Consider the following 54,458-nt stretch of genomic DNA (forward strand, 5'->3'; position numbering starts at 1 on the left):
CCGCCCGCCCGCTCGATCAGGCACACTGTCTCGGAAGCAGCCTCGGCGTTGCCCCGGTAGTTGACGACCAGATCCCATCCGTGCCGGGCGAGGGCCACCGCGATGCCCCGGCCGATGCCTCGCCCTCCCCCCGTCACCAGCGCCACCCGGCGATCGCCCACCTCAGACCGTCCATCACCCATCGTGGATCACCTTGCTGATCGCCTCTACAAAGAAATAATCCCCCCACATCACGCTCTCATCCACGCCCAACCCCTTGCGCTGATGGTAAATGCCATGCTTGAGGATCCCCTCCCACCCCGGCGTGTCCACGGCAAGGAACTCGGGCTCCGTTAACGTGTCCAGGATGCCCAGGGCATACTCCCGATACAGATGCGCCCGGGCGGGGTCGCCGGTCAGTTTGGCCAGGTTCCACATGCCACTGGCGGCGATGGCGGCTGCGGAGCTCTCATACGGCAGCGCGGGGTCCGGCTCGTCCCAATCATTGGGCGGGATGCCATGAGCCGGGGTGCGCTCGATATAGTAGTTCGCACAGGCCTCGGCGGTGGCCAGGAACCGGGGATCCCGGGTGAACGTGTACACCGTGCCGAACCCATACAGCGCCCACGCCAGGCCACGGGCCCATGCGGAGTCCCCCCGCCAGCCCTGGTGGGTGCTCTGGCGCAGGAACTCCCCCGTCTCCGTATCGAAGATGCCCTCATGAGCCGTGCTGCCATCGCCGCGCACCAGCGTGCGGCGTGTCGTGAGCGAATGGCGATAAGCGACATCCCACAGATCGGCGTCATGGGTCTGCTGAGCGGCATAGAAGATGATGCCCACGTTCATCATGATGTCGATGAACAAGCTGTTCTCCGCAACGAAGGAGCAGAGATATCCACCCTTCCCCTGAAAGCGCAAGGCCAGCGTGCGTCCGGCCTCGATCACCACCCGATGGATCGCCTCATCGCCGGTGAGGTCGTACCACCGCTTCCAGGTGGGCCAGAAGAGGAACCCGAGGTCGTGCACGGTGCGATCCGTCTTCCGATGCTCGATGAGCCGTGAGTAATGCTCGGCCTTCTCTCGCCACCATGGATCCTTCGTGTGTTCATACAGCAACCACAGCTGCCCCCCCAGGAAGCCCTCGCACCAATTGGTCCACGCCTCCCCCTCATGCTTCCACTTCCCGTTTACCGTGTACATGGGGAAGTAATCGGGATATGTCTCGACCAGATGCCGCAATTGCCGCCCGGCAAACGCCAGCGCCTCCCGACACTTGTGATCGATGTCCTTGCGACCGGCCATCGGGTCTCCTCGCTCGAACAGATCGGCGTACTCCCCCGCCGGATGCGTGCGGCTCACGCCCGGCCGGTGGTGACTTATGCGTCGCCACCTCACACGACCACAGCGGAATATAAGAAAGCCCCTACCTCATCCCCGGGGAGGTCGCACGCGCAGCCGCCGGGGACTCAGGCGACCCTCAGAGGTCTCATCAGCTCTTATCTTGTAGGCATCAAGCCCAGGACTTCAACACCCTATGTGGCGCGTAGATCCCATCGTGAGGAAAGAGAAGCAGACAGGTAAAACCAGGAGCATCGCCGAGCGAGCCCAGGAGAAGCGCGGCGCCCACAGACCGACACCGGGAGGTCCACGCAGCCAGGAATCGGTGCCGATCCCGCTCGACGAGATCCAACGCAGGTCGGGTTCACGCGACGCCGGGCTCCTGCTCGGCTACCTCCGTCTTGCCCATACGATCCGCATAAGCTTCCAACGCCGTTCGATTGTGCACACGCACCAGGCGCTCCAGCAGATCCGGGTCCCTGGCGCGCAAGGCGTCCAGCATACGCCAGTGCTGCTCCTGAGCCTCTCGCACCCGCCTGGCGAAGACGTCGCTGAGATAGAGGCGCCGCAAGCGCTCCCAGTGATCGACGACCTTGCTCATCAGAGCGCCCACCAGCGGGGTGCCCGCCTTCTCACAGATGAACTGGTGCAGCTGGATATTCGCCTCCGACCACTGATCCAGATCGTCCAGGAGATCGTCCATGCGGCGCAGACGCTCCTCCAGCTCCTGCAGATCCTCATCGCTCATCCGCTGGCAGGCCGCACGCCCGCTGATGATCTCCATCGCCTCCAGGAGCTCAAAGACCTCAGTGACCAGCCCCGTGTGCACCTCGGTGACCGTGGCACCCACATAGGGCTTGATCTCCACGAACCCATCGGCCTGGAGCTGCTGCAACGCCTCTCGGATCGGGATCTGGCTCACGCCGAGCTGAGAGGCCAGATCATCAATGATCAGGCGAGTTCCCGGCGGCAAATCACCGGCCAGGATCGCATCACGTAAGGAGTCATACACCAACTCTTTCTTGCTGCGGAAGCTAGTAATCTGTCGCATTGAGCAAACCCCTTTCATGAACGACTAAACGGAGGTTAATATATTTTATAGGTAAACGAGCATATTGTCAAACGGACTTTATTACCGGTAACGCGTCCTCCCGAAAGCATACATCATTAGCGCTCGCGTGAGCTTTACAATTTTACTACTTTGCGCTATAATTGGTTCAAGCTGGTGATCACCACCCAAGGGCGATCTTCCAGCCCTTTTGTTTGCCGGTATCCTGTCCTGCCAGGGGCCTGGGAGCGAATCCTTACATCCCTCAGGTACCCTTTTTTGTACTCCATATCCGGTAAAATCCTACACGGTGACGAAAGGCAAAGCGCCATGGCCGAAGAACAGGTTTATCTCACTCCAGAAGGTTTCAAAAAGCTGCAAGAAGAGCTGGACTACCTCCGCAATGTGCGCCGACCCCAGGTCGCTCAACATATCCACGACGCCAAAGCGGACGGAGATATCTCCGAGAACGCAGGATACGACGAGGCGAAAAACGAACAGGCCTTCGTCGAAGGACGTATCAAAACCATCGAGGCCATGCTGCGCAAGGCGATCATCATCGAAGAGAGCGGCAGCACTCACGAAGTGCAGTTGGGCTCCTCCGTCACGATCAAGGAGGTTGACGGGAACGAGCTGGAGACGTACCAAATCGTCGGCTCCGCCGAGGTAGATCCAGCCAATGGTAAGATCAGCAACGTATCGCCGCTGGGCAAAGCGCTGCTCGGCCGTCGCGTCGGCGATAAGATCACCGTACAAACCCCCGGCGGCGTCCTGCACTTCGAGGTGGTAGAGATCGCTTAGCGGCCCCACACAGGCCGATTCCACCCACGCGACCCGGCTCTCGGGTCGCGTTATCATGCCTGCAAATCGCCACATCCCAGGAGAGCAACATGAGCGAGCCACTGACCGAGCAAGAGGTCGTGCGACGACAGAAGCTGGAGCGCCTGCGAGAGGCGGGCATCGATCCGTATCCGCCTCGAGCTCATCGAACGCACACGGCCGCCGAGGCCATCGCCGCATTTGAAGCGGGCCAACTCGGCGAGGACCAACCCGTCACCGTGGCCGGTCGGCTGATGTCCATGCGTGTGATGGGGAAAGCCTCCTTCGCTCACATCGAGGACGGCAGTGGCCGAATCCAGTTCTACATCCGCCGGGATGTGGTAGGAGACGAACTCTACAACTTCTTCCGAAAGGATCTCGATCTCGGGGATTTCGTCGAGGTGACCGGGCCCGTGTTCCGCACCCGAACGGGAGAGGTCACCGTCCAGGTGCAGAAGATCCGCCTGCTGGCGAAGGCGCTGCTCCCTCTGCCGGACAAGTGGCACGGGCTTCGTGACGTGGAGACCCGCTATCGGCACCGATACGTCGATCTCATGGTCAATCCCGAGGTGCGCCAGGTGTTCATCACCCGGGCGCGAGCGGTCCAGGCCCTGCGCCGTTTCCTGGATGACCGGGGGTTTCTGGAGGTGGAGACGCCCATCCTACAGCCGGTTTACGGCGGCGCAGCCGCACGCCCCTTCATCACCCACCACAACCAGCTCGACCAGGATCTCTACCTGCGCATCTCCTTTGAGCTCTACCTGAAACGCCTGCTGGTAGGCGGCTACGAAAAGGTCTACGAGATCGGCCGAGACTTCCGCAACGAGGGGATCTCCTTCAAGCACAACCCCGAATTCACCCAATTGGAGTTCTACTGGGCATATGCTGACTACGAGAAGCTCATGCCCCTAGTCGAGGAGATGGTCGCCTACGTAGTGCAAGAGGTGCTGGGATCCCCCCGTCTACAATACCAGGGCCACGAGATCGACCTGTCCCCTCCCTGGCGACGCGTGACGCTACGCGAAGCAATCCGCGAGCGCACGGGGATCGATTACGCACAGCACCCCACGGCGGATGAGCTGGCAGCGGTCATGCGGGATCGTGGCTTTGACCCGCAGCCCAAAGCCACATGGGGCAAACTGGTCGACTACCTCCTGAGCAGCCAGGTGGAGCCCCATCTGATCCAGCCCACCTTCGTCCTGGACTACCCCAGGGACATCTCACCGCTGGCAAAGAAGAAGCCAGATGATCCCTCACACGTGGAACGTTTCGAGCTCTTCATCGGCGGCATGGAGCTGGGCAACGCCTTCACGGAGCTGAATGACCCCCTCGACCAGGAACAGCGCTTCCTGGAGATGCAGAAGCTATACGCCCCAGGGGACGAGGAAGCTCATCCCCTGGACGAGGATTACCTGCTGGCGCAGCGATACGGCATGCCCCCCAACGGCGGCTTCGGCATGGGGATCGATCGACTCACGATGCTTCTGACCGATAAGTCCTCCATTCGGGAGGTCATCCTCTTCCCCCATCTACGGAGTAAGGATTGAGCGTTCCCTACACAACACGCGGCACGCGATTACCTGAGGAGGTGTACCTCACCCACTCCCATCAAGAGCCCTCGGAGCCAGGGAGGGACGGTTGACGCATCCGCTCTACATCGCCTTCGTCTGGCACATGCACCAACCGGATTACCGTGATCCCACCACGGGGATCATCTGCCTCCCGTGGGTCCGTCTGCACGCGGCCAAAGATTATCTGCACATGGCCGAGGTTCTGGCGCAGTATCCCCATATCCACGCGACGGTGAACTTCACCCCCGTGCTGGTCGAGCAGCTGGAGGCATATGGGGCGGGGATCGCGGAGGACCACATCATGCGCCTCAGCCGGCAGCCCACGTGGACGGACGAAGAGCGAGCGTACATCCGCAACCTCGGCTTCAGCGCCCATCGAGACAGGATCATCCACCGCTATCCCCCCTATTGGGCCCTTCTGGAACGCCATGAGGCCGCGCCCAACGATCTGCAGGCATTCAACGATCAAGAATATCGGGATATCCTGGCGTGGTTCCAGCTCGCGTGGACGGATCCCAACCGCCTGGAACAGGACGAATCGTTGCGGCGGCTAGTGGAGAAGGGACGGGATTTCACCGTCGAGGATCTGGAGTACATCATCGACTACCATCGAGAGACGTGCGCCCACGTGGTGCCTCTTTACCGCGAGCTGGCGGAGCGCGGACAGATCGAACTCACCGCTTCGCCTTATTCTCACCCGATCCTGCCCCTGCTGATCGACAGTACCCACGCCCGGCGCCCCACCCCGGGGCTCCCCGTGCCACAGCCGCCATTTCAGGCCCGGGAGGATGCGGCCGTCCAGCTCCAAATGGCGATCGAACACCACGAGCGAGCCTTCGGGAGCCGCCCCGTCGGGCTGTGGCCCTCGGAGGGCGCTGTATCCCAGGAGGCCGTAGAGGAGATCGGCGCAGCCGGATTCCGCTGGCTGGCCTCCGATGAGGCCGTGCTGGGCCGCTGTCTGGGCCGCTGGTTCCAGCGTGACGCCCAGGATACCGTCACCACCCCCCATCTCCTCTACCAGCCCTACATCATCATGATCGATAATCAGCCTGGGCCGGTCATGATCTTCCGGGATCACGTCCTGTCCGATCGGATCGGGTTCGTCTATCAGCACCTGCCCGGGGAACAGGCGGCGGAGGATTTCATCGTGCGCCTGCAGATCATCCGGCACCGGCTGCCCGATACGCAGCCTTACCTGGTCTCCATCATCCTGGACGGCGAGAACTGCTGGGAGGCATACGAGCACAACGGTGACATCTTCCTCCACAGCCTCTACCGCCGCCTGCAGGAGGATCCGGACCTGCGGACGGTGACGGTCAGCGAATATCTGGAGATGAATCCCCCACACAACATGCTGGCCCGCGTGACGACCGGATCGTGGATCAACGGGGACCTCACGACCTGGATAGGAGATCCCGGCCATATCCAGGCCTGGTCTCTCCTGCGTGACACCCGGGCGTTTCTGACCTCTTTCCAGGCCGCCCACCCCGAGTTATCGGCCGAAGCTCGCCAACGCGCCTGGCAGGCGATCTACACCGCCGAGGGGAGCGACTGGTTCTGGTGGTACTCGGAGCGCAACACATCCGACCAGGATGCGCTTTTCGACGAGCTGTTCCGGAATCACCTGGCCAACGTCTATCGGGCGCTGGGACAGCCCGTCCCCGAGATCCTGATGCGGCCGATCCCGGCCGAGGCCGGCTCCCCGGAGCAGCCTCCTATCCAGCCTCAATACATCACCCCCCGGCTGCAAGCCCTGCCGGATCCCTCGCAGGAATGGGGGGAGGCGATCCATGTGCAAGCGGTGGCCTCCACAGGGGCCATGCAGCAGGCCGGCAGCGGCTTGCGGGCCCTGCGCGTCGCCTACGATGCGGAGAATCTCTACCTGAGGCTAGAGACCATTGAGCCGCTGACAGGGCTGCGCCTGACGGTGCAGATCCGTGACGCGGCAGGACAAGAGCACACCCTCGCATGGCAGCCGGACCAGACGGACGCCACTATGAATGGGCGCTCACTGCCCACGGCGACGGGGGAATCCGTGCTGGAGGTGGCCGTTCCTTTCGAGGTGTTGGGGGTGCATCTGGGAAGCCGGCTGTGGATACAGGCACAGGCCGCCCACGGCGATGAGGAGATCAACCGGGTGCCCACCGATCAGCCATTGGAGCTGGAACTGACGCCGCCCCCCAGTGAGGCAACAGAACCACAAATTCACGCTTGACATCCGCCCAGAGGTGAGTATAATTATATGCGAAGCGGGTGTAGTTCAGTGGTAGAACGTCAGCTTCCCAAGCTGAATGTCGTGGGTTCGAGTCCCATCACCCGCTCCTTACGCGAGATGTAGTGCATGCCCTCCATGTGCCGACTAGATGTTGTGGTTCGGCACAAAGTTGGAGGGCTTTTGCATGCCTGGAGACATTCAGCTTATCCCACTCCCCACATGCCTCGACATGTTCCTCCTCCACCAGGAGGCCAGCCATCACACCCGGCGCACCATCGAATTCTACCGATACAACCTCTCACGCTTCCTTGCCTTCCTGGAAGATCAAGGCGTCCAACACCCACAAGCAATAACCCCCCATCACATCCGTCAATTCCTGGTCACACTCGAGCGCAGAGGCCTCAAAGATACCACCGTTCACAGCTTCGCCAGGCCGATTAAGACATTCCTCAACTTCCTGGTGTCGGAGGGCATCCTGGAAGCCAGCCCTATGCACAAAGTCTCCATGCCCAGGCTCGAGCAACGCATCCATCCGCCGTTCAGCGAGGATGATATCCGGAAGCTGCTGGCTGCATGTGGCCAAGACTGGTATGGCTTAAGGGACAAAGCGATCATCCTCTGCCTGCTCGACACAGGGCTGCGAGCAGCTGAGTTCGTGAATCTGAACGTTGGAGACATAGACGGTGATGGCACGATCACCGTACACGGTAAGGGGGGTAAGGATCGCTACGTGCACGTCGGTGCACTGGCGAGAAAGGCGCTGGTGCGGTATCTGGCGACCCGAGGCCATCTGCTCCCACACGCCCCAATGTGGATTGGTCGCACAGGGAAGCGTCTCACCGTTAGCGGCCTGTTCCAGGCCATGAGGCGACGAGGCCGACAGGCGGGCGTCTGGCCTGTCGGCCCCCATCGCTTCCGGCGCACATTCGCCATTTGGGCGCTCAGGAACGGCATGGATGTGCATCACCTGCGAGCCATACTGGGCCATGCAGATCTGCAAATGGCCCAGCGGTATCTCGCCCTCGCAAAAGATGACCTTATAGAAGCACACCGACTGGCCAGCCCGGTTGACAACATGCGATAGCGCTTGACGCTATCGCACGTATGTGCTATGATCGCACAAAAGCGGCGACCGCCGGTGCGCACACACCGACGGCCGCCTGACCTCCCGCTGTTGGGGCAGCGGCGAGGCCGGCGCCATCATAGCACAACACAGCCCTCATGCCAAAGCCCCCAGCGGTGAGACTGGGGGCTTTCCCTATGCAACGCTACAAAACCATCCACCCCACACCCGGGGCCAACAACACAGATGGCACAGTCCTCATTGTGCCTCCCTTGACACGCGAGGCCTTCCGCCTGTTCGTGCCGCCAATTCTGATCGCCATCGGCCTGTGGGCCGGCGGATTCGCCTCCATCGCCACGGCCGTTCTAGTGCTACCGGCCTGGACTGTGCTCTACACGATCGGCTCTTCGCTCACCCTCTCACAGCTCGCCTATGCGCTCATGATGTATCGCCTGGAAGCCCAAAAAGAGCGCAATAGACACGAGGAAGCAATGGCCCAACTCAGCATCCAGAAGTCCGTCAGCATGGCACGGGCGCAGCTTGAGATTGAGCGACACGAGATCGCAGCCAAGGCGCTCACGGCATCGGCCACATCGCCGCTCGACGGCGGAACACTATGGGATATATCTGAGCAGGCTCTAATCGACGCTGTGCTCGACGCTTATCGTGTCGCTGGACCAGATGGCTACTTACCCAATGACAAAGAGTGTCCGTTCGGGCGCAGAGCCCTAGGCGGCCTGTACACAGAGATCCGCTACCGGCTGGCAAACCCGGGTGAGAAATTCGGCATCGCAGGATCGCCGCCGGTCGCCACATATGACAAGGGGTCAAAACGCTGGCATCTGAACCTCAAGGATTACCCCACAGCTGCTCAGGCACTACAGGCTCTCACCGGCAGACGCTGGCTGGCTCAGTAGTCCCCTACTGACAGCTAACGACTCCCTGTTAATAGTTCACTACCACCCATGGCCAGGGTGGTGGGGTGGCGCCACCACCACCCACCACCCTATTCACACCTCGTATTGAAGAACAACTGAACCACCCGGAAATCCTGCTCATTCACCTCACAGTCCGGAACATTCGGCCACAGATCGGCTGCCGGATTGTATCTGGTATCCCCACACGTGCTGCCATACGCCATAGCAAGCGTACTGAAGTCCAGGATATCTACCCTCGCGTCACCATTCACATCGCCAACACAACAAGCTACCGTTTTCTGCCCATCCTGGCCATCCTGCGCACTGGCAGCGAACCCCATCGCCAACACAAGCACAAGAACCACCAGCAAAGAAACAAACTTCCACATCATGCACTCCTCCTGCTCATCACACCAGACAGCACAAGCAACTGACCAGCCTCCCGGGGTGTAATCGTACCATCAGCAACCATCATCAGCGCCAACTGCGGTCGACTTCCAGCCCCTGTTTTTCTGTACACAGCCGACATCGTGTTGTGTACTGTGCTGGCAGACACACCCAGACGCAGAGCAATCTCCAGATCGGTCAACCCGCACACGGCCAGAAGCGCAACCTCGAGCTCCCGTTCCGACAACAAATCGCCAACCATCGTTAATCTATGGGCACAATCTCCACCCTTGGCTCTATCGTTCCCGGTCTCAGAATCACATATACTTCCATGCGGCATCGCTCCTCGTTCAACACCTCTTGGATCTTCTCCAGGCAACGCCGCGCCCGGGACTGCCTTTCTTGCTCCAACAGTGCTCTCGCCTCTTCAGGAGCAAGCGTGCCGTTCCTTCCCATCTCTCACCTCACGGTTGCGTCGCTAGCGTCGTGACAGATCCATCGTCCCAAATGACGCACAATTGTGTCTTGCCAGTACCATCATCACGTGCGAATAGTCGCAGTGCATCCGCTGGGGATGCAGATGGCGTCGTCATTTCCCTTAGCACGAGATCGCCGTTAAGGTCAAATTTACCGGCTGGAGATGTAGTATCGGCACCGATATCTCCCGCAGATGTAATAGTCAATCGATCAGAGCCCAGGTTGAAATCGCGTATTTTCAGACTATCATTGTCAGCACCGTCTACGACAAAACCCCACTTCCGAGCATCATTTTCAATCCGGATTGATGGAGATTTATCAACTCCCGTCGTCGACACTGTGATATATGTTGAGTATGCGCTTGTGAATATTGCGTTTTGAGCCAACCCTCCGCTATTAACCTCTAATATCACTGTTGGAGCTGTGTTTATTCCAACTCTACCGGCCGAATCAATCCGCACCCTCTCCGCCCCGGCCGTGTAGAAGAACATGGCGTCTGATGCATTGGAGTATTGAATCCGCCCCATGTCTGCATTGTCGGTATCACCAAATTTGTAAACGAGTGATCCGACGGTTGATCCGATGAACTGGACAACCGCGCTACCGGCCGTGTTGGTGATGAGCAAGACGCCGTTCGTTGTATCCAAACCAGCCGTTGGGGCCGTATAGCTCTTTGAGATGTGAGCTAGCATGACGGGCGATCCAATACCCACCCCCCATCTGCCGTTTGCATCTACAGCAGCCAATACGGTTCCCGCGCTATCCTGCCACTCCTGCAGATTCGCCGTCTGACTCGCAGCCCCTTTGACCGTGAGCGGCACGTCGGTCGCATCATTCGCTACAGCGAGCGATTGTCCGTATAGAGTAATGTTGCTGTCAACGCCAGAGTCACCAATTGCAAGCGAGATCCCGCTACTGCTCGCCGACGTTACATTGAGAATGTAATTTCCCTGAACTTGCCAGCTACCATTAACGCCCAGTTGGGCATAGGTGGCACCTGTCGAGTCGAGCGTGCTCAGATAAATCGTGCCGGTATATGGGCTTGCCACGGGCTCCGCCTGGATATACAGCACGACCGTGTCAAAGAAGCGCTTCGCCTTCATGTAGGCCAGCACAGAGTTCGTGGAGTGCTCCACGAACTCCACGCCGTTCGCCTGCGCTGCACTGAACACCACCTGATAGCCCGTCTCTGACAGCGCTCGCACACCTCCAGCAGCCGGCGGCAAATCATAGGCCACACCGGCCCCGCCACCACCACCCGTCCCGCCAGCCCCGCCTGTACCGGCTCGCCCGGACACCACACCCGCCAGAACCTGCCCAATGCCGGGACTCCGGTCACCAAACCGTATCTCATACGCCAGGTTACCCTCAATCATCCGGGTGACCACATCCGTAATCAAAAACGATCCGCTCACCCCGGCCACAGAGTTGACGATGCTCACGTACTGCCCCGGCTCCAGACCCTGCTCCAGCGTGACCAGCCGGCCGCTATACCGACTATCTGCATACTGCGCCAGCAGCGCATCCGCCAAAGCTTCCGCCTTCGTCTGGCTCGTAATCGTCTTATCCTCCACGATGTAGTCGAACCAGCGCCCAAACTTCGTGTAACTCGACGAATCGCTCCGCTGCGCCGTCACATGCACATCGTACGTATACACCACCTCAATGTTGCTCGTCCCAGCCGCTGGTGCTGTCGCAAACCGCAACACCCCATCCACGTAATTCACATACACGTCGTATCCGGACGAATCCACAAAATCCGTCCCAACAGATTGCGCCGCGCCATCCACCTCCACGCTCACCACCGACCGCACCGGCCGATTCGTGAGCCTGAACATCGTCGTCGTTCCATCACCGCTGAAACTCTCCGTAACCGGATCGCTTGCCCTGATCCCTCCTCGCACCGTGATCCGGTTGCGAATATCGCTGGCGTCCTCCTCGAACTGCCACGAATCCTCCAGATAACCAAACGTCGTCACATTGTCCGGGCTGTCGCTCAGCCCAAACGGAGCCGCCGTCGCCGACTCGCCGTGGTAGTGCACGTCCTTGTTCGGATCCACATACCACACATACCCAGTGAGATCGGCGATCTTCTGCATCGCCTCGTAGAGCGTGACGTTATTAAAGCTCACGCTCTCGATCGTGCCCGAGGACGCCACGCTCGTCGTCGTGAACCCCTCAGCCCCCAGATACGTGCTGATGAGATCCTGGATGATCGCCTGATCCGTTTGGTTCAGATAATGCTCGTCCACGAGCTTCGTGCGGAACAGTAGCGAATAATCCTCGCACTCCGCCACATAAATCGTCCCCGTGCCCGCCACGATATCCCGCTTCACACTGACAATGTACCCGGCGAACAACTTCGTTGTCCCATCCTGGATCACAATCTCCTGCCACGCCGACGGCGTGAAGCCATAAAACTCCAGCCGGCACGAATCCGTAACCTCCCCCAGCGTCCGCCGGATCTCCAGGCTCTCATAAACCACATTCGCCGTGCGGTCGACACCACCAACCGTCACCGTCAACGCCATCGCCTCGCGCTCCCCGCTACCTGCTCCCTGCTATCGGCGGCTTACCGCAACCTCACCCCTGCCTGCACCATCTCTCTCACGATCGCCCTCGCCAACGCCTCGGCGCTATCCCGATCGCCGCCCTGGACGTGAACATCCACGTTGTACACATTCCCACCGTATCCGCCGCCGGCCAGCGCAAACGCGGGCATTCCGCTTCCAGGCATCAGATCACGCAACGCCTGGCTGGCAGCCCCCATGCGCTGCCTGATGCCCAGCGCCAGCCCCTCCGGAAGCGCCCGGCCTATCTCTACAAACACCCTGGACGGCGACGACACACCCAACTCATGCTGCGCCATCTTGGCTGCCTCCCGGGCCATTATCGCCGCCTCATTCGTGACCTCGTCAAGAGCATCGCTCATTCCCGTGGCCAATCCTTGCCCAATCGCCTGGCCAGCCTGCTGGGCGATCTGCGCCACTGACCCAGGCACTGATGGATACAGGGCAAAGTCCGCCAATCCACGGGCCAAACCTCTCATCATCGCCGCCCCGGCTTCGTAGAATGAAGCAGCCTGATCCCCCAGCGCATCTGCAAACGCCCTGAATAGATCCAACACGGCCTGCATAAACGCCTGGATCTGATCCAACGTTGGCATCGTCGTACCACCAAGATCGGACAGGAAGCTCAGCGCAGCCTGGAACCCGCCCACGATCCGCTGTAAGACATCGGAGAAATTGGCCACCAACTCCGCCGCCTGCGGATCCAACGTATTGATAATCCAATCCCGCCAGGAGTTGATCGCACGCAACAGCGCCAGATTGAACGCCTGCAACTGCCTGTCGAAAGCGCTTCCCACCACACCACCATTCGGCCCGGCCAACCAGCCGGCCAAATTCGTATCCATCAGATCCTGGAAAAGTCGCAGCATATCCCCCAACCCGCTCGCCAACGACCCCAGCGCCTCCCCAAAGGCGCCTACCGTATCCAAAACCTCATTACTCAACTGCGTAACCACAAACTGATACGCCCTGGCCACCACCTGGCGCACACCATCCATGAACGCAGCAATCGCCGCCTCGCTGGGAGCAACATACGTCACCAGACCACGCAACAGATCCAGCGTGCTCCCCAAACCATCCGCCAGCGAACCAATTGCCCCTCCCCACTGCTCCATCAGATCCGTAGACATTCGCTGGAACTGAGACAGAATCCAATTACGGAACGCAAACATCAATCCCTGCACATCCCTCATGAACCTCCGGATATTCCCAGTTCCACGAACATTCACATACTCATGCAGACCACCCAACAGATCCAGTGCACTCCCAAGTCCACCCGCAAGAGACCCTATGGCCCCACCCCACGCGTCGATCAACTCCGTGGACAGGCGAGGGAACTGCTGCAAAACCCAATTCCTGATCGCAAACACCAATCCCTGCACATCCCTCATGAACCTACGAATGTTCCCTGTCCCACGGACATTCACATACTCGTGCAATCCGCCAAGCAAATCGAGGGCACTTCCCAAGCCATCCGCCAGCGAACCGATCGCATTCCCCCAGGCATCGATCAGACTCGTGGACAGATGCGGGAACTGCCGCAAAACCCAATTCCTGATCGCAAACACCACCCCCTGCACATCCCTCATGAACCTACGAATGTTCCCCGTACCTCGGACGTTCACATAGAATCGAAGCCTACCCAGCAGATCCAGCGCATCCCCAAGCCCACTCACCATATCACCCACAGCAGCCATAAACTTCCTGGACGCGGCAAGCCCCATCTCACTGAAATCTCGCGCCATTGCGGACACGGCATCGATCAACCATCCAGCAAACTCCACGATCTCACGAGTCGTACGACGCACATACGTAGGCGCACGGAACCGCCTCAGATCGTCCAGATATGACACCACACCACCGATCGCATCTACCACCTTTGGCACGGCCTCTATCAGAATCCTCGCCTTCTTCAACCCATCGCCCACATACGCATCCGCAGTTTCCACCACAAGATCCATCATCCTCATCGCCGCCTCAAACACTTCCCTCGCCCGCCGGTACCATCCGGGAGACAACCGCCAGCGACGAAGCGCATCCTGCATGCCCACAAGGTTATCAACGGCCTTATCAAGAGCCTCTACGATTTCACTGAATGCACTCACATCATCAGTAGAGGATACCTTCAACGACACGCTGAGTGCATCTCGAACCCTCTTTGCCCCCCTCTTGATCCCAATCGCAAATCCAAGCATCGTGTTCTCGCCAATCTCTATGAAAACTCTTGATGGCGAGTGCATACCCAACGCCGCCTTAGCTGCACTGATCGCACTAGAGACGACCCCCTTGGCTGCAGACGCTAACGCCGCTGCTTTACTCTTTACACCGCTGATCATGCTGTCAATCAATGCAGCACCTACCCCATGTAAGCTAAAATTGCTAATGGCGGACCTAACGTTGTACAGCATCTGGCGCACAGTCGCCAGAAGATTGTCCATCTTGATCTTGGCCGCATCATACATCTCCTGGAACTTCTGTCCTGCCTCACCAGGAAGATCGGCGAACGTGTTGACGATTGCCTGAAACAGACTGGTGATGATAGCTGTTTCCATCTTCAGGAAATTGCCGAGAATTGCGATCGCTCCATCAGCCATCGCTTTAATCGCCTGCTTTGCATGCTCTAAAGCGACACTGTAATCTCCTTCGATCAGAGCCTTGATCGCGGCTACCACCTCCTCAAACACAGTACGCAGCGTAGTAAAGAAGACCGTGGCAGACCGTACCACCGATCCGACAACTGTTGGCACGGCCCCCATAATCGCCGCTAGTGTCTCGCCAAACAGCTTCACTGCTATCACCAGGGTAGTACCTAGCAGCTTTGCCAACGGTTCTAGGACAGGTCTGGCAGCCTCCCATAACGCCTGGAACTCTGGCCCCATCTTCGCAAACTCGGCGATCATATCCTGAAACGCCGTAATGATCCGATCAACCGTGGGGCCGAAATACTCCGCCAGTAGCCCCCATACCTCCTGCATCCTACCAACAGCTTCCGAGAACATCGTTTGCGTCTGAATCACCGAAGAAGCCAGACCCTCTTGGGAAAACCAACTCCGTATCTGCTCCAGAACAGGCTGCATGGCCGACCATGTGCTCTGCAGCGCATTCTGGAGCCCACCCCATGCCACATTCCATTGCTCCTGCAAGACCGACAAAGCCGTCGGAAGGTTGGCCTCCAGCCACACCTTAGCTTCAGCCAACACGCTCTGAATCGTTGTCCAGGCCGTCGATAACGCAGCCTGAACAGCAGGCCACACACTTTCCCAGATGCCTTGCAACGCAGCCAGTGCCGTTGGGATCGTTGTCTCCAAAAAAGACAGCATCGCCTCTAGCGTAGGCGCCATCCCCTCCCACACGCTCGCCACTACCTGGCCAACCGCGCCCCATACTGTCTCAAATGCTGACTGCCATATCCCCACCGCAGCCGGCAGTACACTCCCAAGCCATCCCCTGATCTGCTCAACCAGCGGAGCCATCACCTCCACAGCCTGCTGTACACGCGGGGCTAGCACCCCCCAAACCTCCTGCCATACACCAAACAGCACATCTACTGCCTGCGGAATCGCCTCCTGCAGCCACCCGCGAATCGTCTCCACCAATGGCCCTATCATCTGCTGAGCCGTCGACACGACCGCCTGCATTCCAGTCCATGCCGTTTCCCATCCAGTTCGTAAAATTTCTACCGCCTGCGGGATTACCGTCCCAAACCAACTCCCTATCTGCTCTATAACTGGAGATAATGTGCTCAGCAGGGAGCCAACCTCATCACGGAATCGCACCAAAGCATCTCGCAGCTGATCGCTGCTAGGCACAGCCTCTGCAAGCACGCCGATCCATTCCGTCAACCTTTGCACCATCGGTGTCAGGAAATTCTCAATCAACGGCGTGCCCACGTTAATCATCAACGCCTCCAGCGAACCCTGTAACTGCTCCCATGCCGCCGAGAGCCCTTTTGTCCGAGCATTTGCCACCTCCTGCGCCGTTGCTGCATTGGCGATCGCCTGTGTCATGTCATCCCAACCCTGTACGCCCTCAGCCAACAGCGTCTGCAACGCCTTCATGCCGTATGTGCCAGCCAACGTCTGAGCATATTGCTGCTTCTGCTTATCCGTGAGGCCTGCAAAGGAGGTGGAAAGCTGGGCGATGATATCCCGCATGGGTAACATCTTCCCCTGGGCATCAAACAGGGAGACACCCAATTCCAGCAACGCCTCCTGGGTCTTCTTCGTCGGTGACAGCAGATTGGCGAACATCGACTTCAGAGCCGTGCCCGCTTCCGCTCCCCGAATGCCTCGCGTACTCAAAATTGCCAGCGCCGTATTCGTTTCCTCCAGCGACAGCCCCATTGCCGCTGACGTCGGGCCCACATTTTGTAAAGCCTCTGCCAGATCAGCAACGGATGCCACGGATGCGTCGGCAGCACCCACAAAGTTGTTGGCGATCTGTGTGGCTTGCTCAGCACTGAGGTTAAATGTTGCCATAGAAACGGCGACCACATCCGACGCCTGCGCCAGATCCAGCTCGCTCGCAGCCGCCAGGTCAACCGCCGCACGCAACGCCCCCGAGAGCGACGTCGTGCCCTCCAAATACCCCTGCAGATCCCCAAAGATCTGCTTCGTGTTCAGCCCGGCCTTGTAGAAATTCGTCATCGCATCGGCCGCCTCGCTGGCGCTGATCCCAACCAACTCCGTATCCGCACCAACCGCAACCGCTGCCTGTCGCAGATCTCCCAGCGCCGTCCCCGAAGAACGCGCCGCCACCGCTAGCACATTCATCTGTGCTTCGAAATCCGCCGCCACTTGAGAACTCTTCATCCCAAAACCGACGATGGCGGCCCCCATCGTCGCCGTTGCGCCGATGAGTGCCGCCTTACCTACGCCAGCGAACTTTCGGATTCCGTTGTCGGCCCGAGCCATCTCCCGCTGAAACTCGCCTATATCCGCCCCAACCGACACGAACAGCCGGGCCGCTTCAGAGCCTAGAGCCACCTACCGCCTCCTGATCGCACGCCGTGCCCGGGCACGCTGCTCTGCCCTCTTGCGCTCTCGCTTCCGCTCGTGCTCCCGCAACTGCTCCAGCGCCACCCAATACGTGAACTCAGCCGTACTCATGCGCTGGCGGAGCTCGGCTACCGTCATTCCCAACCGCTCCGCCAGCGCAAACTCAAACATCAAATCAGGATTCTTCAGGAAAGGAACGCTTCGCTTCCTCCACCGCCTCCCTCGTCAGGCCGGAAAGCTCCAGGATCGCCCGCAGCACACGATCGATTGCCCCTGCGGACTTCTTCCTGAGCAACTCGTAGTGCTCCTCCGTGAAGGCTGGATCAACCACACCGTGGATGAACATCAACATCTCCAGCCGGTCGCCGTCGATCTCCCCCTTCACCGTCGCCTTCTTTCGCAGCTCCTGCTGAGTTGCCTTGGAAAACGATCGAATGCGAACGGCGCCGCCCCACTCCGGCACCTCGATCACACGCTCCTCCAGATCCGGAGCCTCCAGCACCTGCTCCACAGACAGAATCTTCACCCTACCAGCCATGTCACCTCCCGCCAACTCGCTCACTCGCTGATTCGCTGATTCGCCCACTCGCTGACTCGCTCTTAGTACGTGCCGCGGGTGATGCTATCGGACACCTGGAACTCCGCCGAGAACGTAGCAGCCCCGTCCACGCCGGTGGTCACCTCGTACGACGTACAAATGCACTCACCCGTGTACTTCGGAGACCCCGTGCTGCTACCGGCCGGCCCATACTCAAAGGACGACGTAGAGCTGGCCCCCAAAATGCCGTTGAGCAGGCTGTCCACCGTCGGATCATAGACCCCCTCGATACTGATCGTCGCATCCTTCAGACCGGCGATGTACACCTTGCTGCTCTTGCCCAGCGTCGTCACCTCCGCCGTATCCGCCGACTCCGGGAAACTCACACTGGTCACATACGAACTGATGTCCGTCAGAGTCCCGCCAGAATCATCGATCTTGAACACCGCATTCGAACCATGTGAGAAAGCCATCGTCAAAACCTCCTATCCATGTCATCAGTCTCGATGAATCCCCGCCCAGAACGTGCAGGGCTGATCCCACGAAACCCGCACATACCGATCGATCGTGCCGCTGATCTCCACACGCTGCCCGGAACGACCGCTGACCGCCGAGAACGTCGCCAGCGTACTCCACGTCACGTTATCCGGGCTATGCTCCACAGTCACCGTGGCTGGAGTACCGGGAACCGCCGTCACGATGAGATACGCCGACCCACCATTCGACGTGGAAGCACCGTTATCCAACGCAGACCCGGACCCGGCAGCCGCCTCCGCTCCCAGGGCATGCAGCGTATCCAACCGCTCCATCCCGCTGGACGACTGCCCCTCCACGCTTACCGTAGTCGCCCCATCCACGGGAGAACTGACCTCGTAGCTCGTCTCGATGCACTCAAACCCATACCCATCGTTGCCGAAGCCATCCCCCTGCGGCAGCCACACCCACACCACATCGTCCACGCCCAGCGCCGCAGATAGAACAGCATCCACCGCATCCGTGGCGCCGTCGTAGAACCCCTCGCCGGAGAAGGTCGCATCCTTCAACCCGGCGATGTACACCTTCGCAGACTTCCCGAAAGTCGTCACCTCCGCCGTATCCGCCGAGCCGCTGGCACTGAACTGGCTCAGATAGCTCGACAGATCATAACCGTTGGCGTAGACCTTCGCCTGAGAACCGTGCCCAAAGCTCACATCACCACCTCCCTATAACGGTGATACGATCACACGATAGAGCCCGCCCACATGCCAGTACTGCACCCCATCCACCACCTCCGTGTACTTCACATCCGACTCCCGACGGACATACAGCGTCGCGTACCCCGCGACGCTGAGGCTCGCATCGTGCAAAACCCCATCGATCAGGTCATACACCTCGCCCGCCGTCTTCGCCGACCCGCCCCGATCCACGCACTTGACCTGATACAGCAGCGATCGCAGCATACGCCGGCGCAACGTATAAGCATCCGTCCCGGCCTGCTCCTGAAACACCACAAAGGGTGTAGAGACGGACGACGGCGCCAGAGCGTTATACACTCCCGTCACCTTCGCCATCAGCGCCGCATCACTCGTCAGCGCCTCATAGATCGCCTGATCCACCTGATTCACGTTAATACCTCAATGATCACACCTTCGCGATCCGCTTCATCGCCTCAATGAACTCCGGGCGCACCCTCTCCGCCGCAGGCGTCATATACGGCTTAGCCCCCATCCGACGCGTCCCATACTCCACATAAGGCGCATACTCCACACCCGTCGCCACTACCCCCCGGAACCCATCCGCCTCGATCACCGTATGAATACTGTTCTTCAGATTCCCCGTATCCACGGGAACCACCATCTTCGCATGCGCCTCGATATCATGCGCCGCCTTCGCCACAGCCGCCCTGGTCGTCTCAGGCGCCCGGCGGGCGATCTCAGGGAACCGGTTAAACACGATCCGAATGTTTGCCCTCCCCCTCGCCATCACGAAACCTCCACCACTAACACACGCCTGCACATCTCCCAACTCCCGGCCGACAAAACACCGACCACCTCATACGTCGTACCGGAAAGCACCACACGATCCTCATTCGTAACATCCGTCCCGGCTGGCAGCGTCAGCATCCACAATGTGCGTCCGGTGAACTTCTCCGCAATCGCCGCTTCCTCCGGTCGGTAGCGTGACGTCGCGATCCGGCACTTCACCCCCGTCGCCAGGTCGCTCCACGTCTCCGTGTAGCCCCCCATTCCATCCGACACCAGCGTCTTGCGCCGGATCGTGCACGTATCCGGCAACGCCGCATCCTGTGCCTCCCTCATCGCAGCCAGATCGCTAGCCGATAACATCACCGCTCCCACCTATTCTCCAGCGCCGTCACCCGATCACTCAACTCCGTAATCAAGCCGGACAACTCCTGCATCGCCTTCGTATTCGACTGCACGACCGACACCACCTCACGCACCAGCCGCTCGTAGGCCACAAAGATGAGGACGGCCATCACCGCCCCAAACCCGAATGTTGACAAGCCGCTGATCCACTCCGGCATCATCTCACCTCGTGATAGGCTGCTTCGTCATGAACCGGAGCGCCAGGTTAATCACCGTCACTACCACCAGCGCCCACTGTTGCACCTCCGGCGACGGCTCGAAATCGCCGTACCCGAACGCCGTCGCTACCGTCACCAACAACGCCAGCAAGTTGAACCAAAACGTCCTACTCTTCCAGAACGGCTTCCCGCCCATCGCTACACACTCCTCGCTTCACGCTCTCCGCTACACGTCATTTCTCACCATCACCGCCACCTGCGGCCTAGACCTACGCCGATAGCGCTTCGCCAGCTCCAACAGCGCCTCCCGCTTCTGGCTGCGCCGGAACCGCCCACCATCGGCGTCGAAATCGAACTCCAGCGCTACCTTCGCCGCCCACGCCTCAAGCACATCCGCAGCCGCAGCGTAAAGATCATACGACTTCCCCGTGATGAACACCGGCGGATCCTGGTCGGCGAACGTCCAGTGCCCGGTGAGCCAGTCGCTGGAAGATGGCGTCAGATCATCCCCATCCGCATCCTCCAGTACGGCATCGCTCTCCCAATCGCCGTAGTCGGCATAGTAGTCCGTATACGTCACCGTGCCAGCCGCCCACGTCGTCTCAGGACGCAACCGGGCACGACGCACATCCAACCTGCGAGCATCCAGAAAATCCTGCAGCTCATCATCCGTCCACGTCTGGCTGGTACCCGAATCGTTGATCAACCGCCGCAGCCTGGTGATCAGATCGGCCATCGTCGTGCGTGCCATCGCCTACCGCCCTATCGCCTTCACCTCAAACGTGAAACTCGGGGTCGTCCCCCCGATCGTCGCCCTTGCTCGCACATATCGCCCCAACCGATTGGCACGCACCACATCCACGCCCACAGCCGTCTTCGTGGAAAACGTGGCAAGCGTGGCCCACACACTGCCGTCAGGCGAATCCTCCACCACCACATCCAGCGTCGGCGACGTACCGGAGACGGCCGTGATGTTGAGATACACGGCCATCTCACGGACATCATCGGCCACGTCCTCCGCGTCTCCGGTTACGTCCGCGCTTCTCGCCGCCAGCGCCAGCAGCGTCATCTCCTGCATCCGGCACCTCCAATCCCTGCGCCTGGTACCAGGCCACTACCTCGCTACCCGTTGCCACACGGAACCCCTGCGCCGTCAACCCATCCACCCACCCATCCGGCACATGTCGCACTGCACCCCCCGGATTCACCACGAACGCCATCACTCACCCCCGTATACAGCAGGCAGCAGTTAGCTGGTAGCCATTAGCCGACCGCTAACTGCTACCTGCTGACCGCTAACGGCTAGCTCAACACCACCACGCCGGCCGCATCCCGCAGCACCTTCACGCCATACAACACGTCCATCGTCACCTGAACGCCCAGATAATTGGGGTTGTACGCGTACAGGATGCGCAGCACCAGACCGCTCTCCGGATCCCGGATCGTGGCCGCCCGAGCTCCCGTGTTCGGCGGCGGCTCCGGCAAACCCCGCATCGCCAGGATGAACGCCTCCGGATGGATCGCCAGATTCTTCGTGCTGTTCGGCGTCCCCGTCACCACCGGCACCAGCTGGCTCATCCAGATTGTGAAGCCATACAGCCGCCCGATGGCCCCGTCTGGGATCCCAACCCGGTTGAAAGCAAAGTAGCTGGCCAGGTTGGAATCACCCAGCAGAGCGATCTCATCCTTGCTGGAGATGATGAGATGCCGATCGTTCTGCGGCACCTTGTTGTCGTTCATCGTCTTGCGAGCGCTGCGCACCGTGGAAGCCGTAATGTCCGTCCCAGAGGTGCCCACGCTGTTCGTCAGACTCGCATACAGCGCAAACAGATCGGTCTCGATCTGCTCTGCCAGAGCGATGGCGGCGGACTGGACGTACCGATCCATCACATCCTGGTTCGCCTGCGCCCGCACCACATCCTCCACCAGGAAGGAGACTTCCTTATGCTTGTTCAGCTGCACCTGCACCTCAGATCCGCCGGATGGCGTCTGCAGCGTCACCGCCGTATCCGCAGCCTTGTCGTTGGCCGTGAACGTGCCCGGATACGGGATATGCAGGATGTCACCCACCTGGAACGCCGCCACGTCGCTATCCTTGGTCACCAGTCTCGCCAGGACGATATTGGAACGCAGCACCTCCAGCGCCCGCTGCGCCCAGATCTCCGGAATGAAGTACTGCGCAACCGTAGTCGTTACGTTAGCCATTGCTCACTAACCTCCCTCATCGTCAACGATCCTTCCCTCTCGAAGCGCCTGCATGATCTCATCCTTGTGCTCCGCATAGAACTTCGGATCCCGGAGCTGCGACCGAGTGAAAACCTGTTGTCGCCTAGGTGGATTCGTTGGGCTCACCCCGGCCGCTGCAGGCTGGCCACGAAGATACGGCTTCGCCTTCACCAGCTCCTGCAGCGCCTGATCCACGTTCAGCGGCGTACCGTCCTCATCGAACTCGATGGACGCCAGATCAAGCAATCGCCATGCCGCATCCGGATCCACGATCCCCATCTGCGAAGCCCGCAGCTTCACCTCGTACTGCAGCGTGCGCTCCTGGCGCTCCCGCTCCAGCTCCGCCAGCCGGGCTTCATACTCCGCCACCCGGCGCTGCAACCGCTCCTGCTCCGAAAGCTCCGCCTCCTCCTTCTCCTCCAGCGTCCTCTCCAGCTCTCGCAGGCGCTTGCGATACTGGGCCGCCTCAGCCCTCAACTTCCTCACATACTCCGCATCGAACGTCTGCGCCTCGGGCTCCTGGCCCTCGGCCTCGGGCCCCTGGCCCTCCATCTCGCCGACTCGCTCATTCGCTGACTCGCTCACTCGCTGATTCGCTGACTCGTCCGGCCCCTGGCCAACGTTGGGCTCCTGGCCCATCACCTCGTCTTTCATCGTCTCACCTCATTCCTGCGATTCTAAGGATCGATTCGGGCGGGTCCTCCTTCAGCTCTCGCCTGTAGAGCCGAACCAGGGCCCGCGCCGCCTTCCGCCTCTGCTCCGGAGGTGCCTTCACACCCCCACGGGCGCCCGCCAACGCCGCCGCTGCCGCATGGACACCATTGCGGTTTAGCGTCCCATCCGGCTCCCGCACCGGCAACTTACACTGGCTCTTCGCCGTCGGCGAGCCATCATGCAAGTGAATCAGACACGCCCGGTGCCACTGCGCCAGCGTATAGTCACTCTCCTGAAGCTGTCCCCACGGCTTATCGCTGATCGCCATCGCCACCCCATACAACGCAAAAAGGCCAGCGCTTCCCGCCGGGCTGTCCCGGCGCAGCGCTGGCCCGCTGCGAGCCATAGTATCCACTTGTCAGCTAAATTATACCACAAATTCCGCTCAGATCAACTACTGATTGCAGATCGCCACCGCTTTGCCTCACCCTCACCGATGATCTGCCGCAAACTACGAGCATACCGCATCGTCCCCCAGCGCGGATCCGACCGCCTGCCGACGAAATCCTCCAGCCGTACCGTCCCCGCTCGCCAGGCCTCAAACGCCGCAGACCCCAAAATCCGTCGCTGCACATCCTCCGTCTGCTCGGCGAACCACTCTACGCCCGGGCGAACCTTCACCTGTGTCTCCGGGATCCCTCCCCAATCAACACCAAACTCCTCCCCCAGCTCACGCCAACCCTTCGTCACTGGCACAGGTGTACACCGACCGTTCGGGTGGTCATCCAGCGTCTCATCCAACCGATGAAACGTCCCATGCATCGCAATGCAGGCCGGGCACGTCCGTGGCCCCAACTCAGCATGCCAGACCCACCCCTTAAGGATCCTGGAATTGGCACGATAGCTCCGATGAGTTGCATACCGATACGCCCGCAACGTCTCCGTCCGTGCGATCCGTAGCGCCCTCGCCAGCCCCATGCCAAATCGCTTTCGCACCAACCGAGCCGTCTGCTGGGGATTCATCCCCGTCGCCAACCCGGTGACCAGCGCATCCGCCCCCCCCTGCCCCACCTCCGCCCCCAACTCCATCAGCAGCTCCCGCAACGGCGAGCCGTCCTGCAGCGTGCCCACCATGCTGTAAATCGCCTCCTGCGGCAGCCGATCCCACCGCACAACCGCAGCCACCTGATCCGGCAACTGCATCAGCACCAACTGCTCCGCATGATCCTGCGCCGCCCGGATCGCCTCCTCCTGCTGCCTGCGGATCATCCCATCGGCGAACTCGGCGAAGCGCCGCAGCTCCGCCTCCACCTGAACCCGCAGCGACTCCAACCGCCGCTGCCGGAACAGCCACGCCGGGCTCACCTCCTCCCCGGCCTCCCTCGCCTCGGCGATCTGCCTCTGCAACGCATCCAGCCGGACCGAGACCGTGCGCCAGACCTCGCCATAGTATCGCACCATCTCCCCAGCCGCCCGCCGCTCGTTTTGCAACAACTCCCGCCGGAACCGGTTGACCGCCCGCTCCAGATCACTCATCCTCGCCATTCGCTATTCGCCATTCGCTATTCGCTATTCACTATTCACCCCTATTGAACGCCTCTAACATCCTCTCCGCCATATCCGCCGAACTCAACTCCCGCTTCTGCCGCTCCAGCTCCGGATCAAACCCCAGCCGCTGCAGAATCGTATCCTGCGACACACCCAACTGCTGATCAATCAGCGCCGCCTGCCGCTCGGCCATCACATCCTTGGGCAAAAGCTCCGGCCAGTGGATCGTCACCACGTTGTCCGGCCCGAAGCCGCCCATCTCCAACAGCCGCCGGTTCAATTCCACCAACATCTCCCCATATGTCAGCCGCTTCGCCTCGATCTTGTCGATCAGCGGCTGATACAAGATCTGCAGTGCCACGCCGGAGAGCGCCCCGGCCCGCTCCAGCTTACCGGTGGCCACCTCAGGTGTCCGGCTCACCTCATGCAACGCCTCACGCAGCCGCTCATACAGCCGTATGCTCGACTCCAGATCACTCTCCATCTCCAAATTACGCAGCTCCGCATCCTCACCCGGCAACACGATCGTCTCATCCACCGCGATCTGCAACTGCCGGGCGTCAAACCCCCGCCCCCACGTCTTCGGGTGTGCATGATAGCGGATGATCCGTGCCATGTTGCTCAGCACGAAATTGATCGACTCGTTTATGTCAACCAGATCCTCCTCAATGTCGGCGATGCCATAGTACTCATTCGGGCTCGGCAGATTCTGGCAATCCACGATCGGCGGCCACGGCCACGGCCAATCCGTCTCCGAAAGCGTCCGATACGGCCCGCTCCCCCTGGCCTCCTGCTCCGTGATATGCCAGCGCCCTTGCTGACTTGCTGACTCGCCGACTCGCTCAATCGTCTGCCGCCGCGTGATCGCCGTTCCGTCCGGCGAAACTGCTGGAAACTCGATCACATACCGCACCACCAGGTCAATGTCCTCCGGATCGGTGATTACGTGCACATACTCCGGCGACAGGTTGATCAGCTTCGGGAACGGCTCGCCAGGCAGAATCTTCACGAACACATGGCCACAGACCGCCCCGTTCAGCGCCATCTTCTGCAGCAAGATCATCTTGCGGTTATACCGCCACGCGTCACGTAGCCACACCTCCGCATCCGTGTCCGCCGTCTCATCCAACTCAAAGCGTGGCTCTCGGCCGAACAGGAACGCCACGGACAGGTCGGCCACCACGCGGCAATAATTCACGATCACGTTGTCGTCCGGCTTCCCCTGGCGCACCTTCAACGGCTTGGGGAAGCGGCCGAAATAAGCATCCCAGGCCCGCTTGTATCGGAACAATCGTGCCTGATTCTCGGAGATCACTCGCTCCTGCCACACTCTCGTCGCCAGATTGATCACCTGCGCCATCGCTCACCTCGCTGATTCGCTGACCCGCTCAATCGCTCAATCCCAAATACTCGGCGCATACTGCACCGCTCGCTGCGGTCCCGCCGCCCACAGCGCCAGCGCCAGGCTCATCACGCAGTCCGTCACCAGCGCCTTATCATCCCACTCATACGCCTGCAACTCGTCCACCAGCTCTCGGACAAATGGGAAACGCAGATACCGCCGCTCCAGCGCTACCTGCAACCCCGTGAGTAGATCCACCTTGCTGCGGCCAGTGAACGTGAACCCCTGCGCCACATCCCGCACCTCGTCCAGGATCGGCGCACCCACGCCCGTGGCGTCGATCAGCGAGACATGGCAGCTATAGCGCCGATGCACCTCCCGGATCCGCTTCGCCACCACCGGCCACGGCGCCCGCTGGAAGCGCTCGAAGTACACCAGCCTGTATGGCTTCTCCGTCGCGTCCAGCACGACACCCACCGTCCAGTCCGTCGTCTTCGCCAGGTCCCACCCGGCCACATAGCGCCTGTTCTTCTGCGGCTCAACCGGTAACTCCCAATCCGCCGCCTCATACGCCGCCTGAATGTCATCCCACCGAAAGACCGCCGTATCATCGGCAACGTACTGCCCTTCGATCTCCCGCAGCCAGGCCGCCTCCGTCATGCGCTCCCGCAGCGAGCGCAGGTAGTCATGATGGATGTTCGGATTCTCAAAAGAGCTCCCCTGCTGAGCGTAGACAGCTGGATCACCGTCTAGCCCGGCCCGCAGCTCACGATAGACCAACGCCCGCTTCGGCTTCGGCGTCGTCGTCAGCACAAGTTGGCCACCCACATCGGCCAGTGTCAAGCGGATCACCTCATCGATGATCCGATCGGGGATGTAATCCGCCTCGTCTGCGATCACCCGGTGAAACTTGTGGCCCCGGATATACACACCGCTCCTGGCCACCGTGCGCACCGTCACCATGCTCTTGTGCTTGAGCTGGACCGTCGGGAAAGGCGTCTCCCGCACCCGATCCACCAACTCGGCCAGCAGCGGCTGGTGATCGATAAACTCCCGCATCGTATCGAACACCAGCCGGGCCTGGTCCAACGTCACGCTCACGATGCACTGGCGGGTGCCCGGCCTGAAGACGGCGTAATACAGCGCCTGGACGGCCGCCACCTCGCTCTTCCCCCAGCGACGGCCGGTGACCAGGACATGCGTCGGCCGCTCCGGCGCCAGGAGCCAGCGGCGCTGCCCATCATGCGGCTCCCACCCCAGCCAGGCCCGTGCGAAAGCCACGGGGTCAGTCGTCCTCCGCACCGCCTCGATCAGCGAGTCTTTCCAGGACCTGCGCCAGCGCATCGCCAACGCTGTGCTCATGCTCTACCCTATCCCTCTTCGCCCAGCGCTCGGGATAACGTCGTTCGAGGATCCATGCGGCCGCCTGCCACGTCCCCCCCCTGGCCTCTTTTTGGATCTGCTGCACCAACGAAGACTCAGCTTCTGCCTCTGCCTTTTTTAGAGCCTCCCAAAACTGTCGAAACTTACCGCTTCTGGCCCCCTCACCCCTACGCCGCCAGCGATAAAATGTTGATTCGCTAATACCAGCCGCACGGGCGGCCACTTCATACGTCAACCCCTGCCGGACAAAGTTGCAGATTTTCTCCTGCACCTCCGGCGTCAACTTGGTTCGCCGTCCCATGGCCATCCCCACTTACCCAATTCCACGTCCCACACCGCTCGCAGCGGCGCCACACCGGCAGCGACACCACCATGCGCAACTGGCCGTGCCTGACGATCAATGCGCCGCCGCCATCCGTCACCTCACCGAGCATCTTTTCACATCTCGCACACGTCCAGAAGCGTCGATGATGCATTGCGTCGATCCCCCAACAAAAAGCGCCCATCGCCGCATGGCGGCACGATGAGCGCTACCTCGCCCGAGTCAGCTATACCATTTTCCTGACAGTATTATAGCACATCACGGCTCTTGCAGGATAGGCCACACTTCCACCGCCCTGACGTTATCCACACCCTCCAGCCACGCTTCACCAAACACGGGGTGATAGGCCACCGTGATGACGGCCGGAACCGTGATGACGGCCGGAACCGTGACGCCAGGGCGCAGCTCGATACGAACGCACAGGATGACCTCCTGGACGGTTTCTATCACTCCCTGACCCTCACTTGGAAGCGCACCTGCTGGATTGGCAGCGACAACGACAACAAGCATCAAGGCAACAGCAACGTCAAGAATGTTGGATCCCATCTGCACGCTCCAGGTGCTTCTTGCGCAGCCTACTCATGCGTAGCTGTAGCTGCTCACGCAGGTCCATCCCAGGATAGCTGGCGATGGCGACCAAAGCGGCCTCGGCGTCGAAATACCAGGCTTCCAGATAGGACCGTGCCACCCACGCTGCCCTGGCAACATACCAACAAATGTCGTCTATGGTGTTCGGCACGTCCAGATAGCTGAAGTGGTGTACAAACTGGAGCTGGTAAACAGGCCCCAACGCCGTGATCAGCATCAGTGCACAATCTGCCAACTCGCCGAGGATATCGGCATCTCTGTCGTGGTTTTGCGCCGATGCTCAGGCCGATTGAGGCGCAACCAGGCATCGAGCGCCTCCCGTGCCTCGCAGTCGGCGTACCGCAGCGCATCCAGCATCTTTGGCGTGGGCCAGACGGCCCGCATCTCGTTGCGGAACCGCCACACCATGTCGAACAGGTCTTGCATCACTCCTCCCCGATTGAAAATGGCCGGTTGCCATGTGCCCGCTCGAATGCCCGCACGCACAGGGCGCAGACGTGGCGCTCGCTGGGTGGATCATCACCCGAGATGATAAAGCTCTCGGATCGTGAGAGATCCTTCCCGCACCATGTGCGCCCGCCGTCACCCCTCACGATGTGCCACCAGAGCCTCTGTCTTCGTGGGCGGAAGTAGCGCATAGACATCCACTCTATTCTGAATCGCCCCCCGCAGCACAGACACGGGCATGTCACGCCAGCGCTGAGGCGGTCTCCGACGCACGATCTGCACCTTGCTACCGGCCTCGACCACGACGATGCGCTTTCCCCTGGCGCATTCCGGAGCCAGGTGCACATCCCCGCACTTTGGACACGCCTCGACTGGAACAATGCGAGGGAGCTGGGGAAGGCCGAGGTACGCCCGCAGGGCGTTGACCTTCTCCCGGCTGACCTTCTCGCCCCGGCCGACATGCCACCAGGCAGCCGGGGATTCGGCCAGATATGGCGCCAACGCCTCGGCAACGGCTCGCCAGGTGCCGAGCGTCTCGTGCAATTCCAGGGCCGTTTTCTGCGCCCAAAGGGTAAACGTATCTTCAGCGCTCATTCGTCTCTGTTACCCCGGGTAACGTGGCTCTGGGGGCCATTTAATGACCGTTCCTGTCTTCCACTTATGATCAAGTTTGACTCTACTTCATTGCCCCAAACATCCCACCCTGGACGCACACGTCTAGCGAATAATTCCAGATAGGGACCAGGGAATTGCTCTGCATACTCATACAGATTGTCTGGTTTCCTGCTATGACCGAAATTCCCGGACAGAATTCCAACGAAATCACCATCCGGTGGCGATACGTTTCCACGCCTACCGATTAATACAGCCTCCGAACACCCGCGCACCCAAAAACCCAACCCGTACACTGGCTTACAAACAAACTTGCCCCAAAGCGTCTGCTGTGGCGCCCCTTCAATCTTCACCCATGGAAACCCCGTGACGTACTTGAATCCCCACGCTCGTATCACATTGAGCGCTACGTTCAATTGCGGCCACGTCGCCCAAAGCAACAGAACCGAGTCGTCGGCGGCAAGTTGTCTCACAGGCAGCGCCATTATCTCCGATGGGCTCATCGTCGGATATTGATGATCCGCCGCCTCAAAGGTCGGTCCAGCGCCGCCGTACCTCCACGGTGGATCCGCTATGATGACCCCATACCGCTTCATGTTTCAACCTCGCTATTCTTTGGTCTTCCCTCTCATGCTGCGCCTACGCCCCCTTACCGCCGCCCTTTGGATCCGGATTCTGCCCTGCCCGATTGCACGCTGGGCACGGATAGGCCAACCCAAACCTCGGGTCATGCACATCGTCTGTCAGGTACACATACCGCATGTCGTGGCAGATGAGGCACCGGTATCTCGGCCTCGTTGCCACGACCCTATCCTCACGAACCGTTGCGCCCATCTGTCAGCATCCTATCCGGCGCCAATGCTCGTGCCAGAGATCGAACGAGTTGATGTGTCCCAGCACCGTTGGCGCCGAAATCAAGAAGCGCCCTGGCTGGCGGCAACAGGGACACATACTGCTCCACACGCTGGGCCACCTGCTCGTACATGCGCATGAAGTGAGCTCGGTCCGCGACCACGTTCTCGCTCATGCAGATCTCACGCCACCCCAGCGCCTTCACAACCCTGGCCGTGATCGGATTCTCGAAGGCCGGCACGCCGTAGTAGCCCACCCGTCGCACCTCCCGCATGACCTCCTCCCATGCCTCGGCCGCCGATGGGATCTGCGCTGCTGGCTGGATCGCCCTGGCCCTTTCCCGGATCTCGGCCACGGTTGGGAAGAACCGGCACTCGGCGATGCACTGGTGAACGGCCGCAAAGAGCACGTTCGCCGGTAGGTCCTGCAGCATCTGCACGTAGACCTCAACCGTCTCAGGCCTCGGCTCGAAATTCGGATAGGCCGAGGTCAATAACGCCATCGCCTTCAGCGTCTCCTGCTCCGTCGCCATTGGTCAACCCCCTCTTGCGCATGTACTCCCGGATGGCAGCGAACCCCTTCGGCTCACTCGCAGGGCTGGCGCGTGGCTGCAACGCCTGCGGCAGCATAGACGCCACCTGCTCCAACGTCGGCGGCTGGCCCTTTTGGCCACGCCAATCGTTGGCATACCACCACGCCTCGAAGTCAGCGACGTGGTTGGCGCCATAGCCGGCCTGGCGCAATCTCTTGGCAAACCGGCCGATCTTGGGCGCGTTGAGCTTGGGATCCAGAACGCATGTTTTACACAGGGCCTCAAAGATGGGTTGATAACCCGGGTCGGTTGTGGTCTTTGCGGATCGTTTTTTGCCTGAGCGAGGTGATTTGCGCTGCCGGGGGGACTGGGACGGCGCTGCAGGCGCCGTCAAATCTTTCTCTGTATCTGAGTCTGTATCTGTCTCTGTATCTGTATCTGGGGGCGTTCCCGAAACGTTACATGACCGTTGCTGTAACGTTTCATCGCCGTTTCGCTCCGCCTCTCTCTTTCGTTCTCTGTAACGTTTCACCCGCTCTGTGGAGCTATCGCTGGCGAACTGCCGCTTGTCCCAGTTGGTGATGTACCAGATGTCATCCTCATACGTGAGCATGCCAAGGCGTTGCATGCACTCCAGCCATTCTTTGATGTTAGCTGCCCCTGTGGCATCTTCCAGGTCAGATAGATCAAGGGGAATGTCACTGTTCAACATGAGAGCACCGCGTCGCTCGCTCTCACTGGCCAGGGAAAGGAGAATTGCCCACACGCCTACTGCCTCTGCAATGCTACACCCCATCTCCCGAGACAGGCGTCTTATCTTTGGATCCCTGTACGTTTCGTTGTAGAACCTGAACCAATCCATGTGCTCGCCTCAATGTGGATGTTGGGGGAGGCTTTGCGCCTCCCCCGATGCCAAGCAGCCGCCAACACCTCAAACCACGATGCTGATCTTCGGCGGGACGTGTGTCTCCTTCACGAAAGCCAGGATCTCCGGATGGGCCTGGGCATACCCCATGAGCATCTTGTCGTTCCACGTCCTGCGGGTGTACCCAGAACGGTATCGGATCGTCGCCCATTCCGTCTTGACCGTCCCAGTAATCCCCTCAAGCTTCGCCTGATACTCTATCATGTGAGTCAGATCGTCCAGACGCTCCCGGTATGGGGCCTCGAGTTCAGCCAGTTGCTGATTCAGCTCATCGATAGCCCGTCTGATATCAGCCGTGGCTTCTTGCATCTCGTCATAGGTGCCACGATATTCCCTCAGTAGGTCATGTAGCTTATCCATGGCTGTCCCCTCGCACCTACCCTAACGGCAGCTCCTGCTGCCCCATGCGCTCCTGCTCTGCCCGAATCAGCTCAGCCATTTGATCGGCGGCCTCAGGACGGATCACGTAGTCGTTCGTGTCCGGGTCCTTCCCGGCGATCAGCCAATCGAGAACCGCCCGTGCCTCACCCCAGGTGAGTTCCTTCGTGGAGGCCTTGCCGAACACCACCCGCAGGAACGTGTGCCGGCCCTCGTCCTTCCACTCCGTCGCCTCGGCCAACTTCCCAGCGACCAGGCCGATCTGCGCCTGCGTGGCCGGCTGCTGCTTGCCGTTGGCCGCTTTCTTTCGCAGCTCAACCACCCACGCCGGCTCACTCACCTTGCCGTTCCCGCCATACAGATCATCGATGTGCTGCTTGTCTGTCTTGCCCTCTCTAGCGGCCCGATTCCCCATCACGGCTCGCTCTACCGTGATATCGTTCAGCCCCAGACCGAGAGCCGGTCCCAGTGTGCTGGCCGCCCCCTTGATGGCATCCGTGATGGCGCCCTCAATGGCCATCCGCACCTGGTTGATCCCGGCCGTCTCGATCTTGCCCTGGATCGGCACCATCCCCACGGCCGGACGCCTGATGCTGATCCCGTTGGCGAAGTCGAACCAGACGTTGAGTTCGCAGTAATAGAACGCCGCCTTGCCGATCTGTACCAACTCCGGCCATCTCGTGATCTCGTACCCCCATCCGGCGGGTCCGAAGATCGTGTTGAGCTTATGCTTGACCATCTCGCCGGAGATGTATGGGGCGTCGACGAATTGATCGGGCTGCTTGATCTCACGCACATCGGGCCATTTTGCCAGCGCCCGGACCTGCTCCTCATACGTGGTCAGGTGTGGCACCTTTCCTTGCATTTTCCGCATATCCATGGTATCCTCCGCATGGACGTGTTCTGGTTTTGGAGGGCGCTCGCGAGTGTCGGGCTCGCGAGCGCCCTCGCCGTTTACCCCGCCACTCGCCGGATCACCCGGAGCAGCCGATGCCCGTTATGCCCATTGGCGCTCACGATCACCGGCTCGCTCGGAGACTCCAGCTTCGCCAGGCGCTGCTCCAGCTCGGCCAAGCGCTGGCGCAGGATGCGATTCTCTGCCCGCAGCACATCTACCTTGTCCTGCAACGCCTGCACGTCCTGGGCGATCTCGCTGCTCAGCGCATCGATCTCCTTGCCCATCTCGTCGAACCGCCGACGAAGCCGACCGTGAACGTCCACGATGGCGATGTGGTGGTTGGCGAACTGCTCGGCGATCACACACACCACTGCTCCCCACTGCGCCTCCACGTCCTCAGCTATGGCGACCAGGCGATCCAGGTAATCGTTGAACTCATCGATGTCCTTGTACCCAGACTCCTTCCCACCGGCTAGTGTGATCTCAGCGCTGTTGAGGCGTGCACGATGATCGCCATCTAGCCAGATGCTGCCGTCTTTCCACGGCCGGCCTTTGTGATCAGCCATCTGGGCTACGACACGGGCGATCAGCACGTTGTCGAATGTGAGTGTCGCTTTGGCGAAAAATCCACCGCCGTTCGTCTCCCGAATGTCCTTCTGAACCTTCATCACGCCACCTCCAACCGTCTGAACTGCGCAAGCTCCCGCTCCAGCTCCGAGATGTGATGCTGGATGCACTCGATGTGCTCATGGACGTATGCGACAGTGTTGGAGTCGATGTCCGCCCGCTCCCGCCTGCTGCGGATATCCAGGAGCGTCTGCACCGCCCGGGCGCTCTTTAACATCCCCTCGGCATGCCTGAACGCATCCACCAGCTCATTGCGATATATCCCGTTCCCGCTCATGATTCCTCCTTTCTGCTCTTGCGGATCTTGTCCATCTCTTGCAGCGCATTGGCCTGCTCCCCCAGCTCGTAGGCCATCTGCGCCAGCAAGATCGCCATTCGCTCCACACCAGGCCGCTCGCTCAGGATGAGCCCGACGATGCGCCGCATTTTGTGGTTGGCCGCCATAGCTCGGGCCAGGTGCTGATTGTCCACATACCCGCCTGGGATCGGCTTATGCGTCATCATCTAGAGCCTCGATCATCTCCCGAATGCTGAGAGACCGATCGATCCGCCGCTGGCGCAGCCACCGCCACACGCTGCCGATGATCATGGGCAACCCGCTGGCGATGAAACAGAGGCTGACCAGCAGGGCAGGGATCAGACCCACGATGAAGGCGGCGCCGATCAGCGTGACCATAACGCCGCCCACCACCAGAAAGGACGTGTACCCATGCTCCGGCACCTCACGCTCCAGATACTCCACCATGGCGTTGTATGCGATGCCGAATGCAGCCAGGCTCACACAGACGGCGATGATGCGCTCAACAGGGATGCTTATGGCGTCCATCCATTCCCTCTCCGGTTCCGGGCCATTTACCGGCCGATGCTTCTCGTATCTCCGTGCATAGCGTATGATGAACACAGGAGCGATTCATGAGGATCCCACATCAAAGGGCGCCGCCGGCCTCGGCGGCATCTCGCTCGGCGTCGTCGAGGATATCCTTGACACGCTGGCGATACGAGCCGATGTTAGCTGCTTGATAGGCCTGGTGCAGGAAGTCGATGAACTCTTGGCTAGGTACGGGCCGTTGTGAAAACAGACCTATCTGAGCAGCGACGGGTGGAGGGGCGTCCTTCGGGTCGACAGCATCGATAGCGGCGTCGATGCCGATGTCCGTACCCCACCTTGTGCGCTTTCTGCGCCAGGCCCCCCGAGGGTCGGGCGGCCGCTTGCGGTGTGACGATTGAGAGAGCGCAGATGGCATGCCACTATCTCCTCTGTATCACCGGTGGCGGGGCCGCACGCATCCCCGCCGTTGTCATGAGTCGGGGCCCATGTTTTGTGCGCCCGTCGTGCGCCCGGGCTAAGGGCACGGGGCCGGATTCGAACCGGCGGCCTGCAAGAGCCCGGCCCTATGCAGGCCTACGAGCTTTCGGGTTGACGGGCCACCAATGACGGAAGTGGCGTAACGCCTTCTTCCGGCCGAGCTTGACGTAGACGAGACCGGCGCCGGGCACGTCAACGTAGGTACCGCCCCTACGTCGCTTCTTTACCCGTGCTCGTTCACGTTTCCCTGGCCGTCGTGCCGACTTTCTGCGATCACTTGGCTTGCCCACAGTCGGCCTCCCGTGGTTGGTTACCCAACCCTACTCATCACGTGCACCCTGCGCTTCCCGTGCCATGTAGCGTAGCCGCAAAAGACAGGGCTGCTTCCAGGCTGCGATGACATCCCAAACTGATCGGCCATTCGCTCAAGAGGGTGGGGTTCCTCGCCTTCGGACTCACACGGAAGCAGCCCTCCCCTCTGCGGCTTGGGTCTTTGGCCGGGGGGCTCAACCCTTTCGGGGAGCCGCACCCCGGCCTACAAGGAGGGGTCCCACGGCGGGGCTGCCCCCTCAGCCCCGCCCGCTGGTGCCGACAGAATCAGCAGCAGCAGGCGAGGTTGATGCATCCTGCATCCTGTCCCATTCCTGCTCATGAATCCAGTACCCGCAGCACGTGCACTGGTGCATGTATGTCTCGAACGGGTCACCAGGTCGCCATGTCACCTGGGCGGCCTGCACATGGCCGCACTTGGGACAGCGGATCGTCTCGACGGCTAGGACAATCTCTTCACACATCACGCCGTCTCCTTCTGCACCACAAAAACCGGCGCTCACGCAGCCCCATGCTCACGCACGGCCTGCTGAGCGCCGTTGTCGTGCTCGCCGTCGCCGAACAGCTCCGCCGCCACGTCGAACCCGAACGCCTGGGCGAATCGCCACTTGATCGTATCGGTAATTTCAGCTCGCCCCTTAACTATGTCGTTCAGGTAGCTTGGGCTAATACGCAACCTCCTGGCTAGCTCGGCTTGGGTCATACTTTGCTGTTCTAACCACACCTTGATATTCGACATATCGAACACCTCCGCCCGTATTATACGCTATAGCGAAGACTTTGTCAAGCCCCAATTCGCTACAACGTACAAAATCCGTGATATAGTGAAGACGTGACTACTTTAAGCGAACGCTTACAGGCACTCAGAAAAAAGCGAGGATGGTCCCTTGGCATGCTTGCCGTGTATGCGGGGTCATCCGCCTCATACCTATCTGAAATCGAAAGCGGCAAGAGAACGAATGTCGGGGCGGAAATATTAACGCGTCTCGCAGAAGCGCTCGACACCACCACCGATTACTTGCTCGGCCTCACGGACGATCCAAGGCCTCGGCAGGGCGAGACCAGAGAAAAGGAGCCAGCCATAGCCCCCGAGCTCTGGCCGCTAATCGAGATGCTAAACAGACAAGAGCCAGAGGATCGCAGTCAGTGGGTAGAGATCTTTACTGACATCTTGAAGATCAGCGAGGAGATGGAGGAACAGGAATTCGAGGAACTGCCGCCGGACGTTCAGGAATTCATCCGTCTCTTCGACCTCTTGCCCGACGAACTGAAAGACCAATTCCGTCGCGAGCTCGAGGAGGCCGTAGCACGGCAAGAAAAACGCGCCGCAAGCGCATGAGAAACCGGACCCGCTCAGATCTGTCCAGCCTCATGAACATGGTTGTCTCGTTTCGGTACTTGCGGCGGCGCGTCATAGGACTCCCGGCACAACAGAACATTTGTTCTATTATAACACGGAGAGAATTGATGGGCAATCAGCAGAGCCCAACGCAATACCATCCAACTAAGGGCGTAATCAGCCTTATAGCTGTCTTATGGGCAGTCCTCGGCTTTGCATACTTACCAACGGAATATCATGAGGATACACCACCTGGAACATATCACTATATTCCGCTGATTATGGTCCAGCTACCTGAGGATACCTCGCCCCAACCCACACTGACTCCCACGTCAACCACAACACAAACAGCCACACCGACACCGACGGCAACCCCAACCATCACGCACACTCCCACATCGACGGCTACTCCAACCGCCACTCCTTCACCGACGGCAACGGTTATCTCGGTTGAGGTGTTACCAAACCACTTCTCTTATACATCTAACATAGGCTATCTACACATCATTGGAGAGGTGCGGAACAATACAGACGCATACCTGCGATTTATCCAAATAACAGCTAACATCTTCGATGCAGAGGGAAGGCTCGTAGACACAGATTTCACATTTGTGCGCCTTAACAGTCTTCCCCCAAATGAAAAAACGTGTTTTCACATATCAATGCAAGAACCAAGCAATTGGGATTACTACGAGTTTGAGCCTGTAACGTTTCTGACAGGTGGTGATCCTCCACCAGATCTCACCATCACAAATGACAGTGGATCTGTAGACTCATACAAGTGGTACAAAATCATCGGTCAAGTTCACAATAACCAAAATACCCGCGTGGAATACGTGAAAGTTATCGGGACATTATATAACAACCGCGGGGAAACAATTGGATGTTGGTATTCTTATGTGAACAGTACACACCTAGATCCAGGACAAACCAGCTCCTTTAAAATCACATTCTACGGGCGTGACTATTCAGATGTAGTCTCGTATCGCCTACAAGCCGATGGGGACTAGTAAAATTAATCAAGAAGAGGAACAAAAGCAGGAGGAAAACCAGTGAGCACGTCGGATGGCAAAACACTATTGTTGCTAAGGTTAGAGGGTGATCTAGAATATCAGGAAGATGAACTGGCAAGGGTGAAGGGAAGTATTGCTGTGACTGAGGCAGCCGTAGAACTTTGGGGATACCTCGGAGATGAAGAAGAGCTGAACTTGAACCAGTCACTACTACGTGGCCTAAAATCGCAGAAACAAAAGATTGAACGGGAGATTGCCAAGCTCGAAAAAGCGATCGACGTGCTTACGAACGTCCTAATGAAGCGCTAGGATCGCTTGCGCAGTAGCGAGTTCCACTCCCGGGCCGAATCCAAATCCTTTTTCGCTCTCACAATCCGCCAACCGAGTTCTCTGCCGTCAAGATGTGACTGATAGCGTCCATCCGGCTGCTCCAACAAAGTTCGAACGATGCGCAACTCATCCAAAATGTCCTGAAGCAACTGCAGAACTCTCTCGTCCATCGTCACCATCCTATCACATAAAGCACCAACCCCACCCAATCCGTACGAGGATACTGAAACCGAGGACACGGAAAGCTATAGATATTATAGCAAGAGGAACAACAAAATGCCAGAACAACCTAGAGATGGCATCCAGGCCACTATTGAATGGGAGCAGGATGATCAAGTCAGGGCGCAATTTGTCAATCATGCCCTGATCAGCTTCGATGGACCGAGCTTCTACATTCGGTTTTATCAGGTACTGCCACCAGTGATATCATCTGCCAATGCAGCCGAAGAAGTGACCACAGTCAAAGGTCGCCACGTTGTTACCCTGGCCATCAGTGCAGAGAGCATGCCAGGTATTGTGGAGGCCATGCAGCGCATCTTAGACCAGTACCAGGGCAAGTCTACGGAGTGATCACATGCAAGCCGTAGGTTCCCTCAAGCGCTGGTTCATGCCTAACATCCACGCCAGCGCAGATGAGTACAAAGCCACATACACAGCATCCGCCCAATCTGTTACAATACCCATGGAAATCCGTTCACTAGAGGCTGCCATGGAAGCATTTCGGGCTTTCGTCGATATGGTACGTGACATACCATCGGTGGAGCAGGTGCGAGCAAAGTTCGCTGGCACCTATCTGCACATTGTTACCTACGCCAGCGGCAGCACAAAAGAAGAGCGCCGTCAGATTTATCGTGCAGAACTCGCGTTGGCGGATCGCTACCCAGATCTACACTTCGAGTTTGACCTCATAGATCGACGAGGATACCCGGTTATCGACAAAGAAGAGACGGGTAAGTGGATCGAGCGCATACGCAGCCTACCCAACACAGCCGATGCAATTCAGTAAAACCGCCCACTTACAGAAAGCAGATCACAATCGTCAATTCTCAGACGACATCACCCAATTACCTGATGACTATCGAGATTGGCGGATAACCGCCATCTTCTACGCAGCGCTGCATATTCTACAAGCTTACTTCGTCGCCAAAAACACAGAATATCCTACCAAACACCAGGAGCGAGACGAACTCATTCAGCGGGATCCCAACCTGCGAACCCTTTGGGATGACTACAGAGAGCTCAAAACGCTATCTGTGACCAGTAGATATCAATGCCTCCCCATCAACGACTTTGACATCACAGAGGCCAAACAACACTTTGACGCTATTCGTAATCACGTTATGTCGCTGCTGAAATAGATGAGCTTTCCACATGCGACGCCGCAAACGCCTCTCCGCCGCCATCCACGCCCTCGCCCAAATGACAATCCGCAACCAACAACACATCCTGGCCAGAGCATGGGCCTGGCTGGCAGATCAGCTCGTGCGGCGGCCCGCCCTGCCGCCGGCCGCCGTGTGGGAGCGGCCGTCTGATCCAGAGATGGCGGCCAGATTCGATCGGTGGTTGGCAACAGGCGAGAGGCAGTGGGTGTTCATCGCATGTTAGACAGATGAGGTGGCACGGTGGGATGGAGATTTCGCAAAAGCATGAAGATTGCCCCAGGCGTCAGGCTTAACATTGGGAAGCGAGGGGCAAGCGTATCATTTGGCGGTCGTGGAGCCCGCATGACAATCGGAAAGAGCGGAACGCGGGTGACAACAGGGATACCAGGCACAGGCCTGTCATACACTACTAAGCTGAACAAAAAGAGCCGGAGTAAAAAGCAAGCCGTCACTGTTTCCAAGAGGACTAGCTTTTTCTCGCAGCTCCTGTGGTTCCTTCTCGTTGGCTGGTGGCTAGGGGCCATCATTGTAATCATCGCCTACATCTGCTTTGCATTGATCATCACCATACCTATTGGAGTTAGTCTTATCAACCAGCTTCCATCCATAATCGCCAGAAGAAGATCATCGGCTATCGCCCCAATGCCTAGTCAAGTCCAAGTGAAGCAACGAAATTTCCTTATTCGAGCCGCATGGTTTGTCTGCGTCGGGTTCTGGCTCGCTTTTCTTTGGATGGTTGTCGCTTATGCACTATGCTTGACGATCATAGGAATGCCAATCGGATTCTGGATGTTCGAACAAACGCCGGGGATTCTAACGCTACGGAAATCTGCGTGAGAGAGAAAGGCGATCGCCGTTTCTGCACAGAGGAAGAGGCCCAAGAGGCCAGCTTTAGGCCTCCCAAGAAGTGAACATCCAAGGAGACTACCATATGGGTATCAAAATTGGGGACTATACGTTCGAGGGCCCATACACAGACACGAGCAAGCTTCAGGACCACTCCGGCGTCTATGCCATCATCTGCTACCAAGATCAACGGTATCACCTGGTCGATGTCGGAGAATCCGCAAATGTCAAAGAAAGAGTTGAAAATCATGACAGGAAGGAATGTTGGAGTCGTAATTGTCCTGGTACCCTGATGTTCTCGGTTCTTTACACCCCCAATCTTCAACAGCCTGGTCGCAAGAAGATAGAGCAAGATGTCAGAAATAAGTTCAATCCGCCTTGCGGAGAAAAGTAATACCCACCCTGATACTCAGGCACACCTAGCAATGTACTGGTCCGATCGACACTCAGCCTACCCAGCCTAAAACCGTGTCGTGCATAGTCACGAACCACAGCATCTAGTGGTGCATAGAGGGGAACACGCTACATCTCGGCGCACCGAAGCGGGTGTAGTTCAGTGGTAGAACGTCAGCTTCCCAAGCTGAATGTCGTGGGTTCGAGTCCCATCACCCGCTCCTGTGATATATAGAGGTGCCTCTCTCCATGAGCCACATCCTGTGGTGCGAGAAGGGAGAGAGGCATTTGCGTTTATAGAACCACAGCTTCGCCCGGCCGACCAGCCAGCTCCCTCGCTCGGATCCTTCACTCGTCCCGCACCTTGAATCGCCAGGGTCTCGACAACGAGATCGTGGCAGACATCAACGTCTATCGAAACCGGTCATCCGATCGTTTGCTTTGCACCTTCCCCTGCGCCCGTTCCAGCCACCCCACGCGCTCCACAGGAAGCGGATCAAACTCGGGCACGTATGGTTTGATATCTAACAGCGGCGTCCCGTCCAGGATGTCCACGTTCTCGATATACAACACGTTGCGCTCAACGCGTATCAGCCTCACGACGGACAGCCCGATCGGATTGGGGCGCTTCGGCGCTCGGGTGGCGAACACTCCATGCGGCTCCGAATCCATGAAGGGAACGACCGTGAGCCTGACTTCCCGCGCTCGATGGAAATGATACAACAGGATGATGTGAGAGAAACCCTCCAGGTCCTTCAGCCCCTCAACGAACTCGGGCCAGACCTCGACCGTGCCCTGAACGCCGGCCGCCCCTGCGGGCTGGATGGGCATCCCCGCAATATCCTTGAAGGGACTACGCACAACACCGATAGGTCGATATCGAATCTCCATGAGAGAAAACAACTCCCCGACCACAGGATCTTCACCCCAGGCCGACGTCATATCCCACTATATCACGCCCTCTGACCCAGCGTCAACGCAAGCAAGCAGCTGCCCGCCGACACGACGTTGACACCCCGACGCCCCCATGCTACAATCTGGGTGGAAGCGGGTCCTGTCACCTGCGCAATCATGCGGGGGGACCTTTTCCCTTCTACGTGGGTGCCAATCGAATCGCTCTCCTCCTTTCCTGCCTGCCAGCGCCTCTCGCGTGGAGAGGCGTTTTCTTATCGGGACTTTGCGATGCGAATCCGCCAACAGACAGCCCTGCGGGCCCAACGCCTTATCCTACGAGCCTGGATCATCATCTTGATCCTCGGCGCATCGGCGATCGCGATCCTCCCCTCCAACGCCGAACAGCCCGGGAAGGTGATGAAGCTCGAGGTACGTGGCGTCATCGATCCACTTGTCGCCCAGTACGTCGAGCGGGGCGTCCGCGTGGCCAACGAGGCCCAGGCCCAAATGGTCATCATCCAGCTGGACACGCCCGGCGGCCTTGACACCGCGATGCGTAAGATCGTCCAGGCAATCCTGAACTCCGACGTGCCCGTCGTCGTCTTCGTCTCCCCCTCGGGTTCCAGAGCCGCCTCGGCCGGCGTCTTCATCACCGTGGCCGCCCACATCGCGGCCATGGCGCCGGGCACGAACATCGGCGCCGCCCATCCCGTGGACATGAGCCAGAGCGAGATGTCGGCCACGATGCAGGACAAGGTCACCAACGACGCGGTAGCCTATATCCAGGCCATCGCCCAGCAGCGCGGCCGCAACGCCGAGTGGGTGGCACAGGCGGTCCGACAAAGCGCCGCCCTCACCGCCCAACAGGCGCTGGAGGAGAACGTGATCGATCTGGTGGCGGCGGACCTCCCCGCCCTGCTACGCCAGCTGGACGGGCACCGGGTCGCCGTCAACGGGAAGTCCGTGGTGTTACGGTTGGAATCGCCCACCATCGAACCATACCCGATGACTTGGCTGGAGGTGATCGCCCACGGCGTGATCGATCCCAACATCGCCTATATCCTCCTCACCTTGGGGACCCTGGCCCTCATCGCCGAGCTGTACAATCCCGGCGCCATCCTCCCCGGCGTGAGCGGGGTCATCGCCCTTATCCTGGCTTTCATCGCCCTAGGAAGCCTCCCGGTCAACTGGGGAGGCATCGCCCTGATCGTCATCGCATTGGCCTTCTTCGTCGCTGACATCAAAGTCCCTGGCTTCGCGCTGAGCGTTGCCGGCGTGATCAGCTTCGTTCTGGGATCCCTTTTCCTATTCAGCCCATTCACACCCACCACGCCCAGCATGCCCCAGCTGTCCGTCAGCCCCTGGCTCCTGGTGGTCATGACGGCCATCCTCGTCAGCTTCTTCGGGATCGCGGTGACGGCAGGCCTGCGAGCCCAACAACGCACGGCCCTGATGGGATCACATGTGCTGATCGGCAAAATCGGCATCGCACAATCCGACCTGACCCCCCAAGGCGTGGTCCAGGTGCAAAGCGAGACATGGACGGCCATCGCCGACGATGCGCCGGTGAGCGCCGGGGAGACGATAGAGGTTACCGGAACCGACGGCCTGCGCCTGCGGGTACGTCGCCTACGCTGAACCAGGAGAGTCCATCATGCAAAACCTGCTGAGTACCCTCATCACCGCCGTCGTGCTCCTCATCCTGTTGATCCCCCTCGTATACCTGTCCGTCAAGATCGTGCGTGAATATCAGCGCCTGGTGGTCTTTCGGCTGGGCCGCTGCATCGGGGAGAGGGGCCCCGGGCTGGTGTTGCTGATCCCCTTCGTCGATCGCCCCGTATGGGTGGATTTGAGGGAGGTATATCTAGAGGTCCCAAAACAGACCTGCATCACCAAGGATAACGCCCCTATCGACATCGACTTCCTCATCTACTGGAAGGTCATCGATCCGACGGCCAGCGTGGTCCAGGTGGGCGACTTCGCCGGGGCCTCCCAGGGCATCGCCACCACCACGCTGCGCGCCGTCATCGGCGATATCTCATTGGACGACGTGCTGGCCAAGCGCGAGGACATCAACCAGGTGTTGCGGGTGAAGCTAGACGAGGTGACCGAGCGCTGGGGCGTGAAGGTGACCAGCGTCGAGATCCGGGAGATCACGCCGCCGCGCGAGGTGCAGACCGCGATGAACCGGCAGCTCGCCGCCGAGCGAGAGCGTCGCGCCATGGTGACGGAGGCCGAAGGCAAGCGTGAGGCAGCCATCCGAGTAGCCGAGGGCCAGAAGCAGGCAGCCATCCTGGAGGCCGAAGGGAACCGGCAAGCGGCCATCCTTCAGGCGGAGGGGTTCGCCCTGGCTCTGGAGAAGATCTACAACATCGCGCGTACCATCGATGACAAGACCATGAACCTGCAATACCTGGAAACGCTCAAGGCCATCGGCGTCAGCCCGGCCACCAAATTCGTCCTCCCCATGGAGTTCACCAACCTGCTACGCCCGTTTGTGACCTACAGCCAACAAGCCGCTGGCGGCCCGTCAAGCAGTTCATGATCCCCGCCGACCAACAGGCCACGACGCCCGAGGCGTCCTCGGGCACGATCACCCGTGCCCCGAGGCCATCCGCATAGCCTCCGGAAAAGTGAGGAGACACGAAACAAAAAAGGAGACAGCGGATGCTGTCTCCTCATTATCTACCATCTTCGTGACCTGTCAATGCTCGGCGGCGGAATCCTCTCCTGCCTCGCGTCGCTCTAACCACGACTGGAAATCGTCAGCCCACGATGGCTGATCCGCTTCCCTCCCATGCTCGTGGCGCCGATCCTCGCCCTCTACCTCCTGCAACAGGGCCAGACCGTGAGGCAACGCGGGCAGGATCACCTCCAGATTCTCCCGCACCGCCTTGGGGCTGCCCGGCAGGTTGACGATGAGCGTCCGTCCCCGAATGCCGGCGACGCTTCGGCTGAGCATCGCATGAGGGGTAACCGCCAGGCTCGCCGCCCGCATGGCCTCGGCGAAGCCGGGCGTCTCCCGCTCGATCACCGCCCTGGTCGCCTCCGGCGTCACATCGCGCGGGGCAAAGCCGGTACCGCCGGTGGTCAGGATCAGATCCAGCTCCTCCTCATCCGACCACCGCCGCAGGATCTCCTCGATCACATATCGCTCGTCGGGGACGACCTGCTCCGCGACCACCAGCGCGCCCAACCGCTCCCGCACCATCTGCGAGATCAGCGGGCCGCTTCTGTCCTCGGCCACGCCGCGGGACACCCGGTCGCTGACGGTCAGCACCCCCACGCGAAACATCGATCTCTCGCCGGCGACTTAGCGCTTGGTGTACTGCGGCGCCTTGCGGGCTCGCTTGAGGCCGGGCTTCTTCCGCTCTTTGGCGCGGGCGTCCCGGGTGAGGAGCCCGTAATTGCGCAGGACGGGGCGCAGATTCTCGTCCACCTTCACCAGCGCGCGGGCGATCCCCAAGCGCACCGCGTCCGCCTGGCCACTGACCCCACCGCCCTTCACCTGGACGGTGATGTTGAACCGCCCCTCCGTGCCCGTCACCCGCAACGGCTCCAGCAGCCGATGCACCAGCAACGGCCTTGGGAAGTGCTCCTCAAGCGGCCTGTTGTTGACCAAGATCGTCCCCGTGCCCGGGTACAGACGTACCCGCGCCGTGGCGGTCTTCCGGCGACCAATGGCTTCGATATACCTGGCTGACATACCCTTTGCTCCCCCTACAATCGAGCTGAACCGGCCAGCTTCGTTATAATTCCAGCGGCTTCGGTTGTTGCGCCTGATGTGGATGCTCCGGCGACGCGTACACTTTGAGCTTCTTGATCATGCGCCGCCCCAGGCGATTCTTCGGCAACATCCCGCGCACAGCCAGCTGGATCACCCGCTCCGGATGTCTGGCCAGCTGATCACGCAGCGGAATGCTCTTCAGGCCACCGGGATAGCCCGAGTGCCGATAATAGATCTTCTGATCCAGCTTGCGACCGGTCACCCGGATCTTATCCGCATTCACGACGATCACGAAATCGCCACAATCCACATGCGGCGTATAAATGGGCTTATGCTTCCCCCGCAAGATCTTCGCGATCTCGCTCGCCAACCGGCCCAGCGTTTTCCCCGTCGCATCCACGACATACCACTCGCGTTCGATCTCGTTGGGTTTCGCACTATAGGTCTTCACGCTATCCCACTCCTCAACAGACGTAATCCTCGATATTCGGGAAGCTCAGCCCCCGAATCCTCAAGGCTCAGTAGGCGACCTCCATCAGGCACAGGCCACACGGAGGCGCCGGTGGGGCACACTGAGCACGATCCCGTCCCTCCAACACCTGGGCCAGCCACTCCGGCGGCCGCTGGCCACGCCCCACGTAGAGGAACGTCCCCACCAGATTCCGCACCATATGCTTCAAAAAGGCGTTTCCCTCGATGTCAAACCGAAGCACATCACCGTCCCGCACCCACTCGGCACGGAAGATGTGCCGCACCGTGTTCTCCCCTTGAGGCGGCTGCCCGAACGCAGCGAAATCATGTTCGCCCACCAGACATCGGGCCGCCTCCTGCATGGCCCGCTCGTCCAGCGGCTCGGGCACCACCCATGCATAACGCCTCCACAGCGGAGAGCGACGGCCTCCATTCCAGATCGTGTATCGATACCAACGGCTGCGAGCGCTGAACCGGGGGTGAAACCCCTCCGGCGCCCGCTCCAGCCTCCACACGGCGATGTCCTCGGGCAACAGAGCGTTCCAGGCTCGCTCCAGGTCCGGGATGGGATGGCGCCATACCACACGAAACGCCACCACCTGCCCCACCGCGTGCACGCCGGTATCGGTACGCCCCGCGCCGATCACCCTGACGGGCCGGCAGGTGACCGCCTCCAGCGCTCGCTCCAGCTCCCCCTGAACGGTCCGATGCGTCGCCTGCCTCTGGAACCCGAAGAACTCCGTACCGTCGTACTCCACCCGAGCCCGCAGATGGAGCTCCCCATCGAGATCGGCTTCGTCCCCGGCCTGTTCACCCGGGAGACTCTCCCGACCGCGACGCATCATTACTCCACGAGCTCCAGGATCACCATCTCAGCCCCATCTCCCTTGCGGGGACCCAGCTTGATGATCCGCGTGTAGCCGCCCGGGCGATTCTCGTAGCGCGGAGCCCATTCCTCGAACAGCTTGCGCGCCACATCCGGATCGTTCAACTGGGCGGCGGTCAGGCGGCGAGCATGCACATAGTTCCCACCCGGCGCCAGACCACGCTTGGCCTTGGTGATCAGCTTCTCCGCCGCCGGACGCACCGCACGGGCTTTGGCCTCCGTGGTGCGAATCCGGCCGTGCCGAAACAGCTCCGTCATCAGATTACGAAAGAGCGCCCGACGATGACCCGAAGAACGCCCCAACTTATAGCCAGCCTTACGATGTCGCATCCTCTACCCACCTCGAACTATCACGCTCGCTGACACACACGATGGCCGCAGGGCCCCCAGGGGGAGCACCTTGGCCATCACCGCATACCCGTCTGATCACCTACCGACTTCGGGCGGAAACCGCCCGAATCCGCTAACTCGCTTCCAGCTCCACAGGTGACCCGCCGTCCTCCACTTCCTCACCGCCTTCGGCCTCCTCACCGTTCTCGTTGCTGGAGGAGCCCGCCCCCCCGTAGTCAATCACGGAGAGGAAACCCTTCTCGTCCAACCGCGCCAACAACTCCCGCAGCGACTTTCGGCCGAAGTTGCGGATGGCCAGGATCTCATCCTCGCCACCCCGCTCCAGCTTTTCCAGGATCTCCCCCACCTGGGTGATCCCGGCGCGCTTCAAGCAGTTGTAGGCACGCACGGTGAGTTCCAGATCCTCGATGGGCACCTCGTAAATACGGCTGGGAATGCCCTCTTCCTCCTCTACGACCGGCTCGGCCTCCACGGTGTCCACGCCAGCGACCAACTGCAGCAGCTGCACCAAGATCTTGGCGCTCTCGCTGACCGCATCGCGCGGCGAGATCGTCCCGTCGGTCCAGACCTCCAGCACCAGACGGTCGAAGTCCGTCTGCTGGCCCACGCGGGCCCGCTCGACCGTGTAATTCACCTTGCGCACCGGACTGAAGATGGCATCCACGGGGATCTCTCCCAGCGGCAGATCGCCACGCTCCTCCGCCGGCGAGTAGCCCTTACCCCGCTGCACCATCAACTCCATCTCAAAGCCGGCATCCGCCGAGTCGACGGTCAGGAGATAGAGATCGGGGTTCACGATCTCCACCTCCGGCGGGCATTGGATATCACCAGCCAGGACGGGCCCCTCGCCATGAACCTCCAGATAGAGGCGCACCGGCCCGTCCGCATGGCACTTCAGCCGGATCTGTTTGATGTTGAGGATCAACGCCGTCGTGTCCTCTCGCACGTTGGGGATCGGCGAGAACTCGTGATACACGTTATTGATACGGATCGACGTCACCGCCGCCCCAGGCAAGGACGAGAGAAGCACCCGGCGAAGGGCATTGCCCAAGGTGATGCCGTACCCGCTCTCCAACGGGCCGATGATGAAACGGCCATAATTTTGGGAACTGGCGTCACTTTCGATTTTGGGCAGTACTTGATTAAACAAGAGGACCAACCTCCTCCACCATGCCGCACGAAATGACGTTCGCGCGCCCTATCCCGGCCGGGACAAGGGGCCACGAGCGTCCTGAACTAGCGGCTGTAATACTCCACAATCAGTTGCTCATTCAGGGAGACATCAATCTGATCACGCGTGGGAAGCGCAACGACCCGACCGGTCAGTGATTCCGGATCGAAGCTCAGCCACTCCGGCACCGGCCTCTCACCCAGGCGCTCCAACAAATCCTTGAAATAGGCGGTCTTCCGACTCCGATCACGCACACGGATGACATCCCCCTCCTTGACCAGGAAGGAAGGGATGTTCGTCTTGCGACCGTTCACCTCGATATGGCCATGGCGCACCAGCTGGCGCGCCTGCGCCCGGGAGTCCGCCAACCCCAACCGATAGACCACATTGTCCAGACGACGCTCCAACGTGATCAGCAGGGTCGCGCCGGTCAGCCCTTTGCTCCGCTGCGCCTCCCGGAAATACCGTCGGAACTGACGCTCCAAAACGCCATAGATGCGCTTGGCCTTCTGCTTCTCACGCAACTGCACGCCATAATCCGACTCTCGACGACGGAACCGGACCTGGGCGCCGTGCATTCCCGGCGGATAGCCCCGTCTTTCCATCGCGCATTTGGGCGAGAAGCAGCGCTCTCCCTTCAGAAAGAGCTTCTGACCCTCACGTCGACAGAGTTTGCAAACCGCTGCTGTATACCGTGCCAAGAGAACCTCCCAACCTTGAACTCGTGATTACCCGGAGGGGTTTACGGCTTGGCCACCTTCGTCCCCCTCATCCGATCGTCTCGAAGCTTCCTATCCTCGATAACGCTACACGCGCCGCTTCTTCGGCGGCCGGCATCCGTTGTGCGGGATCGGCGTGGCGTCGGTGATCGAGCGGACCCGCAGGCCGGACGCCTGCAACGTCCGAATCGCCGCCTCTCGCCCGGGACCAGGCCCCTTCACGAACACATCCACCTCACGCATTCCCATGTCCATGGCCGCCCGCGCTGCCTCCGTGGCCGCCATCTGGGCCGCGTACGGCGTGCTCTTGCGGGATCCCTTGAACCCCACCGAGCCAGCGCTGGCCCACGTCAACACGTCGCCCTCGGGATCCGTGATGGTGATGAGCGTGTTGTTGAAGGTGGAATGGATATGCACCTGCCCCACGGGCACCATTCGGCGTTCTCGCCGTGACCTTCCCCGTCGTCCAGTCCGTCTCCTCGGCATTCTACCTCCTGCCTCCAAACCCTCGTGATGATGCTATCCTCACGCGAAAACCCGGCAGCCCCCGGAGGGCATCCGGAGGGCCGATCGGGCTTCCCTACTTCTTGGCCCGAGCCCGGCGCCGCCCGGGGACCGTCTTCCGCGGGCCCCGCTTGGTGCGCGCGTTCGTGCGCGTGCGCTGCCCGCGCACGGGCAGATTCCGACGATGCCGTATGCCGCGGTAGCACCCGATCTCCATCAGCCGCTTGATATTCATGGTGACCTCGCGACGAAGATCACCCTCCACCGTATAATTGCGATCGATGAACTCACGCAGCCGGGCGATCTCCGACTCGCTCAGATCCCTCACACGCTTATCCGGATGAATGCCCACGTGTTCCAGGATCTCGCCGCTGGTGGAGCGACCGATCCCATAGATGTAGGTCAAGGCGATCTCGATTCGCTTGTCCCGCGGCAGATCAACACCAGCAATACGCGCCATAGCTTCCTCCCCTCTCAGCGTTCAGACGCCCCGACATGACGGGGCCCCTCCACAGCCGCTCCCGACGCACTAGCCTTGCCGCTGCTTGTGCTTGGGGTTGGTGCAGATCACGCGAACCACGCCCCTTCGCCTGATGATTTTGCACTTTTCGCAACGCCGCTTCACGGACGGCTTCACCTTCATGATATATCCCCCCTCTCACCATTCTCTTCTCACAATCCTGAAACCCTTTACAGACGGGTGAGAATCTCCGGGTCCCCGTTCGTCACCACCAGGGTGTGCTCGAAATGGGCCGACAAACGGCCATCGGCCGTCACCACCGTCCAACCATCCCGCAGGACACGGGTGCGCCACGTCCCCGCGTTCACCATCGGCTCCAAAGCGATGGTCAGCCCGGGCCGCATGACGATGCGCCCCTCCACATCGTGCTCGTTCACGTAATTCAGGACCTGCGGCGGCTCATGCATGGCCCGGCCGATTCCGTGCCCGGTATACTCCCGCACGACGTTGAAGCCCCGCTCCTCCACGTACCGTTGAATCGCCGCCGACACCTCTCGCAATCGGTGGCCGGCTCGGGCGGCCGCGATGCCCGCATACAGGGCGCCCTCCGTCGCCTCCATCAGCCGGCGGGCCTCCTCGTCGACCTCCCCCACCGCGTACGTCCAGGCGGAGTCCCCGTAGAACCCCTCGTAAATGGCCCCCACATCGATGCTGATGATGTCCCCCTCGCGCAGGATGCGCTTGGGGCTCGGGATCCCGTGGACCAGCTCCTCATTCACGGAGGCGCAGATAGTCGCCGGGAAGTCATTACGCCCCGTATGCGGGTATCCCTTAAAGGCCGGCAGGGCATTGCGACGTCGAATCAAGTCCTCGGCGGCCGCATCCAGCTCGGCCGTGCTCACCCCTGGGCGCACCATCCGCCGCATGAGCTCGTGGACCTCGGCGACGATACGTCCAGCCTTACGCATCAACTCGATCTCTTCTCGCGTCTTCAGAATCGGCTGCCGACGCCGCCTCAGCCCACCTCGCATGGCCGACCCTTGCCTCACACTGCCTGCCGCACCGCCGCCAACAGATCCCGATACACCGACGGGATATCCTGCTCCCCGTCGATCTCCACCAGGACGCCCCGCTCCCGATAGTAATCGATCAGCGGGAGCGTCTGCTCAAAGTACACCTGCAGGCGGCGACGGACGGTCTCCTCGGTATCGTCGCTCCGCTGGTACAGCTCGCCACCGCACAGGTCGCACACGCCGGGCTGCTTGGGCGGGTTGAACAGCGTATGATAGGTCGCCTGGCACTTGCGACAGATCCAGCGCCCGGACAGCCGGGCGACGAGCGCCTCCTCGCCCACCTTGATGTAGGGGGCCACGCTCACACGGCGCCCCCTGGCGCTCAGCTCCTCGTCCAGCGCACGAGCCTGGGCCACCGTCCGGGGGAACCCATCCAGGATCGCCCCCTTCTCGCAATCCGGGCGCTCCAACCGCTCCATCACCATCCGGATGGTCACGTCGTCCGGCACCAGCTCGCCGCGATCCATATACCCCTTCGCCAGGCGCCCCAGCTCCGTCTGATTGTTCAGGTGCTCTCGGAACAGATCTCCCGAGGCGATATGAGCGATGCCCAACTCCTCGCTCAGCATACGAGCCTGGGTCCCTTTTCCGGCCCCAGGCGCTCCCAACAGCACGATGTATAGAGGCTCCGTTGTGGCCGCCACGAGTCACCTCTTCGGACAGAGATCGTAACCAGGCATCCGCTACCGGATGAACCCCTCATAATGGCGCATCAAGAGCTGCGCCTCCAGCTGTTTCATCGTATCCAGCACAACACCCACGACGATGAGCAGGCCGGTGCTGGTGATCAGCAGCGTCTGCGTCTCCGTGATATCCCGGGCGATCCAGGGCAGGATCGCCACCACGCCCAGGAACACGGCCCCCACGAACGTGATGCGAGAGAGCACGCCGTTCAGGTACTCCTCCGTGCGCTTCCCCGGCCGGATGCCCGGGATGAAGCCGCCCTGGCGTTGCAATGTCTCCGCCAGGTTCTGCTGGCGGAAGATCACGTCCGTGTAGAAGTAGGTGAATCCGACCACCATGAAGAAATAGATGATCCAATACCACGACCCCTGCGGGTTGAAGAAGTCCGCAATCCCCGTCGCGATACGCGCCACCCACTCGTTGGACGCCCGCTGGAAGTAGCTGGCGACGGTGCCCGGGAAGAGCAGGATGCTCTGGGCGAAGATGAGCGGGATCATGCCCGCCGAGTTCACCCGCAACGGGACGTGCGTGCTCTGTCCTCCCACCATCCGCAGCCGATTGCCACGCATGGCCCGCACCCGCTTCCCATACTGCACCGGGATCCGCCGCTGGCCCTCCTGCACGAACACGATCCCCACCACCGTGATGGCCGTCAGGATGACGAAGGTGATCAGGGCCGTCGGGTTGCTCAACAGGAGCTGTCCCACCCGCTGCGGGACCCGGGCCACGATCCCACCGAAGATGATGATCGAGACGCCGTTCCCGATCCCCTGCTCGGTGATCAGCTCGCCCAACCACATGGCGAACATCGTCCCCGCGGTCAACGAGATCACGGTGGCGATGGTGGGCAGCGGGTACGTGGTCAACCCAAAGTCGGTCAGGATGCCCTGTCGCTGTAACAGGGTGGATTGACCGAAGGCCGAGAGCGCCGCCAGGGGAACCGTCAGCCAGGTCGTGTACTGGTTGATCTTATTCCGACCCTGCTCCCCCTCCTTGGCCAGCTCCTCCAGCTGCGGGATGATGGGCAACAACAGCTGGATGATGATCGAGGCCGTGATGTACGGGTACACGCCCATCGCCATGATGGAGAAGTTGGACATGGCCCCGCCGGAGAACATGTCCAACAGGCCCAGCAGCTGGTTGCTCTCAAAGAGCTGCCGCAAAGCCGTCGTGTTCACCCCGGGCAACGGCACGTGGGCGGCCAGTCGATAGATCACCAGAATCAGGAACGTGATCAGGATTTTATTGCGCAGATCAGGCAGGCGAAAGGCATTTCGCACGGCCTCGAGCATTCCTATCCTCCCTACTCGCTAGAGCGCGGCCGCACCTTCCGTATCTTCACCAACGGGATCTCCTCCACCGTGCCGCCAGCGGCCAGGATCTTCTCCCTGGCGCTCGCGGAGAACCGATGGGCGCGCACCTTCAACGGCCGATCGATCTCCCCTTTGCCCAGGATCACCACCGGCTGTCGGGGCGACTTGATCAATCCGGCCTCCGCCAGGGACTCTGGCGTGACCTCGGCGCCGGCCTCGAACACGGTCAGGCGCTCCAGGTTGATCGGCGCGTAGTAGATCTTCCAGATGTTGGTGAAACCGCGATGATGCGGCAGCCGCCGAACCAGGGGCAACTGGCCACCCTCGAAATAGGGTCGCACCCCGCCACCGGAGCGGGCGTTCTGTCCCTTGCGCCCGCGGCCGGCGTAGGTCCCCCCCTTGCCGGAATTGCCGCGTGCCAATCGCTTGCGCTTCTTCGTCGCGCCTTCGGGTGGACGCAGTTCGTGCAGCTTCATTCCTCAACCTCTTCCACTTGCACCAGATGTTGAACCTTGTCGATCATGCCACGCACCACAGGAGTATCCTCCTGCTCCACAACATCCCCCAGACGACGCAATCCCAGGGCACGCACCGTCGCCTTCTGCCGACGGGAGTACCCGATGGCGCTCTTCACCCATGTGATGCGCAGCCGCTTCGTCCCTTTCCCGGCCATCTTACCGCTTCTCCCGCATCCAGAATGGCAACACCTCTTCCAACGGACGGCCTCGGCGCTGAGCCTCCACCTCGGGATCCTTCAGCTGCTCCAAACCCGCCAGGGTCGCCCGCACCACGTTCAGGATGTTGGAGCTGCCGAGAGACTTGGACAGCACGTCCTTCACGCCAGCGGCCTCCAACACGGCGCGCACGCCACCTCCCGCGATGACGCCGGTGCCCGGAGCGGCCGGCTTGAGCAGGACCTTCGCCGCGCCGTACTCCGCCAGGACCTCATGCGGGATCGTGGTGCCGACCAGCGGGACCTTCTTCATGGAGCGTCGGGCGCGCTCGCTGCCCTTGCGGACCGCCTCCGGGACGCCGCGCGCCTTCCCGACGCCCACGCCGACGCGACCCTTGTTATCGCCCACGACAACGACCGCCCGGAAGCTGAACCGACGGCCGCCCTTCACCACCTTGGCCGTGCGCTTGATGTCGACCACGCGCTCGTCCAGCTCTTCGATCTCTTCTTCGATCCGATTATCTCTTCTGGGTGGCATGTATCCTCCCCATTCCTAGAACACCAAACCGGCCTCGCGGGAGCCCTCCGCCAGCGCCTTCACGCGGCCGTGATACAGATAACCGCCGCGATCGAAGACCACCCGCTTGATGCCGGCGGCCAGGGCCCGCTTCGCCACTAACTCACCGACCTTTTTCGCCTGCTCCGTCTTCGTCAGCCCGGTCAACTGCCCACGCAACTCCGGGTCCAGCGTGGAGGCAGAGACCAACGTCACGCCCCTCTCATCGTCGATCACCTGGGCGTAAATATGATTCAGGC

At 60.4% G+C, this 54,458-nt stretch carries 73 protein-coding genes and 2 tRNA genes (1 of these 75 running past the window's edge); 16 read left to right on the forward strand and 59 right to left on the reverse strand.

Annotated features, from left to right (window positions below; genetic code table 11):
• From GXP39_07840 to GXP39_07850, 3 genes are all read right to left on the reverse strand, one after another.
• Positions 1-182 (reverse strand): SDR family NAD(P)-dependent oxidoreductase (locus GXP39_07840; GenBank protein NOZ27947.1); only part of this gene is annotated, 182 nt, incomplete at its 3' end.
• Entirely contained in the window at positions 175-1,281 is a 1,107-nt protein-coding gene (locus GXP39_07845; GenBank protein ID NOZ27948.1) for a hypothetical protein, read from the reverse strand. The genes GXP39_07845 and GXP39_07840, both read right to left, overlap by 8 nt.
• A 400-nt stretch (positions 1,282-1,681) precedes the next feature.
• Entirely contained in the window at positions 1,682-2,368 is a 687-nt protein-coding gene (locus GXP39_07850; GenBank protein ID NOZ27949.1) for a GntR family transcriptional regulator, read from the reverse strand.
• 327 nt (positions 2,369-2,695) lie between these two features.
• Here GXP39_07850 and greA point away from each other — a divergent pair, with 327 nt between their 5' ends.
• The 6 genes from greA (at position 2,696) to GXP39_07880 (ending at position 8,950) form a co-directional block, all read left to right on the forward strand.
• On the forward strand, positions 2,696-3,166 hold the full coding sequence (gene greA, locus GXP39_07855) for a transcription elongation factor GreA (GenBank protein NOZ27950.1): 471 nt from the start codon (positions 2,696-2,698) through the stop codon (positions 3,164-3,166).
• Between the two features lie 89 nt (positions 3,167-3,255).
• Entirely contained in the window at positions 3,256-4,731 is a 1,476-nt protein-coding gene (gene lysS, locus GXP39_07860) for a lysine--tRNA ligase (GenBank protein ID NOZ27951.1), read from the forward strand.
• Between the two features lie 91 nt (positions 4,732-4,822).
• Positions 4,823-6,970, forward strand: a complete 2,148-nt coding sequence (locus GXP39_07865) for a glycoside hydrolase (GenBank protein ID NOZ27952.1) — start codon at positions 4,823-4,825, stop codon at positions 6,968-6,970.
• 34 nt (positions 6,971-7,004) lie between these two features.
• A tRNA-Gly gene (locus GXP39_07870) sits at positions 7,005-7,076 on the forward strand.
• 78 nt (positions 7,077-7,154) lie between these two features.
• Positions 7,155-8,054: a tyrosine-type recombinase/integrase gene (locus GXP39_07875; protein NOZ27953.1), complete on the forward strand. Its 900-nt coding sequence runs from the start codon at positions 7,155-7,157 to the stop codon at positions 8,052-8,054.
• 176 nt (positions 8,055-8,230) lie between these two features.
• Positions 8,231-8,950 carry a hypothetical protein gene (locus GXP39_07880; protein ID NOZ27954.1) on the forward strand — a complete coding sequence of 240 codons (720 nt, stop codon included), beginning with the start codon at positions 8,231-8,233 and terminating at the stop codon, positions 8,948-8,950.
• An 89-nt stretch (positions 8,951-9,039) separates the two neighbouring features.
• On the opposite strand, the gene GXP39_07885 is transcribed toward GXP39_07880, so the two are convergent.
• The 37 genes from GXP39_07885 to GXP39_08065 form a co-directional block, all read right to left on the reverse strand.
• Positions 9,040-9,342: a hypothetical protein gene (locus GXP39_07885; GenBank protein NOZ27955.1), complete on the reverse strand. Its 303-nt coding sequence runs from the start codon at positions 9,340-9,342 to the stop codon at positions 9,040-9,042.
• On the reverse strand, positions 9,339-9,599 hold the full coding sequence (locus tag GXP39_07890) for a helix-turn-helix transcriptional regulator (protein ID NOZ27956.1): 261 nt from the start codon (positions 9,597-9,599) through the stop codon (positions 9,339-9,341). Before GXP39_07890 ends, GXP39_07885 begins: the two co-directional genes overlap by 4 nt.
• Before the next feature lie 202 nt (positions 9,600-9,801).
• Positions 9,802-12,345 (reverse strand): hypothetical protein, encoded by a 2,544-nt coding sequence (locus GXP39_07895; protein NOZ27957.1) that lies wholly within the window; start codon positions 12,343-12,345, stop codon positions 9,802-9,804.
• A gap of 41 nt (positions 12,346-12,386) precedes the next feature.
• A complete protein-coding gene (locus GXP39_07900; GenBank protein ID NOZ27958.1) occupies positions 12,387-17,369 on the reverse strand; it encodes a phage tail tape measure protein in 4,983 nt (1,660 codons plus the stop codon).
• Positions 17,370-17,555: a hypothetical protein gene (locus GXP39_07905; protein ID NOZ27959.1), complete on the reverse strand. Its 186-nt coding sequence runs from the start codon at positions 17,553-17,555 to the stop codon at positions 17,370-17,372.
• Position 17,556: 1 nt separating this feature from the next.
• Complete coding sequence (locus tag GXP39_07910; GenBank protein ID NOZ27960.1) at positions 17,557-17,919, reverse strand: hypothetical protein; 363 nt, start codon at positions 17,917-17,919, stop codon at positions 17,557-17,559.
• Positions 17,920-17,981: 62 nt separating this feature from the next.
• Positions 17,982-18,392: a hypothetical protein gene (locus GXP39_07915; GenBank protein NOZ27961.1), complete on the reverse strand. Its 411-nt coding sequence runs from the start codon at positions 18,390-18,392 to the stop codon at positions 17,982-17,984.
• 24 nt (positions 18,393-18,416) lie between these two features.
• Positions 18,417-19,109, reverse strand: coding sequence for a hypothetical protein (locus GXP39_07920; GenBank protein NOZ27962.1), 693 nt, complete (start codon positions 19,107-19,109; stop codon positions 18,417-18,419).
• 12 nt (positions 19,110-19,121) lie between these two features.
• Positions 19,122-19,523 carry a DUF3168 domain-containing protein gene (locus tag GXP39_07925; GenBank protein ID NOZ27963.1) on the reverse strand — a complete coding sequence of 134 codons (402 nt, stop codon included), beginning with the start codon at positions 19,521-19,523 and terminating at the stop codon, positions 19,122-19,124.
• A gap of 16 nt (positions 19,524-19,539) precedes the next feature.
• Positions 19,540-19,881, reverse strand: coding sequence for an HK97 gp10 family phage protein (locus GXP39_07930; protein ID NOZ27964.1), 342 nt, complete (start codon positions 19,879-19,881; stop codon positions 19,540-19,542).
• Positions 19,881-20,246 carry a head-tail adaptor protein gene (locus GXP39_07935; protein ID NOZ27965.1) on the reverse strand — a complete coding sequence of 122 codons (366 nt, stop codon included), beginning with the start codon at positions 20,244-20,246 and terminating at the stop codon, positions 19,881-19,883. Before GXP39_07935 ends, GXP39_07930 begins: the two co-directional genes overlap by 1 nt.
• Positions 20,243-20,446: a hypothetical protein gene (locus GXP39_07940; GenBank protein ID NOZ27966.1), complete on the reverse strand. Its 204-nt coding sequence runs from the start codon at positions 20,444-20,446 to the stop codon at positions 20,243-20,245. The genes GXP39_07935 and GXP39_07940 overlap by 4 nt, the downstream gene beginning before the upstream one ends.
• A 1-nt stretch (position 20,447) precedes the next feature.
• A complete protein-coding gene (locus tag GXP39_07945; protein ID NOZ27967.1) occupies positions 20,448-20,594 on the reverse strand; it encodes a hypothetical protein in 147 nt (48 codons plus the stop codon).
• 75 nt (positions 20,595-20,669) lie between these two features.
• Complete coding sequence (locus GXP39_07950) at positions 20,670-21,194, reverse strand: hypothetical protein (GenBank protein NOZ27968.1); 525 nt, start codon at positions 21,192-21,194, stop codon at positions 20,670-20,672.
• Positions 21,195-21,197: 3 nt separating this feature from the next.
• A complete protein-coding gene (locus GXP39_07955; GenBank protein NOZ27969.1) occupies positions 21,198-21,521 on the reverse strand; it encodes a hypothetical protein in 324 nt (107 codons plus the stop codon).
• A 224-nt stretch (positions 21,522-21,745) separates the two neighbouring features.
• Positions 21,746-22,648, reverse strand: coding sequence for a hypothetical protein (locus GXP39_07960; protein ID NOZ27970.1), 903 nt, complete (start codon positions 22,646-22,648; stop codon positions 21,746-21,748).
• Positions 22,649-22,654: 6 nt separating this feature from the next.
• The gene (locus tag GXP39_07965; GenBank protein ID NOZ27971.1) at positions 22,655-23,323 is read right to left on the reverse strand and encodes a hypothetical protein; all 669 of its coding nucleotides are present in this window, start codon (positions 23,321-23,323) and stop codon (positions 22,655-22,657) included.
• A gap of 4 nt (positions 23,324-23,327) precedes the next feature.
• Positions 23,328-23,657, reverse strand: coding sequence for a hypothetical protein (locus tag GXP39_07970; GenBank protein NOZ27972.1), 330 nt, complete (start codon positions 23,655-23,657; stop codon positions 23,328-23,330).
• A 116-nt stretch (positions 23,658-23,773) separates the two neighbouring features.
• Positions 23,774-24,868, reverse strand: coding sequence for a hypothetical protein (locus GXP39_07975; GenBank protein NOZ27973.1), 1,095 nt, complete (start codon positions 24,866-24,868; stop codon positions 23,774-23,776).
• 31 nt (positions 24,869-24,899) lie between these two features.
• Positions 24,900-26,231 carry a phage portal protein gene (locus GXP39_07980; protein ID NOZ27974.1) on the reverse strand — a complete coding sequence of 444 codons (1,332 nt, stop codon included), beginning with the start codon at positions 26,229-26,231 and terminating at the stop codon, positions 24,900-24,902.
• Between the two features lie 36 nt (positions 26,232-26,267).
• Positions 26,268-27,575 carry a hypothetical protein gene (locus GXP39_07985; GenBank protein NOZ27975.1) on the reverse strand — a complete coding sequence of 436 codons (1,308 nt, stop codon included), beginning with the start codon at positions 27,573-27,575 and terminating at the stop codon, positions 26,268-26,270.
• Positions 27,499-27,897, reverse strand: coding sequence for a transposase (locus GXP39_07990; protein NOZ27976.1), 399 nt, complete (start codon positions 27,895-27,897; stop codon positions 27,499-27,501). The genes GXP39_07985 and GXP39_07990 overlap by 77 nt, the downstream gene beginning before the upstream one ends.
• A gap of 279 nt (positions 27,898-28,176) precedes the next feature.
• Positions 28,177-28,368 carry a hypothetical protein gene (locus GXP39_07995; GenBank protein NOZ27977.1) on the reverse strand — a complete coding sequence of 64 codons (192 nt, stop codon included), beginning with the start codon at positions 28,366-28,368 and terminating at the stop codon, positions 28,177-28,179.
• 76 nt (positions 28,369-28,444) lie between these two features.
• A complete protein-coding gene (locus GXP39_08000) occupies positions 28,445-28,741 on the reverse strand; it encodes a hypothetical protein (GenBank protein NOZ27978.1) in 297 nt (98 codons plus the stop codon).
• Positions 28,723-28,932: a hypothetical protein gene (locus tag GXP39_08005; protein ID NOZ27979.1), complete on the reverse strand. Its 210-nt coding sequence runs from the start codon at positions 28,930-28,932 to the stop codon at positions 28,723-28,725. The genes GXP39_08000 and GXP39_08005 overlap by 19 nt, the downstream gene beginning before the upstream one ends.
• A 156-nt stretch (positions 28,933-29,088) precedes the next feature.
• Complete coding sequence (locus tag GXP39_08010) at positions 29,089-29,547, reverse strand: hypothetical protein (GenBank protein ID NOZ27980.1); 459 nt, start codon at positions 29,545-29,547, stop codon at positions 29,089-29,091.
• Entirely contained in the window at positions 29,544-30,161 is a 618-nt protein-coding gene (locus GXP39_08015; GenBank protein ID NOZ27981.1) for a DNA methyltransferase, read from the reverse strand. Before GXP39_08015 ends, GXP39_08010 begins: the two co-directional genes overlap by 4 nt.
• 218 nt (positions 30,162-30,379) lie before the next feature.
• Positions 30,380-30,949 (reverse strand): hypothetical protein, encoded by a 570-nt coding sequence (locus tag GXP39_08020; protein ID NOZ27982.1) that lies wholly within the window; start codon positions 30,947-30,949, stop codon positions 30,380-30,382.
• Positions 30,873-31,811: a hypothetical protein gene (locus GXP39_08025; GenBank protein NOZ27983.1), complete on the reverse strand. Its 939-nt coding sequence runs from the start codon at positions 31,809-31,811 to the stop codon at positions 30,873-30,875. The genes GXP39_08020 and GXP39_08025 overlap by 77 nt, the downstream gene beginning before the upstream one ends.
• A gap of 69 nt (positions 31,812-31,880) precedes the next feature.
• On the reverse strand, positions 31,881-32,234 hold the full coding sequence (locus tag GXP39_08030) for a hypothetical protein (protein NOZ27984.1): 354 nt from the start codon (positions 32,232-32,234) through the stop codon (positions 31,881-31,883).
• A 16-nt stretch (positions 32,235-32,250) separates the two neighbouring features.
• Positions 32,251-33,132: a hypothetical protein gene (locus GXP39_08035; protein ID NOZ27985.1), complete on the reverse strand. Its 882-nt coding sequence runs from the start codon at positions 33,130-33,132 to the stop codon at positions 32,251-32,253.
• A gap of 74 nt (positions 33,133-33,206) precedes the next feature.
• Positions 33,207-33,818 carry a hypothetical protein gene (locus GXP39_08040; protein NOZ27986.1) on the reverse strand — a complete coding sequence of 204 codons (612 nt, stop codon included), beginning with the start codon at positions 33,816-33,818 and terminating at the stop codon, positions 33,207-33,209.
• On the reverse strand, positions 33,818-34,054 hold the full coding sequence (locus GXP39_08045; protein ID NOZ27987.1) for a hypothetical protein: 237 nt from the start codon (positions 34,052-34,054) through the stop codon (positions 33,818-33,820). Before GXP39_08045 ends, GXP39_08040 begins: the two co-directional genes overlap by 1 nt.
• Complete coding sequence (locus GXP39_08050) at positions 34,051-34,281, reverse strand: hypothetical protein (GenBank protein NOZ27988.1); 231 nt, start codon at positions 34,279-34,281, stop codon at positions 34,051-34,053. The genes GXP39_08045 and GXP39_08050 overlap by 4 nt, the downstream gene beginning before the upstream one ends.
• The gene (locus GXP39_08055) at positions 34,268-34,603 is read right to left on the reverse strand and encodes a hypothetical protein (protein ID NOZ27989.1); all 336 of its coding nucleotides are present in this window, start codon (positions 34,601-34,603) and stop codon (positions 34,268-34,270) included. Before GXP39_08055 ends, GXP39_08050 begins: the two co-directional genes overlap by 14 nt.
• 100 nt (positions 34,604-34,703) lie before the next feature.
• Positions 34,704-35,021: a hypothetical protein gene (locus tag GXP39_08060; protein ID NOZ27990.1), complete on the reverse strand. Its 318-nt coding sequence runs from the start codon at positions 35,019-35,021 to the stop codon at positions 34,704-34,706.
• Between the two features lie 891 nt (positions 35,022-35,912).
• On the reverse strand, positions 35,913-36,152 hold the full coding sequence (locus tag GXP39_08065) for a helix-turn-helix transcriptional regulator (GenBank protein ID NOZ27991.1): 240 nt from the start codon (positions 36,150-36,152) through the stop codon (positions 35,913-35,915).
• A 93-nt stretch (positions 36,153-36,245) separates the two neighbouring features.
• Here GXP39_08065 and GXP39_08070 point away from each other — a divergent pair, with 93 nt between their 5' ends.
• A complete protein-coding gene (locus GXP39_08070) occupies positions 36,246-36,752 on the forward strand; it encodes a helix-turn-helix transcriptional regulator (GenBank protein ID NOZ27992.1) in 507 nt (168 codons plus the stop codon).
• A gap of 1,052 nt (positions 36,753-37,804) precedes the next feature.
• Entirely contained in the window at positions 37,805-38,074 is a 270-nt protein-coding gene (locus GXP39_08075) for a hypothetical protein (GenBank protein NOZ27993.1), read from the forward strand.
• On the opposite strand, the gene GXP39_08080 is transcribed toward GXP39_08075, so the two are convergent.
• Positions 38,071-38,265, reverse strand: a complete 195-nt coding sequence (locus tag GXP39_08080; protein NOZ27994.1) for a hypothetical protein — start codon at positions 38,263-38,265, stop codon at positions 38,071-38,073. The genes GXP39_08075 and GXP39_08080 overlap by 4 nt on opposite strands.
• A 106-nt stretch (positions 38,266-38,371) precedes the next feature.
• Between GXP39_08080 and GXP39_08085 the strand changes: the two genes are divergently transcribed.
• The 6 genes from GXP39_08085 (at position 38,372) to GXP39_08110 (ending at position 40,937) form a co-directional block, all read left to right on the forward strand.
• Positions 38,372-38,665, forward strand: a complete 294-nt coding sequence (locus GXP39_08085; protein ID NOZ27995.1) for a hypothetical protein — start codon at positions 38,372-38,374, stop codon at positions 38,663-38,665.
• 4 nt (positions 38,666-38,669) lie between these two features.
• Positions 38,670-39,101, forward strand: coding sequence for a hypothetical protein (locus tag GXP39_08090; protein ID NOZ27996.1), 432 nt, complete (start codon positions 38,670-38,672; stop codon positions 39,099-39,101).
• Between the two features lie 365 nt (positions 39,102-39,466).
• Positions 39,467-39,700 (forward strand): hypothetical protein, encoded by a 234-nt coding sequence (locus GXP39_08095; protein ID NOZ27997.1) that lies wholly within the window; start codon positions 39,467-39,469, stop codon positions 39,698-39,700.
• A 119-nt stretch (positions 39,701-39,819) separates the two neighbouring features.
• Positions 39,820-40,314 (forward strand): YccF domain-containing protein, encoded by a 495-nt coding sequence (locus tag GXP39_08100; GenBank protein NOZ27998.1) that lies wholly within the window; start codon positions 39,820-39,822, stop codon positions 40,312-40,314.
• A 94-nt stretch (positions 40,315-40,408) separates the two neighbouring features.
• Positions 40,409-40,717: a hypothetical protein gene (locus tag GXP39_08105; GenBank protein ID NOZ27999.1), complete on the forward strand. Its 309-nt coding sequence runs from the start codon at positions 40,409-40,411 to the stop codon at positions 40,715-40,717.
• A 148-nt stretch (positions 40,718-40,865) separates the two neighbouring features.
• Positions 40,866-40,937 (forward strand) — tRNA-Gly (locus GXP39_08110).
• Positions 40,938-41,127: 190 nt separating this feature from the next.
• On the opposite strand, the gene tsaA is transcribed toward GXP39_08110, so the two are convergent.
• Entirely contained in the window at positions 41,128-41,607 is a 480-nt protein-coding gene (tsaA, locus tag GXP39_08115) for a tRNA (N6-threonylcarbamoyladenosine(37)-N6)-methyltransferase TrmO (protein ID NOZ28000.1), read from the reverse strand.
• 291 nt (positions 41,608-41,898) lie between these two features.
• On the opposite strand from tsaA, the gene GXP39_08120 reads away from it, so the two are divergent.
• Both GXP39_08120 and GXP39_08125 read left to right on the forward strand, forming a co-directional pair.
• Entirely contained in the window at positions 41,899-43,248 is a 1,350-nt protein-coding gene (locus GXP39_08120; GenBank protein ID NOZ28001.1) for a nodulation protein NfeD, read from the forward strand.
• A 16-nt stretch (positions 43,249-43,264) separates the two neighbouring features.
• Positions 43,265-44,155, forward strand: a complete 891-nt coding sequence (locus tag GXP39_08125; protein NOZ28002.1) for an SPFH/Band 7/PHB domain protein — start codon at positions 43,265-43,267, stop codon at positions 44,153-44,155.
• A gap of 159 nt (positions 44,156-44,314) precedes the next feature.
• Here the strand turns inward: GXP39_08125 and mog are convergent, their stop codons facing one another.
• From mog to GXP39_08210, 17 genes are all read right to left on the reverse strand, one after another.
• On the reverse strand, positions 44,315-44,905 hold the full coding sequence (mog, locus tag GXP39_08130; GenBank protein NOZ28003.1) for a molybdopterin adenylyltransferase: 591 nt from the start codon (positions 44,903-44,905) through the stop codon (positions 44,315-44,317).
• A gap of 18 nt (positions 44,906-44,923) precedes the next feature.
• Positions 44,924-45,316 carry a 30S ribosomal protein S9 gene (gene rpsI / locus GXP39_08135; protein ID NOZ28004.1) on the reverse strand — a complete coding sequence of 131 codons (393 nt, stop codon included), beginning with the start codon at positions 45,314-45,316 and terminating at the stop codon, positions 44,924-44,926.
• A gap of 43 nt (positions 45,317-45,359) precedes the next feature.
• Entirely contained in the window at positions 45,360-45,788 is a 429-nt protein-coding gene (rplM, locus tag GXP39_08140; GenBank protein ID NOZ28005.1) for a 50S ribosomal protein L13, read from the reverse strand.
• 67 nt (positions 45,789-45,855) lie between these two features.
• Positions 45,856-46,650, reverse strand: a complete 795-nt coding sequence (gene truA, locus GXP39_08145; protein NOZ28006.1) for a tRNA pseudouridine(38-40) synthase TruA — start codon at positions 46,648-46,650, stop codon at positions 45,856-45,858.
• Positions 46,651-46,652: 2 nt separating this feature from the next.
• The gene (gene rplQ, locus GXP39_08150; GenBank protein ID NOZ28007.1) at positions 46,653-47,024 is read right to left on the reverse strand and encodes a 50S ribosomal protein L17; all 372 of its coding nucleotides are present in this window, start codon (positions 47,022-47,024) and stop codon (positions 46,653-46,655) included.
• A 133-nt stretch (positions 47,025-47,157) separates the two neighbouring features.
• The gene (locus GXP39_08155) at positions 47,158-48,195 is read right to left on the reverse strand and encodes a DNA-directed RNA polymerase subunit alpha (protein NOZ28008.1); all 1,038 of its coding nucleotides are present in this window, start codon (positions 48,193-48,195) and stop codon (positions 47,158-47,160) included.
• Positions 48,196-48,281: 86 nt separating this feature from the next.
• Positions 48,282-48,917 carry a 30S ribosomal protein S4 gene (rpsD, locus tag GXP39_08160; GenBank protein NOZ28009.1) on the reverse strand — a complete coding sequence of 212 codons (636 nt, stop codon included), beginning with the start codon at positions 48,915-48,917 and terminating at the stop codon, positions 48,282-48,284.
• Between the two features lie 105 nt (positions 48,918-49,022).
• Positions 49,023-49,421, reverse strand: coding sequence for a 30S ribosomal protein S11 (gene rpsK, locus GXP39_08165; GenBank protein ID NOZ28010.1), 399 nt, complete (start codon positions 49,419-49,421; stop codon positions 49,023-49,025).
• A 94-nt stretch (positions 49,422-49,515) separates the two neighbouring features.
• A complete protein-coding gene (gene rpsM, locus GXP39_08170) occupies positions 49,516-49,899 on the reverse strand; it encodes a 30S ribosomal protein S13 (GenBank protein ID NOZ28011.1) in 384 nt (127 codons plus the stop codon).
• A gap of 69 nt (positions 49,900-49,968) precedes the next feature.
• Complete coding sequence (gene rpmJ, locus GXP39_08175) at positions 49,969-50,082, reverse strand: 50S ribosomal protein L36 (protein ID NOZ28012.1); 114 nt, start codon at positions 50,080-50,082, stop codon at positions 49,969-49,971.
• Positions 50,083-50,129: 47 nt separating this feature from the next.
• Entirely contained in the window at positions 50,130-50,930 is an 801-nt protein-coding gene (gene map, locus GXP39_08180) for a type I methionyl aminopeptidase (protein NOZ28013.1), read from the reverse strand.
• Positions 50,931-50,944: 14 nt separating this feature from the next.
• Entirely contained in the window at positions 50,945-51,616 is a 672-nt protein-coding gene (locus tag GXP39_08185; GenBank protein ID NOZ28014.1) for an adenylate kinase, read from the reverse strand.
• 39 nt (positions 51,617-51,655) lie between these two features.
• Positions 51,656-52,948: a preprotein translocase subunit SecY gene (secY, locus tag GXP39_08190; protein NOZ28015.1), complete on the reverse strand. Its 1,293-nt coding sequence runs from the start codon at positions 52,946-52,948 to the stop codon at positions 51,656-51,658.
• An 11-nt stretch (positions 52,949-52,959) separates the two neighbouring features.
• Positions 52,960-53,445, reverse strand: coding sequence for a 50S ribosomal protein L15 (rplO, locus tag GXP39_08195; GenBank protein ID NOZ28016.1), 486 nt, complete (start codon positions 53,443-53,445; stop codon positions 52,960-52,962).
• Entirely contained in the window at positions 53,442-53,642 is a 201-nt protein-coding gene (gene rpmD / locus GXP39_08200; protein NOZ28017.1) for a 50S ribosomal protein L30, read from the reverse strand. The genes rplO and rpmD overlap by 4 nt, the downstream gene beginning before the upstream one ends.
• Before the next feature lies 1 nt (position 53,643).
• Positions 53,644-54,180: a 30S ribosomal protein S5 gene (rpsE, locus tag GXP39_08205; GenBank protein NOZ28018.1), complete on the reverse strand. Its 537-nt coding sequence runs from the start codon at positions 54,178-54,180 to the stop codon at positions 53,644-53,646.
• A 15-nt stretch (positions 54,181-54,195) separates the two neighbouring features.
• Positions 54,196-54,458 carry the 3' portion of a 50S ribosomal protein L18 gene (locus GXP39_08210; GenBank protein NOZ28019.1) on the reverse strand. It continues 103 nt past the right edge of the window, so the window shows 263 of its 366 coding nt (coding positions 104-366); the start codon falls outside the window, past its right edge; the stop codon is at positions 54,196-54,198.

Source organism: Chloroflexota bacterium (assembly GCA_013152435.1).
Lineage (GTDB): Bacteria > Chloroflexota > Anaerolineae > DUEN01 > DUEN01 > DUEN01.

Excerpts from the sequence above, each read along its gene's own strand:
- GXP39_07845 (NOZ27948.1), bottom strand. The coding sequence starts at position 1,281 with ATGGCCGGTCGCAAGGACATCGATCACAAGTGTCGGGAGGCGCTGGCG.
- GXP39_07850 (NOZ27949.1), bottom strand. The coding sequence starts at position 2,368 with ATGCGACAGATTACTAGCTTCCGCAGCAAGAAAGAGTTGGTGTATGAC.
- greA (NOZ27950.1), top strand. The coding sequence starts at position 2,696 with ATGGCCGAAGAACAGGTTTATCTCACTCCAGAAGGTTTCAAAAAGCTG.
- lysS (NOZ27951.1), top strand. The coding sequence starts at position 3,256 with ATGAGCGAGCCACTGACCGAGCAAGAGGTCGTGCGACGACAGAAGCTG.
- GXP39_07875 (NOZ27953.1), top strand. The coding sequence starts at position 7,155 with ATGCCTGGAGACATTCAGCTTATCCCACTCCCCACATGCCTCGACATG.
- GXP39_07880 (NOZ27954.1), top strand. The coding sequence starts at position 8,231 with ATGCAACGCTACAAAACCATCCACCCCACACCCGGGGCCAACAACACA.
- GXP39_07885 (NOZ27955.1), bottom strand. The coding sequence starts at position 9,342 with ATGATGTGGAAGTTTGTTTCTTTGCTGGTGGTTCTTGTGCTTGTGTTG.
- GXP39_07890 (NOZ27956.1), bottom strand. The coding sequence starts at position 9,599 with ATGGTTGGCGATTTGTTGTCGGAACGGGAGCTCGAGGTTGCGCTTCTG.
- GXP39_07895 (NOZ27957.1), bottom strand. The coding sequence starts at position 12,345 with ATGGCGTTGACGGTGACGGTTGGTGGTGTCGACCGCACGGCGAATGTG.
- GXP39_07910 (NOZ27960.1), bottom strand. The coding sequence starts at position 17,919 with ATGGCTGGTAGGGTGAAGATTCTGTCTGTGGAGCAGGTGCTGGAGGCT.
- GXP39_07915 (NOZ27961.1), bottom strand. The coding sequence starts at position 18,392 with ATGGCTTTCTCACATGGTTCGAATGCGGTGTTCAAGATCGATGATTCT.
- GXP39_07930 (NOZ27964.1), bottom strand. The coding sequence starts at position 19,881 with ATGGCGAGGGGGAGGGCAAACATTCGGATCGTGTTTAACCGGTTCCCT.
- GXP39_07940 (NOZ27966.1), bottom strand. The coding sequence starts at position 20,446 with ATGATGCCGGAGTGGATCAGCGGCTTGTCAACATTCGGGTTTGGGGCG.
- GXP39_07950 (NOZ27968.1), bottom strand. The coding sequence starts at position 21,194 with ATGGCACGCACGACGATGGCCGATCTGATCACCAGGCTGCGGCGGTTG.
- GXP39_07955 (NOZ27969.1), bottom strand. The coding sequence starts at position 21,521 with ATGCAGGAGATGACGCTGCTGGCGCTGGCGGCGAGAAGCGCGGACGTA.
- GXP39_07960 (NOZ27970.1), bottom strand. The coding sequence starts at position 22,648 with ATGGCTAACGTAACGACTACGGTTGCGCAGTACTTCATTCCGGAGATC.
- GXP39_07965 (NOZ27971.1), bottom strand. The coding sequence starts at position 23,323 with ATGAAAGACGAGGTGATGGGCCAGGAGCCCAACGTTGGCCAGGGGCCG.
- GXP39_07975 (NOZ27973.1), bottom strand. The coding sequence starts at position 24,868 with ATGGCGAGGATGAGTGATCTGGAGCGGGCGGTCAACCGGTTCCGGCGG.
- GXP39_07980 (NOZ27974.1), bottom strand. The coding sequence starts at position 26,231 with ATGGCGCAGGTGATCAATCTGGCGACGAGAGTGTGGCAGGAGCGAGTG.
- GXP39_07985 (NOZ27975.1), bottom strand. The coding sequence starts at position 27,575 with ATGAGCACAGCGTTGGCGATGCGCTGGCGCAGGTCCTGGAAAGACTCG.
- GXP39_07990 (NOZ27976.1), bottom strand. The coding sequence starts at position 27,897 with ATGGGACGGCGAACCAAGTTGACGCCGGAGGTGCAGGAGAAAATCTGC.
- GXP39_08005 (NOZ27979.1), bottom strand. The coding sequence starts at position 28,932 with ATGCAAGACCTGTTCGACATGGTGTGGCGGTTCCGCAACGAGATGCGG.
- GXP39_08010 (NOZ27980.1), bottom strand. The coding sequence starts at position 29,547 with ATGAGCGCTGAAGATACGTTTACCCTTTGGGCGCAGAAAACGGCCCTG.
- GXP39_08015 (NOZ27981.1), bottom strand. The coding sequence starts at position 30,161 with ATGAAGCGGTATGGGGTCATCATAGCGGATCCACCGTGGAGGTACGGC.
- GXP39_08020 (NOZ27982.1), bottom strand. The coding sequence starts at position 30,949 with ATGGCGACGGAGCAGGAGACGCTGAAGGCGATGGCGTTATTGACCTCG.
- GXP39_08025 (NOZ27983.1), bottom strand. The coding sequence starts at position 31,811 with ATGGATTGGTTCAGGTTCTACAACGAAACGTACAGGGATCCAAAGATA.
- GXP39_08030 (NOZ27984.1), bottom strand. The coding sequence starts at position 32,234 with ATGGATAAGCTACATGACCTACTGAGGGAATATCGTGGCACCTATGAC.
- GXP39_08035 (NOZ27985.1), bottom strand. The coding sequence starts at position 33,132 with ATGGATATGCGGAAAATGCAAGGAAAGGTGCCACACCTGACCACGTAT.
- GXP39_08040 (NOZ27986.1), bottom strand. The coding sequence starts at position 33,818 with ATGAAGGTTCAGAAGGACATTCGGGAGACGAACGGCGGTGGATTTTTC.
- GXP39_08045 (NOZ27987.1), bottom strand. The coding sequence starts at position 34,054 with ATGAGCGGGAACGGGATATATCGCAATGAGCTGGTGGATGCGTTCAGG.
- GXP39_08050 (NOZ27988.1), bottom strand. The coding sequence starts at position 34,281 with ATGATGACGCATAAGCCGATCCCAGGCGGGTATGTGGACAATCAGCAC.
- GXP39_08055 (NOZ27989.1), bottom strand. The coding sequence starts at position 34,603 with ATGGACGCCATAAGCATCCCTGTTGAGCGCATCATCGCCGTCTGTGTG.
- GXP39_08060 (NOZ27990.1), bottom strand. The coding sequence starts at position 35,021 with ATGCCATCTGCGCTCTCTCAATCGTCACACCGCAAGCGGCCGCCCGAC.
- GXP39_08065 (NOZ27991.1), bottom strand. The coding sequence starts at position 36,152 with ATGTCGAATATCAAGGTGTGGTTAGAACAGCAAAGTATGACCCAAGCC.
- GXP39_08080 (NOZ27994.1), bottom strand. The coding sequence starts at position 38,265 with ATGGACGAGAGAGTTCTGCAGTTGCTTCAGGACATTTTGGATGAGTTG.
- GXP39_08085 (NOZ27995.1), top strand. The coding sequence starts at position 38,372 with ATGCCAGAACAACCTAGAGATGGCATCCAGGCCACTATTGAATGGGAG.
- GXP39_08090 (NOZ27996.1), top strand. The coding sequence starts at position 38,670 with ATGCAAGCCGTAGGTTCCCTCAAGCGCTGGTTCATGCCTAACATCCAC.
- GXP39_08095 (NOZ27997.1), top strand. The coding sequence starts at position 39,467 with ATGCGACGCCGCAAACGCCTCTCCGCCGCCATCCACGCCCTCGCCCAA.
- GXP39_08100 (NOZ27998.1), top strand. The coding sequence starts at position 39,820 with ATGACAATCGGAAAGAGCGGAACGCGGGTGACAACAGGGATACCAGGC.
- GXP39_08105 (NOZ27999.1), top strand. The coding sequence starts at position 40,409 with ATGGGTATCAAAATTGGGGACTATACGTTCGAGGGCCCATACACAGAC.
- tsaA (NOZ28000.1), bottom strand. The coding sequence starts at position 41,607 with ATGGAGATTCGATATCGACCTATCGGTGTTGTGCGTAGTCCCTTCAAG.
- GXP39_08120 (NOZ28001.1), top strand. The coding sequence starts at position 41,899 with ATGCGAATCCGCCAACAGACAGCCCTGCGGGCCCAACGCCTTATCCTA.
- GXP39_08125 (NOZ28002.1), top strand. The coding sequence starts at position 43,265 with ATGCAAAACCTGCTGAGTACCCTCATCACCGCCGTCGTGCTCCTCATC.
- mog (NOZ28003.1), bottom strand. The coding sequence starts at position 44,905 with ATGTTTCGCGTGGGGGTGCTGACCGTCAGCGACCGGGTGTCCCGCGGC.
- rpsI (NOZ28004.1), bottom strand. The coding sequence starts at position 45,316 with ATGTCAGCCAGGTATATCGAAGCCATTGGTCGCCGGAAGACCGCCACG.
- truA (NOZ28006.1), bottom strand. The coding sequence starts at position 46,650 with ATGCGTCGCGGTCGGGAGAGTCTCCCGGGTGAACAGGCCGGGGACGAA.
- rplQ (NOZ28007.1), bottom strand. The coding sequence starts at position 47,024 with ATGCGACATCGTAAGGCTGGCTATAAGTTGGGGCGTTCTTCGGGTCAT.
- rpsK (NOZ28010.1), bottom strand. The coding sequence starts at position 49,421 with ATGCCGAGGAGACGGACTGGACGACGGGGAAGGTCACGGCGAGAACGC.
- rpsM (NOZ28011.1), bottom strand. The coding sequence starts at position 49,899 with ATGGCGCGTATTGCTGGTGTTGATCTGCCGCGGGACAAGCGAATCGAG.
- rpmJ (NOZ28012.1), bottom strand. The coding sequence starts at position 50,082 with ATGAAGGTGAAGCCGTCCGTGAAGCGGCGTTGCGAAAAGTGCAAAATC.
- map (NOZ28013.1), bottom strand. The coding sequence starts at position 50,930 with ATGCGAGGTGGGCTGAGGCGGCGTCGGCAGCCGATTCTGAAGACGCGA.
- secY (NOZ28015.1), bottom strand. The coding sequence starts at position 52,948 with ATGCTCGAGGCCGTGCGAAATGCCTTTCGCCTGCCTGATCTGCGCAAT.
- rplO (NOZ28016.1), bottom strand. The coding sequence starts at position 53,445 with ATGAAGCTGCACGAACTGCGTCCACCCGAAGGCGCGACGAAGAAGCGC.
- rpmD (NOZ28017.1), bottom strand. The coding sequence starts at position 53,642 with ATGGCCGGGAAAGGGACGAAGCGGCTGCGCATCACATGGGTGAAGAGC.
- rpsE (NOZ28018.1), bottom strand. The coding sequence starts at position 54,180 with ATGCCACCCAGAAGAGATAATCGGATCGAAGAAGAGATCGAAGAGCTG.